The following is a 57671-nucleotide window of genomic DNA, read 5'->3' as shown; positions in this document are numbered from 1 at the left end:
AGTATAATATACCTGTTACGAAATGGCGGGTAAGCTGGTTACTGTTGGTGATAACAACGTCCGAATCAAAATCAGGTTGTTTTTTCAGGAGGCTGCCAGATTCAGCATCCAAAACATAAAAGTTTAATAGAAAAGGACCACCCTCTCCGAACTCGCTCAAAAATACATCATATTTTTCATTCTCCGGACGGGTTTTCAAATCATCGTAATTTAATGTTTTAATCAGTTCTAAGTCGCTGTAATAATTAATGCCATTTTTATCTATCGTTATTTTGGTAATATTACTTTTCTTTCTTTTTCGCATTGTTACCATCAGCCATCCAAAAAACCACACCAGCAGTAAGGTCAGTACAAGCATTCCTGTTTTTAAACCGATTGAAATATGTCTTGAATTAAAAACGAGTATCGTTGACCCTATCATAGCAATGGGTACAAATACAGACATCAGCCACCCAAATCCTTTGATGAACGAAGTGAAAACCTGGGAATGCCTGGATGTTATTTCGGGGAAATCGTTTTTAGTAAATGTCATTTTAAATGATGTACCTGTACAATGTGGTAGTACTTGATTTTATGTAAAAATAAAAGATACAACTAATAATACAAATCTGCCCAATCCAGCGCATTCTTTGCAAAGTTGTTCAAGCCACAGTCAGATTCAAGCACCTCCTCAACCAATTAATAGGAAATTTTCTCACCTTGCCAACCGGTACTGCGAAGAAATTGTTCCCAATTAAGACTATTCTGGTTGATTTGGCGACTCCATAACAAATCACGATCTCTGCCGAAATAACCATATTCCACCGCATACTCTGCCATTCCCAAAATCTCACTCACTAAAAGCTCATTTGAGCCAAAATCCGGAAAATGATGAAGCATATGCTCCCTTGTGAAAGCAGAACTATAAATGGCTTTCTTGCCTGTAACCCGAACAAAAGTGTCTACCATTTCCTGAGGTGAAATAATATCGCCAATTACTGGTAAAGACTTACCGGCATATTGACCCGGATTAGAAAAAATCTCTAAAACGGCTGGCCCTGTAGCAGTAAGGGGATCAACAAATGGCGCACGAAAATCTTTTGGTAGATAAACAGGAAACACAAGTGTATCCCCTTCTATAATTGGCATATAAAACTCCATAAAATTGGTGTAAAAAAAAGCCATATAGATAAACGAGCTGGTGATTGGAAGCGTACGGATATATTCTTCAATCATAGCCTTATCTGTAAAATGAGGAGCAAACTTTCTCCCTTGTGTAATTTTGTCTACATTTTCCAAACTGCTAAAGACAATATGCTGAACCCCTGCTTCAACCGCCGCATCGGCTAACTGTTTACCCAATTCCAACTCGTGAGTTTGCGGAGGAACAATACTTGGCGTCATCATGAAAACACCATCCGAGCCACGAAATGCTTCAACGAAATCTTTTTTATATCCCAGGTCAAGTGGTACACTCAGAAGTTCAGCTCCCTGTTCGATCAAACAAATCGCTTCGGGTGAATCAACACGTCGGGTAATTCCGCGTACTCGGTACCGCCCACTCTCTAAGAGTGTATGCGCCGCACTGCGTCCTTGTTTACCCAAAACACCAACTATGGTGATCAGCGGTTTATCTTCTTGTTTCAGTGCTTCATTTGCTTTTAAATTCGATACCATTCTTTTATGATTTAAGTGAAATCTCGTACTATAATAATTATAGTTGCAAAATTATTTTTAGCACACTAGATTTGCAATAACTATCCAAACAGATAGGTTAAAAAAAATGCCGTATGAAAACAGAATGTATTGGTGATTACGTAAAACTAAAGGGGAAAGTTTATCCCTGCACGATAAGTCTTGCAATGGATTTGATAGGTGGCAAATGGAAAGCGGTAATTCTGTATCATTTAAAAGATGCTGAAAAACGTTATAGCGAGCTTCGCAAAGAAGTACCAAATGTGACCGAAATGACGTTGAGTTTACAGTTGAAACAATTAGAAAAAGACGGCTTAGTCTTAAGGAAAGTATATGGCAAAAAACCTCCAATTAAAGTTGTTTACAGTCTAACAGATTTTGGAAAAACATTTATACCAGTCCTGGAAACAATTACCAGCTGGGGAAACCAGATCGTTTTAGAAAAAGGTGAATTTGTCAACAACTCTACTTCCTTCAACGAAATCTAATCAGGCTTAATCTTTTGGTTTCTATTTTTATCTGAGAACACATAGGTTATTATATCCCTTACTTCTTTTTCAACACCCCCTCAAATTCTATTTGGAAAGCTTTAGCGAAAACAGTCATATTCTCCGTTACTGATTTCTGATCATTGATCCAGTCCAACTGGATCTCCAAGGGAACTTTAGCATTTTTTAGATTCAACACCAAATAGTTAAACGAACCACCCTCATCTTCTTCCTCTCGGATTGCGTAACTGCGTAATCTATTCCAGCTATAGAAATAATGCTTATACTTAATACCATCAGGATTCAGCTCCAATACTACTGCATTGCTAAACGCATTCCAGATACAATACGCAGACGAGAGTATCCCTGCAGCCAGGAAAAACCAAGCCAATGAAACACTTACATCATCTTTAAAGACGAAATAAAACATGCCTCCCAATACAAATGTCACGACAGCAGCAACAGAATATGCCACTTTATGTTTTTTGAATTGTACAACGGTTAATTCCGAGATGTTGGTAGTCATAATGGAGATTCCTTGTTTGCATAAATTACCTTTAAGGTATTAATAATTCAGATTATTCCATAATTCTCATAAATTACAATACTGGTCAAAATCCCTCACCTCCATCAAAGCAAAACCCTATTTCCTGTAACGGCGACTCATACTATTGACTCAAACAGGATTTACCAACCGCATCTTTTGACTGATTCGTGTGTCCCCCAGAAATAAAGGAATTTTAAATCCTCCTGATCTGTCGCCTCATTTTTAAGCCATTCTATATCGTAATGCATCTTCGTAAGTTTAAATTATACTCAACTCGCTTACAGCTCTGTCAACAACTCTACTTGCTTCGATGAAATCTAAACCCATAAAGAACAGTCGTATATCACTAATGAGCGTTTTTATCGTTAAAACTTTGAATTGTTTTGTAAAGGAGTAAAAGGTTATCACCTGAATCGCCTACTTTGCGAATCTGACCATTGATATCATAATCAATTCGTTTATCTCCTATTTGGCGAACACGGCCATTTATATCATAATCAACTCGATCATCTCCTATTTGGCTAACTCGGTTATTAATATCATAATCAATTCGCTTATCTCCGATTTGACGAACTCGGTTATTAATATCATAATCTATTCGTTTGTCCCCAATTTGACGAACACGGCTATTGATATCATAATCAACTCGATCATCTCCTATTTGGCTAACACGATTATTAATATCATAGTCTATTCGTTTATCTCCGATTTGGCTAACTCGGTTATTAATATCATAGTCTATTCGTTTATCTCCGATTTGACGAACACGGCCATTGATATCATAGTCAATTACTAAACCGCCAATGCTTTCTAAAGTAGAAACATTTTTATTTTGCAGCCTGCCTTTTGAATCCAATCGTAAATTCAAGCCTTCCTTTTGAACGATAAAAAACGTGTTTTTATCGTTCCCAGAAATGTCAAGCTTAATTGTTTGTGAATAAACAGTACCCGAAAAAATAAAAAAAGAAAATAAAAAGAGGATGGTTTTCATAAGGATTAACTAGAGTGACTCATTGCTGGCCAATGATAATGAAATATAACTAAATATCTTTAAGTACTCCAACAAAAACCACACATAAATCACTTATAGTGCCTATAAAAATGTCTAAAAAACAAAACCCTCTTTACGATTTACCCCAACTGAATTAATACCTCGAGGTATACTATTGAATCAATATATTGTATCTTTCAAAAAAAAATATGAAGAAAACCAAACTACTAATTCTAACCCTGTTTATTGCCAATTTCAGTTACGCACAAACCACACTAATGGATAGTTTAATTCAAAAAAACTACTCCACCTTTAAAAAAAACAATAACAACGCTTTCGAAGGCAAAGGATGGATTACCCTACAGGATGAAATCAGCAAAGCCAATTCTGTATTATTGGGCGAGCTACATTTCACCAGTGAAGTCCCTTACTTCACAAACGCGATTATCAATAATATTAAGTTCGATAACTATATTCTGGAAATTGATCCATATACAGTCAACACAATATCAACAAAAATTAAATCCTTATCCCCTGCTGAACTGGACAAATTCCGTAATGAATCAGGTTCAGCTTTATCTTTTTTACAAGGTGAAGCTGAGTTTGATTTATTCAAAACCATAGTTCAGAAGAACATCAAAGCATATGGGACTGAGCAAATTAGCTTATTTTCAGACCGGTTACTGCTTTCGGAATTGAGTAAACAATCCAATAATGCTAAAGCAAAAGAAATTTATAAGCAGATGATCGCTAATTCCGCTGCTTATGACACAAAAAACAACACCACTTTCTATTTGTTCTCTGACGATTGTCTGGCAAAAATGAACGCATTGAGCGCTCTGAATTTATCAGCCAACGAGAAAGAGCAGCTTGAAGCACTAAAATTAAGCAGGGAACTATATTTAAATCGAATTCATCGTTTAAGAATTCAATACATGAAACACCTGGTTCTTGAAAAACTTCCTGAATGGAAAGACAAGAAGAATCTTTTCAAATTTGGTGCTAATCACATGCCTAAAGGAGAGAGTTTAATGGAAGTATTCGACATTGGCAACCTGGTTTCCAATATTGAAGAGGCAAATTACCGGAAATCATTACACATTATGCTCATCGGAAAGGAAGAAGGTGAAACATTGGCCGATTTAGATGAATATAAATCTTTCTTAACCGTCGTAAAAGATGACAATTGGTATGCTTATGATTTAAAGCCACTGAAACAAGCAATCTCTAAAAAGAAGCTTAAAGTAGAGGATTTGGAACTGGAAAGAATTATAAAAGGTTATGACTATTTGGTTTTCATTCCAAACGTGACTAAAACCCCAAAAAGAGGCAAACAAGACCATTAAATCTGCACAAGAGCCGATTGTTTTATAGCGCAATCGGCTTACTTGTGTCATTCATGCTTCACCTGATAAAAAAACGAAACCATTTGTTCCAGTCCTGTTTCAGAGAACATTCTTTCGGTATTTTCTAAAGTATCTTTTGTAGCCGCTGCACCTCTTGCAATCATATCCTTTTCAAAATGAGCAATTGCAGTTCTGATGTCAATAAACTTATTACCGGTCAAAACTTCCGCCAATTCAAATGAATCCTGCATGGCCACATTCGCACCTTCACCTGCAAATGGTGGCATACGGTGCGCCGCGTCACCAATCATGGTCAGGTTTTCCTGCGTTTCCCAGGTTTGGCTGAACGGAAAATAATATTGTGGACGAGGTGTAAAATGTACCTCATCATTTGCAAAAAATTCATGCCAGTCTTCACTCCAATCCTCAAACTCCTTTTTGAAAAATGCTAAAACCTGTGCTTTATTTTTGAAATCAATATCACTTTCTTTAAGCCAGTTCTCCGGACATTTGAAACAAGCCACAAACATAATGGAACCATCGCCTTTTAAACCATATCCTATAAACTGCTCATTGTCAAAAGCCATTACTTTTCCGCCTCTTGCAAATCCAAAAAGCTTCGGTACTTTTTGCTCCGCCTCGTAAATATTTCCCTCAATCAATGTGATTCCCGAGTAAACTGGTTTTATATCACTGATATAAGGACGGATTTTAGAGTTAGCGCCGTCGGCTGCAATGACCAAATCTGCGTAAGCTGATTTTCCATTTTTAAAATGCAGCAACCAGCCATTGTCTTGTTTTACCATTTCAACAAAATGGCTGTCCCAAACCACCGTTTCAGGTTCCAGAGAATTCAGCAAAATATTTCGTAACGGAGCCCTGTCAATTTCCGGCCTGCTTTCTGAGGTAACTTCTGCAAAATTATGGTCATCAAATTTTACGTTGAGCAATTTGTCCACCAATTGCATTTTGCTTGCAACCGGACGATGATGCTCGTAAAATTCGTCCAGCAGACCTGCGCGTTTCATCGCTTCAAGACCTGTGCCTTCGTGCAGATCCAAAGTAGAACCCTGCACACGAACATTAGGGTCGAAATCTCTTTCATAAACTTTTACATCAGCGTTGTGCATTTGTAATAATCTGGCCAAAGTTAAGCCAGCCGGTCCGCCGCCAACAATAGCGATCTTTTTATTTTGTATCAGCATAATTTTAAATTTTACACTGCAAAACTATTCCATCTCGTTCATTAAAAATTGTAAAAATCGGCGGTTTTCATTTTTGAACAGTTCTTTGGGCGAAGCGCCCGAAAGTCTTTTGATCTCTTTGATGAAATGCGACTGGTCGTAATAGTTTAGCTGTGGAAACAATTTTCCCTCTTTGATATGCGAAAGTGAAGCCTGAAAACGCAAAATATTGCAATAGGCTTTTAATGAAATCCCGAACTGTTGATTGAAATATTGATTGATTTGCCTTGCGCTCCAACCTACTGTTTCTGAAAGTTCTTTTACAGTGATTTCTCCATTGGTCTGAAAAACAAGCGCAAACAATTTACGTTTTCGCCCATCAATTTCTCTAGGCAAAAGCGATTGTATTTTTTGCGTCGCTTTTTCGCAAAACGCATTAAAGTCATCCAGATAATCAATACTGAAATCCCAAAAATCATCAGGTAACGACTTCCCTTTATCCAAAATATCTGCAACAGAATGCCCTAAAACATATTCCACCGCAAGTGGATTAAAATTAATCGCAAAAAAGGTTGAAATGCTTTGTCCGGGAGTCACCTTAGGTTTTGTTTCCAAGCCCAAAAGCGAAATATGAAATTGACCATCCGAGGTTTTGTAAAAGGACAAATCAATTCTTCCGTTCGGAATGATCACGCCCTGTCCAATAGCGGACAGGTTTTGTATCGAGGAAAAGCAATAGACAAAATCTGAAATCGACTTATCGGGTTTGGCCAGTGTATGTAAAGGGACAATTATTTCGCCTGCCATGCTCAAATATAATGATTTTGCTGTACCAAAAAACCATCTGAAACACCCCCTTTAACTCCCTTTTTAAAATATTTTGAAAAAACCGACCGTTTTGACCAGCTGAAACGTCAAAAGGTAAAAACAAGCAAAATGGAAAATTTAAAAGACAAAGTCGGCGTCGTATTTGCCGCATCAGGAGAAATCGCAGGAGCTGTAGCCAAATCATTTGCCGAACATGGAGCCAAGGTATATGTTACGGCCAGAAATCTTGAAGCCGTCAATGCACTGGCCAAAGAGATCAAAGCCAATGCCGGACAAGCTGAAGCCGGCCAGGTGGATGCCTTAGACGAAACTGAAATTGATGACTATTTACAAAAGGTCATCAAAGACAACGGAAGATTGGATATGGTCTTCAATGGTATCGGTAGTTATTATCAGGATGCAGGCAGCGGTACGCCAACCACACAAGCTTCCTTTGAGCAGTTTATGAATCCTTTGCAAAGAATCTGCGGATCTCAGTTCCTGACCTCGAGGGTCGCTGCAAGGCATATGATTCAATCCGGCTCTGAGGGAACGATCTTACTGTTTACCGCATCGATGTCCAGAACAAAGACCCCAAATATGGCAGGCTTTGCCTCCGCCTGCGCGGCTATAGAAGGATTGACCAGGGTAATGGCCGCAGAATTCGGACAACATGGGATAAAGGCCATCTGCATTTGCTCTGGTGCCATCATGGAAACCGGTAAGATCCAGGGCATGATCAATGATTTTTCCAAACGTGCTGGCATTCCCCGGGAAGAAATGACCCTGAACTATACAAGACATAATATTCTGAAATCAGGACCGACCTTGAAACAAGTTGGTGAGACCGCAGCCTTTCTCGTTTCTGAAAACGGGATGGTTTTCAATAGCCATATCGTAGATGTGGATTGCGGAAAACTAAATTTATTATAATACATTTATTGGACTACAGCCTTTATACCTAAAAAACCTATTTATTCCCTCGTATAAAACAGATGAAATGCAAACAACAGAAATACTAAAAAAAGCTTTATCTGGTGACATCAATGCGTTCCAGACATTGTTTGCCGAATTTCAAAACCAGTTGAAATCCTATCTCTATCGTTTATTGACGGACCGGAATGCGGTAGATGACCTGACTCATGACACCTTCATCAGAGCATTTGACAAGTTATCTACCTTCAATCAGGATTCCAGCTTCAAAACCTGGATTTTCAGCATAGCGACGAACCTGGCTTATGATCATTTAAGAAAATTGAAGAGATGGCCCGTTGATGCACAAGATCAGGGCGCCACTTTAGCCATCGGCACCCCGGAGATCGCACAATCATTCAGGGTCGTTCACCAGACCTCGGGCGCCGGCCTCTATGAAATGAAAGAACATATCGATTTTTGTTTCACCTGCATCTCCAAAACCCTACCCATCGAAAACCAGGTAGCACTGATTTTAAAAGACATTTATGATTTTCAGGTCAAAGAGATCTGCCTCATATTAGAGAAAACGGAAGGAGTTGTAAAACACTTGCTAAACTTTTCCAGGGATACAATGACCAGCATTTTTGACCACCGGTGTGCCCTGGTTAACAAAGAAGGCATTTGTGATCAATGCAGTCAACTAAACGGGATATTTAATCCCAAACAAAATCAACAGGAGGAACGCATGAAACTGGAACTGTTAAAAGAGTCAAAAAAATTCAACAGGCAAGAACTTTTTACCCTGAGAACAAAACTAGTTCAAGCCATTGATCCCCTGCACAGTTCTGGCACAGACTTACAGGATATTATTATGAGATGTACCCGGACAGCAATCGGAGATGTAGAAGACTTTTTTGACAGAAAAGATAAAACCAGCTAGCTTATCGTTCAACAGCCAGTCTCCATTACTTACCGCCCATTGCAGTCAATAGTTCAAATAAAAAAAGCCGCTTCTCTTTGCAGAAAAGCGGCTTTTTTTTTATTTGAATAGATTCTACGACATACTTACTTGTCTTTCGGACTAAAGTCGCTTTCCACTACTTTCTCGTTTACCAGCAATTCTTCCAATTTTATAGTCATGAAGTTACCCTCCTCTCCAATTAGCTGCTCAGAAAAATAGGTAAGCGGACCATATTTTTTATACTTCAAGTATAACACTGTTTTAAAACTATCCTTGTTTGCATTAGCCAACTTATCGCTGCGCAACATCAGATAACTAGATTTATCAAAATATAAAATCTCGACCAAACCATTCTTCAATGTACCTTTAACTTTGTAACAGTCTGCCTTGTCTACTTTGCCATCTTCCATTAATTCAAGTGTCCAAAGCTCTGGATTGATGTAATCCAGCTCGTTAAAAATATTTTGTTTGTAATTTTTGTCCTCAAATGATTTTGGATCAGACTTCTCCGCCACACCGTTATTAGTTTCGTAACCTTCCTTTCCGTTAAACCAGGTTTGAAATACGGTTCTTCCTTGATATACGATCTGAAAACTCCCTTTATTAGGCAACATTTCTTTCACAATCCAGTTTACCGGTCTACCTTCCATTTCTGTTCCCATATTGGAGTACAAAGTTTTTACGCTTCTCAGGGTTGTTTCACCTCCCATTGCTTCAATAGATTTTTTAACAACCTGAATAGCGTTAAGCGCATGGTTATCCTGTGCATTTACCAGTAAGGTGCTAGAAAAAAACAGGAAAGAAAGTGTTGTAAAGATTTTGTTCATATGTGCGTTAATTAATTAGAAATTTCTAAGTTAAAATTACAGATAATAATTTTAATTATCCTCTCTTAGGTTATCACTCTAATGGAATAATTCTTAAATAAAATCTATTAATACAATTGATCAATAATTTCTTTACCTTATGTATTTGTAAATATTTTCAGTCACATTATGCTAAAAAACGTACTAAAAAGAATTTCCCAACTATCCATAAAAGCTGGAGATAGTATATTTTCAGAAGAACAAATTGAGTCTGAATGGATAGGTAATAAACCTGCAGAAATTGATGCCATAGAAGCAACTGAAAAAAATCTCGGCATAAAACTCCCCCAGGATTATAAAGACTTTCTTTTAATCACCAATGGATTTGCAGCAATAAGAAATAATATCGAACCCAGATTTGAAACTGTGGATTGCATTGATTATTTAATCAATATTGACAGTGATGCAATTGAAATATGGAATCAGGAAGGCTTAGAAGACGTTGGCAAAGAACTGGCAAGAGCAATATTAATTGGAGGTATTGAAGAGGAGCAATATTTTCTCATTATTCCGCCAAAATCACCTGCGGATGACTGGAAATATTGGAAGTTTGCTTCCTGGATTCCCGGTGAAGATCCCTATGAGAATTTAATTGATTATTTCACAAACGTACTGGAAGCTTTAGAAACAGAAGGAAAGAATCAGCCTATTTAGACCATACTTAATGATTGCTAAACGAATATTAGCACTCAACTACTTAGTATAAATGAAGCTTCCTTAATCCACATACACAGCTGTTGTAGGCAACAGCTGTTTAATTCTGACACCATCTGCAGCAGGATATTGATTATTATACAAATACAACGTTCTTAATGTATTCGATAATTTTCCGAAGTCATCGGGCAGAGATTTCAGCCTATTTGCAGATAAATTTATAATTGATATTTTAGGCAGATTAAAAAAACCTGCCGGCAATACTTCAATCTGATTACTGTTCAAACGGAGTTCGTTTAGATTTTCCAGATCGCCAATCGACTCAGGTACTGTTTTAAATTTCCCGTATTCAACATCCAAATAAACTAATTTGCGCAGATTTCCCAAATCCGCTGGCAGTGCTTCCAGTGCAGTTGAGTTCACGGAGCAATTTTTTAGATTCGCTAATTTTGTAAAAGACGCCGGAAGGTTTTTAAACTGACCACTAATAATCAGGGTTTCCAAATTCTTCAAATTACCAAAGTTGCTGGGTAAAGCAGTTAAATACGCTCCGGTCAGCAGGAAATTCTTAAGGTCTAAACTCCCAAATGTGGACGGAAGTTCCATGTATTTTCCTTCCATGATCAGTGTATCCAAGGCGCTCAAATTTCCAAAATCATCAGGCAGTACAGGATTTGCAGTTGTAGTGTTAAAGTACATTCTTCTCAGTTTCTTAAGTTTAGAGATTGAGGCTGGAATGCTTTCAGCTATACTCACATCTAGCACCTCCAGATTAGATAAGTCTCCAATCTTCGAGGGTAGCCGTTGAATCGGGTTAAGGTTGGCCTCTAAGTATTTTAATTTTTTTAGTTTGCTAAAACTCTCTGGTATAGATTGCAACCCTATCGCAGTACATTTAAAATATTCCAGACTTTCAAGATTCCCAAAACTCTCCGGAAGGGAGTAAAAACCTCCTCCGTAGCTCAGAATCAGTTGTTTAAGTTTACTTAGCATACCGATATTTTCAGGTATCGATGAAATGTTGGTGCTGGTAAAATTCAGGGTTTCCATCTGTTTGAATTTATCGCCGATAATTACAGGAAATTGCCCCACAGAACTGCCTTGCAAATCCAGGAACTTCAGATAGGTTAAGGCTTGTAAAGCCGGAAACTGCAAAGTATCGCTAAGGATCCAGGCAATACCACTGGCATTGAGATCCAGTTTTACAATATGTCCATTTTCATAGGCGATCCGGTTAGATGATGCATCCAGCTGTAAATCATAAAGTGCTTCCGTCTCTAAATAATTACCTGTCTTAAATTCAATGGTTGTGGAAGCTGATTTACTGCCGTAATAAGTAGTCCAGGTAATTTTATAACTAGTATTTGCATATCCCTGGAATTGTACATATGGAGAATTGATATCAGGAACAACAGTACCTCCTGAAGTCAGACTGACAAGTTTTGCATATTTACCCTCAATAGTCCAGAGTCCATTGTCGTATTTATTGCCACTCAGGAAAAATTTGGTACTATTTCCTGGCACATTATTACCAATAACTGCTTTTAATGGCTTGAATGTAACCTGAACTGTTGATTCGGAATATTTTGTTCCATTTGCGCTTACAGTCCATTTTAGTTGATAGGTTTCTCCTGGCATCCCGTTGAACTTCGAATCAGGACTAACATCGCTGGAGAAATAAACTTTGCTTTCAACGAGACCCTTTTCAACTGTCCATTTTCCCGTTTGTCCTGCTTTGAGACTGTCAGCATTTAAAGTGACCTGGAATTTTTCAACGTCATTTTGATTTGTCCCTGCGGCTGCAAAAGGCAAAGCTGGTTTAATTTCTGTTTTTTCATCTTTCTTGCAGGCAAACAGGCATGAAAGTAAAATTACAAAGAACGTATACTTGACAGTTGGCATAGAGAGCATAATTAAACTTTTGATAAGGACGATTAAATGTAAACAGACTTTACACAACCTCAAAATTAATTTATATTTACTGCTGATAATAACTCTCAAATGCGAAAATTTCTATTGCTCCTCTATGTATCTGTTGTATTGTTGTCATGCAAAAAGACAGTTATTGACGAAATAGCAGGAGACTCTTTTAGAATCTCCATCTTACCGATACAGAGCCCAGCCTTTAATCAGTTTAAAATTGCCGGCACTTTAGAAATAAGGAAAACTGCCACAGATATTGAGTACGGCCTCGTAGTTAGTAAATTATTGAATCCAACTATTGAAACCGCTAAGATATACAAGATCGGCGGTTCCAAGAATTCTGTAGACTTTACTCAACAATTAACAGATCTGGATACAGGTTCCGTGTATTATGTAAGAGCATACGGTAAAGGAAATGCAGTGACAGAGTATTCTGCAAATCAGGTGATTGGAAAAGTATCCCCCCAGATAGTATCTGCAGACAACAAAGTAAATTATGGCAGACCATTGCTTATCACGACCAATATCAGTACGCTTACCAAAGAATCACCTGTAAAAGTTTTTCTCAACACGACCGAGCTTATAGTCACATCTATCAGCGGCAGCAACGTAGGCAGTGCAATTACTGCACAATTCTCCAATCAGCTTGCTCCAGGTGTTTATACCTTAAAAGTGTCTATAGATAATCTTAACCTTGTCTATCAAAAAAAGGTGACGCTTCTTGAAGGCACCTGGCAACAACTGGAAAATCTGCCCGCAGATAACGGCGGCTTGATTGGTACTGCTAACTATTTTATCAGCGGCGATTGGATTTATACTTTTGGGGTTGCTTCACAAGCAGCTACTACTATTGCAAACTTCAATAAGTACAATTACAAAACAAGGCAGAAAGTATTGCTTACTCCATATGATCCTGTCTACGCACTTGAAAAACCAGCTATTTTGCAAGAAGGGTCTAATATACATATGATTTGTGGTGATCTAATTGGTGGATACCAAAATGCAGTTACTACAAAATCACATTATGTTTATAACATGACCACAGACAACTGGATAAAAGAAGCCGATTTTCCCGGTGGAGAAAGAAGAAATCCGGTTGCTATTGTCGCAAATAATAAACTATATGTTGGGATGGGCTACAAAACAAGTCCAGTCATCGTCTTCCCTAGCTCTAATACCTATTACACGGATTTTTGGTCTTATGACCTGACGACAAAAGTTTGGAAAAAGCTTTCTGACTTTCCGCAGAGCAAAGGTCGGATGCTCAGTGGTACTTTCACCATCGGATCTAAACTATATATAACTGGCGGTGCAGCAGGGGAAACGGGCAGCTCCTCGTCAGGCGCAGCATCAAAGGAGACCTGGTGTTACGATGCTGCTACTGACCAATGGACCAAAAAAGCAGATTATCCCGGTAAGGGTGAAATTGCATTTGCTAATTTTTCAATTGGAAACTTTGGCTATGTTGGTTTAGGCGAATCGCTTTTCTATGACTCCTACTTCGGTAAAAATCTAGACCAGCAATTTTTCAAATACGATCCTGCAAATGATAAGTGGACTGAAGTAAGTAACTTAAATCGGGGGATATCTCAGGGCTTGTCTGGCGCCAATGGCATTCAGGGATTTGCTGGCGGTGGATCAGATGCCTATGGTGGCCCAATTAAAACACTATATATGTTCACACCTTAATTCTCAACTTCTTGTCCGATTTAATTATCTTTAAAACAACAACCATGTTTAAATGCTCTTTACGCTACCTTAGCGCTACTTTAATAACCACCATGTCTATTTGTTCACTCCATGCCGTCGGCCAGGAGATTCCTACAACTATACATGGCGAAAAGATGAAAACCTTTATTGCTTTAGAAAAGAGACTGGGTAGTAAACCGTACCAGCCTGAGGGTGATGTTATCAGTGGTGGTGGAATGGAATGGCCGATGACCTACAGACGTACAGAGAAAGATATTCCTGATCTATTGGTTACCTATACTTTCAGTAAACAGGATTCTTTAATACATCAAATTGAGTACGAATGGGATATGACTAAGTTTGAGCCGAACCAGAAAACTCAGCCCCTTAAGATTCAAAAAGCTTTTATCAAAAAATATCTGACCTTAGTACAGCAGCTTGATAAAAAACTAGGAAAAAGTAATCAACGCGGCGACTTAAGTGACCTCACAAAAATAGACCTCAAAGGCGGCCTTAGTCGTAGTGATTCGTGGATCCCAAATGACACTACCGAGGTTCATATCTATTCAATATTCAGTAACTATCCAGAAGAAAAAGGCGATATCAAGATAGATCCGACTAATCGAATCAGACTAAGTATATCCAAAATGAAAAAACAGCCTCCGGAGCTTAGTGAAAAAGCAATCATGGCTGCTCAAAAAAATTATGACCAGTTCATCATTAAATTACGTGCAGGTGATCTGGAAGGTGCCAAAGCTTATGTTTCTACCTTAATAAAAAATCAGTTAACAGAAACCGCATTTAATCTTCTCAAAGCATCCATCAAACCTGGAGGCTTCAAAATCTACTACCAGACTTTGCAACAAATAAACGGAACTAATTATCTGGTTATTCAATTTGCATACGACGATGCTCCTGAAAGACCAAAAGAAGTCATAAAGGTTCTGTTTGACAAAGAACATACCATCATCGGTATCCAACCCTTGGTATGGAAAGAAAAGACTTAACCTATCTCAATTTCAGCTGCCCGGCCAAGAGAAAGTCTTCTTGATTCATATAGTTTAGCCACGTGAAAAAGAAATATTATATTTATGGTTTAAATGCTCTAATGAAATCTACGACTAAATTCCTCCTCAGCTCTTCTATATTAATAACATTCGCATTATATGCGCTAAGCAGTCATGCTCAGATAAAATTGAACGGATCTTACGTAGGCACAAAGGTCACCTATCTTACCGATGATGAACTTCCCGACGATAATATTCTTAAATACACCTACGTCAAATATACTTTCAGTAATTCGAACCAAATCAGCACAACGGGGGCCTATTATGAGAGAGGTACACCTTATTCATTTGTAATCAGTGGAAACCAACTAGTTATAAAAAGTGATGCCGGAGGTATTATGAATACAATGAAGATTATGGAAAGCACAGAAGACAAACTGGTGCTTATTAGTGCTGCTCCAAACGGTTCGTTAGAAGATCCCTGGGCTGTTAAGTACACACTTTACAATGAACAATTTATCCAAAAAAAATTGCTTCTTAGTCCAAATGATATCTTCAGTATCAAAGGAACGGATACCATCTACAAATCAGGACAGAAAATTTACGCTCAATTCCAGGAACCTTCTTTTCAATCTTATATTTACGGACAACTAAGTAAAAAAAAGAAGAACGTTAAGAGCGGGCAACTCCTCTCTACTTTTATTATAGATGCAAATGGCCATCCTGACAGCCTTAGAATTATCCAGGGAATCAACCCCAAATTCGACGCTGAATACGTCAAAGCCTTTAATTCAGCCAAAAATATGTGGCAACCTGCTCAGTATAATGATAAACCCGTCAAAGTAATGATGAACCAGAAATTGCAATACCTTACCTCTGAGCAAACATTACCATCCTATTTCAGTTCCCAAAAGGCAAATACTGCCTATAATAATCAAGATTATGAACTTGCGCTATTCTATTACGACCAAGCACTGGAAGCCAGAGCAGACGAAGTAGAAAACCTATACCACCGGGGAATCTGCAAAAAAGCACTGGGCAATTTAAAAGGAGCATGCGCAGACTGGACTCAAATACAACTCCTGGGTTATAAAACGGCAGATGAGCTTTTGCTTAAATACTGCAAATGATTAACTAGCTATGAGTGCATTAAAATCCAAAAGTCAAATTGAAATACTATTAGAGTCACTAAATATTCCGTATTACGATCGCTTCCCCCTGATTAATAAAGAGCAGGAATCAGAAATCAGATCGCCTCAAGACATTGCTAAACGAATATTGGTACTCACCTATTTATCTTACATATCGGATGTCGAGGAAGACAGACTTGAAGTAATAGAATTCTTAAAAGAAGAAGATCTTTGGGATAGTGTAACAAAGCAGGAGCAGAAACAATTTTTGAAAGAAAAATTAACAGAAAAGGAAAGAACAAACATATCGTGGCGTTCGGAGGGTATTTGGCTATTATTGTTCACAATTAATAAAATTGACAAACTAGAGCTTCCTCAACAAGAAATTGCAATGGACTCTATTTTTGCCCGGATCCCTGATTTTATGACGGAAACCAAGGAGTTTATTCAATCTGCAGTAATCAGACCACCTGCAGAAATATTAGATCTATTCGATTTGATTTATAGAATACATTGGGCTGTAAGAAATGCAGCATTCAATAACCTGGCTCCTCTAGATGTAAATCCAAGCATAGTGTTCGAACGCCATCATGCAATCAACTGGGTGGTAGATTCCTCTTTAAACTGGGATGATGTTACAACTGATACTTAAATTAAGCATCTCGTTTGCCCTTAGAACCGTATTCGTTAGCCACCACCCAGGAAATAAACTATTTCATCCTTTTAACAGCCAGGCCATAAGCTATATCAAGATGCTTTTTTAATACCGGCAGGTTATCCTTACCCGGATTCACAATACACAACCAATACATTGCTCCGTAAATGGGATGAGGCATCACTACATTTTCAGCCGTGAAATCCATTCCAGAGTCTACATACGCGCCAATACCTTTCTTTAACGCAATACCATCAAAAATTGTGGAGAATGAAGCCTTGTCAATACCAATATTCAGTCGAAAGAAACCCTCCCTATTCAACTGAGATACGCTGTCAAAATCGTTGTCACTGGTAACAATAGTTGCAAAAGGCATCATCTTCTCCTGATCATACATAAAGAAAAGGTCACCATTTGCTTCTGTAACGTTTACATTTTTAAAACTAGATAAGATATACGCAGTAATTTCTTCAATGTTCATAATCAATTTTGCTTGTGGTTAAATTGTAAATGTCTGTTGCTAACTTTAGATTTGCAAGTAGTTACCTCCTTGTACAATAGTAACAAAAAGTAAAACTTTATTGATTTACAGTACTTTAAATTTTCAATGCAACAAAATAAAATGGAGACCTGTCCATTTCAGGAAGCAATGGATTTGATGTCGGGCAAATGGACCATGACGATCATCAATACACTCATGGCCGGTAAAATGCGGTTCAAGGTACTGGAAAGATCAATCCCCGGTATCAATACGCGTATGTTGGTTAAAGAGCTCAAACAATTGGAAAAAACCGGAGTTCTTACCAGAACGGCCTATGCAACAGTTCCTCCAACTGTAGAGTACGCACTTAGCGAAAAAGGCATTTCTTTAAAACCCGTCCTTGCAGCTGTTCAGGACTGGGCGTTGAAAAACATATAACCAGATAAATTATTGACGGCTTATGAGCAGTTGCTACTACTCACACCTTAAACCATACACCGTAAGAGTTTATATTAACTTTACTTAAAGTTTCTACTTAGTTTATTTTACCTTTATTTTAAAATAAATATTATATTTATAGTTTAAATACCATAGGTGAAATCTACGAAAGACAATAAATGATATTAATAAATTTTTGGCAGCAATCTCCCTTTAACACGTATTTCAAATTTAACAAAACAATTACTAAACCTATAGGTTGATTTATGGAGATAAATCATATATTTGGAAACCTATACGCATTCAAATTCGAAGGTGAAGACATGAATGAATATTATAAGGCATTCGATAATTGGACAAATCCGATGGATTTAAAGATCTTTTTCGAATCTCATGAAAAAGATTTGTCGACTGGCTTTTATTCTGGAATTAGTGTTAATGATGCTGTAATGCAAACAGTAGATGAAGCCTATGATTTTGAAGAACTTATTGAAAAAATTACACCGGATGGAAATTTAGAATCAATTTTTACAGACCTAGATAAAAAACAACTTCAGCACCAAAAGATATGTAAAAAGAAAGCTTATGGTGTAGAAAGTCAGAGTTGGCTAAGACTGTACGCCATACAAATTGAAGGTTTATTTTTGATTACGGGTAGTTCGATAAAATTGACAAAAACAATGAATGAAAGAGCATATACGCATAAAGAAATAAACAAAATTGAACAGTGTAAAGCATTCTTAAAAGAGCAGGGCGCCTGGGATACTGAAGCAATTAAAGAAATGGAATCATAGCATGAACTCAAAAACGAATTTTCAGGAAAAATTAGATAACCTGGTATCGGAGGACAAGTCCAATGGCCAAGAAAGGGCTAGGTTTAGAAAACAAAACAAAGATTGGCTGCTTAAGTCAGCAGAAATTGCATTGAGGGTTATTGATACCTTAAAGGACAAGAAGATGACTCAGGCAGAACTTGCTATTCAATTGGAAACCAGTCCTCAAAATATCAGCAAAATATTGAAAGGTCAGGAAAATCTTACACTTGAAACAATTGTTAAACTGGAAAGATCTCTGGGTATAGATCTCATTACTATTCCAAAATATATTAAACAAGTTGAGATTAAAGTCCCTCAGTTTGATTTCTCTTCAGTAGTGATTCCACCTACTGCTTTTACCTATATAGAGGAAACAGTCGTAGTGACCAAACATTATGCAAAATACCAGAAAGAACCTGCTTTTGTAGAACCGTATAGATTAACAGCATAATGATCAAGTCCGACAAACTTATAGGCTACCAGCTCAAAAGTATTTCAAGTAATCAGTTTGCGATTATTGATGACCTGTACATCTATGGTGAAACTCCTAAATTGGATGCATCATTTGCCTTCGCTTTTGAATATGAAAGGAGAATAATCAGCTGCAGGGCAAAATTCAGTTTTCATAGCTCTAAAGGCTTGTTCATGATCATTGAAGGAAGTTGTCATTTTGATATAGAGCTTGGGAGCTGGAAAGAAATGATACAGGATAACGGGCGCTTAAAAATTGAAAAAAACTTTGCGGCGCATATGTCAAGTTTGACAATTGGAACTGTTCGTGGAATGCTACATGCTAAAACTGAGCAAACCATATATAATCTAATATTTATCCCAGTGATTAACGTAGAGGAATTTATCAATGAAGATGTTATCATTGATCCTAGAAGCAATCCTGTAACTTAAAATATAGAAACAGAGGAAATAAGATTAGCGGTTGGTTGTTTCTTTGTTTGTCGGCACATAGTAAAGCATTACCGCACCACCACTAAAAACCTTAGTTTTTATCAGTTTAAGGATAGTTCTCTCGTTTATATTTTCAAACAATGGCAAACCGCTTCCTTCAACAACAGGGTAAATACAAAGTTGGAGTTCATCAATCAAATTAAGTTTCATGAGCTGTATAATCAAACTCCGGCTGCCAACAAAAATAGGCCTGCCCGGTTGTTGTTTGAGTTCTAAAACTTCTTCTTCAAGGCCCCGGTTTGCGAGCTTTGCACTCTCCCACCCTATATTTTTCAGCGTGTGGGAAAAAACTATTTTTTGAATTTTATCTATCGCCACCGCAAAGTCGTCCATTGATTTTTCACCCGAAGGATTTTTCACCATAGGTTGCCAATATTCCATCAATTGATAGGTTATTCTCCCGTACAGAATTACATCTCCCTCAATCAACAGGTCCATATAATGCTGATGTATTTCTTCATCTGGAATCCCTGCCGTATGGTCGCAAAACCCATCAAGCGTCATATTAATTGCTGCAATTACTTTTCTCATATTTTTAATATTACTTCTTAATAGACTGAATCACATTCTTTAATTGATGTAAATGCCGCTGCGTATGATAGGTGTTGAACCAAGCCCACTCCAGTCTCGTAAATGCGCCGTATTGTGGAATGACAAAATCAAGACAGGTTTTAGAAAGATCCCTGGTATCTATAATTGTTACAATCTGCGCAGTACGATCTCGTAGATTCTCTAATAAACGAGATGGATCAAGGTGCTCCTCAGAGGGTAATATTGCTTCAGGAGACTTCATTTTTATATCAAAATCCGTGAATAGATCTTTAATGGATTGGACTTTTTCATCAGGCTCACGGTGCGTGGGTTCCGTACGTCCGGTCATGGTTTCAGCAGATGCGTAGGATTTGAATAGATGATCACCAATTTGCCCGGGAGACCATGCTCCATGTTTCGGTTTCCTGTTCAGTTCATTTTCGTCCATTGTCTCCAACAACGTGATGAACTCACTTGTTGCTTGTTGAAATGCTTTATCTAGTTCCATAGAAGTAAAGTTACCGTATCAACCTGCAATCCACAGGGTTGAATTGTGACAAAAGCAATGGTAATCGCGACAAAAGCAGAAAGGATTTCGTTATTTGAGTAACAACGCTCCTATATTCTTATTAAAGACACTCCCCTGGTCACAATTTGTAAAAAACACATATCCATTTCGATTGCTTTTATTAATCTTAAATCCCGACTGAAAGTCGCCGTTATTCCCTCCATGCTCATATACAACACCGAAACTTGTTGGTTTTATAGCAATTCCTAATCCCCAGCCAGTATCTCCATTGAATATATAATGAGGAGTGTTTTTATCAAGCTGCACTTGCTCTTTGAACATTTCGTCGTTCAAAGATTTTGATAGTCTATGTCCATTCATCAGACCAATAAGAAAATTAGAAAACCCAATAGCTTCAGCATGTAGTCCACCAGCAGCATCAAACCATGTTGAATCTTGTTCCGGGAAAGCTATTGGCCATGCTTTAGACACAACTTTACCTTTAACATGACCTTTTACCTTATGTTTTGTTATATAATTTGCCCAACTAAACCATGCCTTTTTCATATGAAGAGGTTCAGCAACTTCCTTTTGGAACAAAGGATCCAGCGTCTGGATAGTCAAATTACTCAAGTGAGCAATGACTTTAGTCAAGTAGGCATAGCCTTCACCGGAATAGGCGAATTGTGTCCCTGGAGTAAATTTAAGATACAATTCACCATACTTGTACTTGCTTTCATCACGTTTATCAGAATAACGCCAGTTTGGAAAACCAGTTGTATGTGATAATACCATTCGAGCCGTTATCAATTTATATCTTTCATCTTTTGCAATGTCCTGATAAGGCAAATAACGATATAATGGTGTGTCCAGATTCAAAACTTTCTTATCGACTAATCTTAATACAAAATATGCGAAGACAGTTTTTGACATTGATGCAGCTTCAAAAATGGAGTTGTCATCAACCTTCACTTTTGTCTCTATATTTGAAATACCTAGGGAACGATGATAAACAACCTGACCATTGTTAATCAAAGCAAAGGATAAACCAGGCATGCCTAGAGAATCCATCTGTTTTATAATGAATTTATCTAAATCACCAACACTTATTTTATTTCCGCTCAGCGTCTGTAATTGCGAATAGCCCTTATAATTTAAGAGATTCAAGAGGAGAAACAGGCTGGTAAAAAAAATATTATTCTTATTCATAACCAAGAATAAGACCCAATACTACTATCATATGTTACAGTTGTATTTTCATCCTTTTTACCACAGCAAGCACGACCTTAAATTCTACGGCAGAAAGGTTTCATGTAAATCCAGCCATTGCAAATACCCTTCTTCATGACGAACAAATAAAGCAGTCGAAATCCGCTTATTATCTGCACCTCCCCCAGTTTGGGTTTCTACATACTCCATCAATATTGCCCCTTCCTGCTCAAAACGCAGCTTGATGTCTTTAACTTCCAATACAATTCCCGGTTTCGCCGCATATACAGAGGGTAACCAGTCAGCCAGATCAATGCGATCCTTACATGCTCCCGTCGGACTGATCATTCTGAAATTTCCATGAAACTTCTTCAAAGCCAGCATTTCTTCCTTTTCTTCCGGGCTCATCTCTCCCCTAAACCATTTTTCAATCTGTTCATGAAAGTGAACAATTTCATACCTGGCCAATTCATTTAAATTCATCATGATTAATACTTATTGTTTTTCAATTTTATCCCATAATATAACGCAACTAATTCCAATGACCCCAATAGCAGGAGCGCAATCATAAAGGCCTTGATATAACTGGCAGCAAGCGGTAGAACACTAAAGAATAAAGTTCCGATGACTGCGACCCCCAGAGCACTCCCCAGCTGGATAGCAGTACTTACAATCCCTGCTGCCAAACCTGCGGTCGCAACTGGGGTATCTGCCAGCACCAGACGCACGATAACTGGCATCACAACACCATGTCCCACACCCGCACACAATAAAGCTCCATATAAAAGCGGGCCCGGCATAGACTGATACCACAATATTCCTGCAGATCCTATAAATCCAGTACTCAGCAAAGTTAATCCAAGGGTCAGGATATGATCTTTATATGTTCTCACCAGTGCCGCAGCCAGCAAGGGACCTATAAAAAATCCGGCAGCATAAGGCAATACGGCCAACCCTGCCGACAATACGCTCCAATGAAAGCCACTTTGCAAATAAACCGGATAAATCATAAAAAAGGAAGCTGTATTGTTAAAAAGAAAAATAACGGCCAGGCCTGTGACAAATTTCTTATCCTTAAACAGCTTTAAATAAATCAGCGGATCTCTTCCCTCGGCCGTTACACGTTTTTCTGTGCGTATAAACCAAAGCCCAAAAGGCAGGGACATGACCATACAAACGAATACCCAGGCTGGCCAGCCTTCTTCTCTCCCTTTGATCAGCGGATAGATAAATAAGAATAAGGTAATTGAAATGAGGATCACACCGGGTATATCCAACTTAGGTCTTTTTTCAGGTCGGTTTTCAGGGATAAAGACAAAGGCAAGGATAATGGCCAGGATACCGACAGGAACGTTAATCAGGAACACCGTTTCCCAGGTGAGTCCAAATGGCTGCCATTCCAATAACATTCCCCCACAAAGCTGCCCGGCGATAGAAGCCAGTCCGAAGGTGGCGCCAAACATACCCATCGCCTTTGGCTGTTCCAGATCCGGAAAAATTACCCTGATCGAAGAGATGACCTGTGGTGCCAGCATGGCCGCCGCCAATCCCTGTAAAATACGGGCCACAATCAATACCTCCGCATTTGGCGCCATTGCACAAGCAGCGGAGGTCAGTGTAAACAGGCACATTCCGGTTATAAAGATTCGCTTTCTGCCATAAATATCGCCTAAGCGCCCTCCGGTTACAACAAACACCGCATAAGTGGCACCATAGGCAGTAACAATAAACTGAAGTTCAGTGCTATTGGCACGTAACCCCTGCTGCATCGCCGGCAATGCAACGTTGACAATAAAGAAATCCAGTGGGGATAAAAAAGCGCCCATTAACAATACGGCCAATGCCTGCCATCTGGCCGGATAAGGTATTGAAGTATTACTTTCTGACATACAAATTATTTTAGGCCACAAAGAAAGCATGGATGACCGGGATAAAAATTGGACTTTAAAAGGATTATCCTGTACATTTGCAGTCATGTATACCAAGGAAAAAAAGCAGCCTTTTGACTTGTTTCTCCTGGAAACAGATACCTGGAAGCGCCCTGCATTGCAACATGTGTTTGAGCTGGTATACCTGATCTCCGGAACAGGAACGGCAATGATCAATGGCAATACGCATGATTATTCCGAAGGCAAAATCTTCCTGCTCAGTCCGCAAGATAAATACGCATTTGACCTGAAATCCAGAACCCATTTTCTGTTTATCCGCTTCAATGACCTATCCTTTTCTCAATTCAAAAATGAAGTAGAAGAACTCGAATTCTGCGACTGGACAAAGAAAGCACAATACCTTTTTAATAACCTCCATGCTAAAGCAGGATGTGTTTATCGTAATGCTGATGATGAGCAATTTGGAAAAGCGCTGCTCTCGGCAGTCATCAGGGAGTATCAACATAAAGAAGCCGGCTATCTGCTGGTCATCCGCCAGTCTGTTTCTACTTTAGTGAATATTTTAGCCCGGAATGTGTCCTTAACTGAACCATCCAAACTGCAAAAGAAAACGCCTAAAAACGACATTATCCAAATCGTTGCTTATTTACAGCAATACATAACCGAGCCCGAACGCCTCCGGATAAAAGCAATTGCAGAGCATTTTCATTTTTCTCCAAACTATCTTGGCGAGCTTTTCCGCGAACGTACCGGAGAAAGCATTCAGGATTATGTGATCAACTACAGGCTAAAACTCGTAGAAACCAGGCTTGCACATAGCAATATGCGCATTGCTGAAATCGCAGAAGAACTTAACTTTACAGATGAAAGCTATTTATCCAGGTCATTTAAAAAACATCGCGGCATTACCCCCGGTGCTTACCGGAAACAATTATTTCACAGTTATCGATAATTCGTATACTTGACATAAATATACCAATCCTATAATTTTGAAAGAAAAAATGGATAGAAGAACCGCACTAAAGCATTCGGCACTGATTGCCTTGCTTGGAATTATAGATGTTAAAAAACTATTTGCTGCGCCAGCGAACAACAGCGAAATCAGAAGTTTTCATAAATTCAACCTGGGAAAACTGGAACTTAAGGTGGTGACCGATGGACATATTTTGATGAAGCCTGTACAACCTAATTTTGCTCCTGGAATTTCTTCAGCTGTGGTTGAAAAAACACTTGATGCTAATTTTGCCTCAAAATCAGAAGTTGATCTGAGCATCAATATCTTGGTGGTACAATCAGGTAGCCGAACCATATTGATCGATACAGGTTGCGGGGCCAATTTCGGCCAGGATTCTGGATGGCTGATTGAAAATCTTGTCCATGCAGGCATAAAACCTTCGGAAGTTACAGATATTGTAATTTCACATGCGCACCCGGATCATATCGGTGGATTAACGGATAAGGATGGACAGATCACATTTCCGAATGCAAAGGTGCACATGTCCAGGATAGAACATGACTTCTGGATGAATGGCTCACCCGACTTTTCTAAAAGTAAACTTACCGACGAGGCGCTGAAAAAAATGGTTGTTACCATAGCAAGAAAGAACATCACAGCCTTAAAGCCGCAACTTAATTTGCTCGAAGACGGTGCCGAAATACTGGATTGCATCAGGATAAAACTTGCTCCGGGGCATACACCAGGACATTGCGTTGTTCAGGTATTTTCTGGTCAGGAAAGCCTATATCACGTAGCAGACCTGGTGCATTCGCAGGTACTGGTATTCGAGCATCCTGAATGGGGTTTCGAAGGAGATACAGACTTTGATCTCGCCCTCAAATCCAGAAGGAAAGTATTAAACGAACTGGCCATGTCAAGAGCCCTGGTCTTCTCTTATCATCTTCCATGGCCAGGATTGGGACATGTTAGAAAGCAGGGACAAGGTTTTGAATGGATACAGCAACCAGCAGCCCTTCCAGATTAATATCTGGTCAAGGTTAGACTACAGAATTCAGTTCCTGAAAGGCAAATCACTGATCATACAGGGTTCTTTGAGTGCGGATCAGATCGTTGATCCGCAACCCTCTATTTGGCATAGGCCTTAAACTCCACAACTTTCATTGACCGTCCCGAATTTATTGTCACTTTAATATAACGATACTTATTTCCCGGTAAATTCAATCTTGACAATTCTGAAGGACTATCCGGAGAACTCGGCACCGCCGTTGACTGATCTCCCATTTTTATCCATGATTGATGATCATTTGATCCTTCCAAGGTATATTTATACTTTTTTGCTTCCTGCCCCCAATATATTTCGGCCACCTTAATAACCTCAGGCTTTTCAAAATCTATGATAAATGACGAATTGCGCTCATCATTTAATGCTGCCCATTGTGTATCAGAGTTACCATCAGTAATAGCCCGTGGATCACTCCCTGGCGAACTTGCAACCGCCGTCACCGATTTACGAAAAGCCAGGTTATCCCTATTTTGGCCAGATATCTCCCGCACCGGGTTTTCCTGAGGCACAACAATTGGCACATGTTCACTGATAGCCCCCTCTGCCTTTATCAATTCACGGCTGGCCTCCTTTTCTACCATCAGTTTTACCTGAGATGGTTGTGCTCCGGTTTCGTCAAATATAACCAGTGTATTTTCTCCTGATTTGAGCCAGCATTCTGGTATGTATAAACTATTCACCCTTATCTTTTCAGGGTAGCGCCCCAAATTATGCCCATTGATCCACATTGTTCCACGCGAAAGGCCCGCAAAAGTAGCCCGCAAAATAGGATAAGCCCCTAATGTGCCTGGCCTTGCAGTGTTAAATTTAGCCTGAAAGAAACCTGGTAAACCTAATCCATTGTCAACATTTTGCCAGGAAGCATTTTCTGGTTTCACCGATGATGCTCCCCCATGCATTTTCCAATTATTCAGAAGAGTTGAGCCCCCATTTATCGCTAAGTTAACATCACCTAAAATACCTTTGCTGCTCCTGTCGTTTAATGTACCTAAATAATCATATTGTTTGTCTCTCCCTGAATGCGAAACAAAAACGGCAATAGTGTTTTTACCGGCAACAAATGCCGCACTAAATACACCATTTATGTTTTTTGCCAGATGGCCGTTTACATACACATCAGCGTCATCACTGAACTTAAATTTAAGTTCACCTGTTCCCGCAGCTGGTGCATTAAATACGGTACGATACCAGGCAAATGCGCTGATATCGCCATCAGCTCCCATCTCTAAAGGTTTTACCGATGACATCCACTTGCTATCGTCAAATGAAGTCATGGCTTCTGCAGCGGGTGCCATTTGCCATTTACCCAACACAGGCGCAGGTGCATCGTCAAGCTTTAAATTCTCTTTTACCGCTAAGTTCCAGCTTTTATTTTTGGCACCATACACAGCTATCCTTTGAGGTGATGAAGTGCCATAAGGGCGCTCAACAATCACGGATATTTTTCCATCCTCTGATTTATTCAGTTCTTTTACATAGGCCGGGCCAAAAACAACATTTTGTTCATTGGGTTCTCCGATGAGCCAGGTATATAGAGACAAATCATGATTTATGGCCAGCAGGCGAAGACTTTCTCCTGCTTGTCCAATATTTAGCTCTTCAACCCCGTTTTTCGGTATCGTGACCAGCAATTCAACACTTCCCTTTTTTATGACAGATTTAAATGCCTTGGATGCATTGATCAGTTTAGCATCAGGCTTCAGTGACAAAGAAACCTTACCGGTCTGTCCGGGTTCACCATAGATGATCGCAGTCGCTATATTGGTATGATGAGCCACTGCAAGTATCGGCAAACTGGATGTCTTAATTTTAATATGATCAGAAACCTTCGCATCAACCGGGATAGGGTAAGTAGTGTAACACGGTATTCTTAGCGTTTCGCCCCCAGTAAATTTAGCCACTGCCTCATTCTGTGTTTTATTTCTGATATATAAAATTGTTCCATCAGCACTTTGCGGTGCGCCTAACACCTCTATTCCTTCACCAGAAACCATATTTTTTAATGAACTGCCCGCATCAACAGCGTTACCAATAATGTTTGGAAAACTCTGCGCAAGTTGGTTAGCACGTTTCATCCGGTAATACATCAACCTCAAATCACCTGTCTGCCCAATGGCTGTACCATAATCATAACTTGCAGCAGTACTGGCGTCATTCCATGTTTCAAAATTTGTACCGCCGTGAATCATATAAAAATTATACCCGCCAGCCGCGTGCGCTTGTATTGACCATGTCGTTTGATCAATGTTCCTTATCCGTTTGTCCGAAAGTGTTCTGTAAGCGTCAAACCACCCCGCCCAGAATTCAGTAGTGAACCAGGGGTTCGTTCTTGTCGTCGTATTGATATCGCCAACTGCCGGTGGGCCGCCGTGGTGCAAACCGCTAAAAAAGTACGGAACCTCAATATGATATTTAATGGCTTGCTGCTTCAGATGAGAAAAGTAGGGATCATCATTTACAACACCCCATCCATTAGGGTGTTCATTTTCAAGTTGCACCATTAAAACATTTCCACCACGGTTAATCTGGTGCTTCGCCACGATTGGCAATATTTTATCGTACCAATGATCATTGAGTTTTAAATACCCCTCATCACTCGTGCGGGTAAGAAAAGGAGGTTTAAATTTAAGCCATACCGGGTAGCCACCAAAGTCCCATTCTGCACAAACATATGGACCAACACGAACTATGGCATACAAACCCAATTTCTGCGCGGTACCCAAAAAACCTTCAAAATCTTTTTCACCTGTAAAATCCCAGGCATTTTCCTGTGGCTCATGATAATTCCAAAATGCATAGCTTTCTACAGCGTCAAATCCAGCCCGCTTTATCCGCATTAATCGATCTTCCCACAATGCCGATGGCACCCTGGGATAATGAATAGTTCCTGACTTCAAAAAGGTATGTTTACCTTTAATCATAAAGCCCTTTCCATCCATATCAATGAACGGCTTGGCCACATCTGCACTGGGATACATCAGATCATTCTGGGTCACTTTAGGCTTTTCCTGCGCCATGGCAACATTCAATACCGAGGATAAACACAACAAGAGAATTAATTGTCTATACATTTACTTATTTTATTTACGATCTTTTTATTAATAATAACCTGATTAATCAGGACAGTTCCTGAGATACAATTTAATCGCCGTCGGTGTACGGGAAGGCGTTGATTGATAGCAGTTTTTTATCAAGACGGAAACAAAACTAGTAAATCTAAATCGATATAATAAATCGATTTAGACATATGAAAAAACCATTTAACATCTAGCCAATTCAGCTTACTCATCACCAGGCATCCTACGCTTGCCCACACGATGCAAGAATTGAGTTTCCACAAAAAAAATGCATAATGAACGCATCATTTAGGCCTACAAATCTGCCTGATGTCTATTGAAGTTGCCGGGTGTAACACCCGTATAATACAAAAAGCTACGGTGAAAATGACTCTGATCATAAAAGCCAGCTTCCAGCGCTGCATCAACAATAGGATATCCATTATTGATCATCTTTCTTGCTTTTTCAATTCTCAGAATCGTTAAATAAGTATTCGGAGTTACCCCTATATGCTGTTTGAACTGTCTAATCAGTTGATATTTATCTGTATGATAAATTTTGGCTAAATTTTCCAAACCAAGTTTTTGATTGAATTGTTCATATAAATGCTGCTTTATGGCTTCCATCTTTTCGGGCAGGCCAGAATCGATATCCTTATTCGTTTGAATGACTTTGCTCGATAATTGACGTACAAAATCTGCAAGTAATGCCTCATCTGGCATAAGTTTATTTGCATGAATGCGGATATATTGTTTAAATAACGGCCTGTTCTGTATGACAATGGGATCATCACTCATTCTCTTCATTGCAGTGTCTTTCAACAGGTGTTTTATGAAGTCGGTATGGAGATAAAGACTTTTGAAGCTCCAGCCCAGATCAGCTATCGGGTAATGGGCGTGCAGCAAATGCGGTTGGATAAGGAAAATGGAATAAGGCTCAACCACAAGGCTCTTACCCTGGATCTCAAACTTCTGAATTCCTTTAACAGATACACCAATAGTATACTCTTCATGAAAATGATCAGGAAAACTGTGCGTAAAATTATCAGCACTAGTAAAACTAATATTATCTAAACACAAATTTCTCCAGCTATTGATCATATAACCTTTCTTTTTTAGGAGTCAACAAGTATAACCATTTTCACAAACACTAGATGGTAAAATATTCTTCATCTGTCACCTCTCCTATCACAATTCCTTCATCTTTTTCCATTTGGATTGCCAAATGAGAAAACATGCTTTCAGGCGTCGCCCCATGCCAGTGTTCTTCGCCGGGATAAATCACCACTACATCTCCTGGTTGCATCAGTTGTTTGATTTCATTGCGTTTTTGTACATAGCCAGTACCTTTTTCAGCCATTAAAATCTGTATTGTAGGATGATGATGCCAGTGTGTTATAGCTCCAGGTTCAAATGTGACACTGGATAAAGTACAGCCTACATTAGATTCATTAATAAGACGGTTAATCCATGCGCTTCCCTTAATGTATTTCTGGGGAGCTGGTAAAGTAAGGATTTCTTTGTTATCTATCTTTTTCATCTATAGCTTAATTTATCATTTGTGCTTTCCCACAACCGAATGACCAATTTTCCCATGACGTTTCGTTTAAAACTATGATGATATCATTGGAACGCACTTGGGTTCGTTCACTTACTTTCTGTGAAATAACCGAATACAGTGATTTCTTCATCTCTACAGTGCGACCGGAGCCGCAAATGATCTGAACATATACCAGGTCAGAAGAATGAGAAATGCCTAAATAGGAATCAGGAAAAAGGAGGTTCTCTGGCGATACCGGATGAATGACCTGAAAATAATCATCTTTAGGGATGTTAAATACTTCTATAAGACTTTCATGTACAGAAAGAGATATTGTGTTTTTTAATTCCCTGGAATAACGCTCAGGTAAGTAGATATTTACAAATGGCATAATCTTTTTTTATATTCAACAAAATTAGTCGCTAAAAATATTCTGGTCTTGTAAAATATTGCGCTATAAACTAGCATCATTATGAGCCATAAAACCCAACCCTAATTCACCCTTTTCCTTTCCTCCTCACTTGCTGTAGCCCTTTGTCTTGCTGCTGCTACACTTTTACCTAACTTATAAGAAAAACTTAGCGTAAATGTGCGTGTATCATTTCTCTGATAAATCCCGTTATTCTGCCCCTCATTCTGAATGGAAATCCGGTATGGATTACTGTAAAGCAAATCAGCAGCGCTGAATTTTAGGGTTCCCTGTTTATTGAACACCTGTTTACTAATCCCGGCACTTATATCATAGGTTTTAGCAACCAACAAGGTTCCTTGCTGTATTGCACTATTATACCAGGCACTTAACTCTGCTTTCAATCCACTGTTTTTATCGATGGTAAAGGCGTGATCCGTTCTGAGATAAAAATAAAACTGGCGGTAATTGTATGTATTTCCTGGTTGATCAGAGCTTTGACTTCTAAAATATCCCTGTGCTGTATTATTAATTTCCCACCACGCCGCCGGATGATGAACTGAAGACAGTTCAGTTCCGAGATCTTTGATACTACCGATATTTTGCTGTGTATTATAAAAAGTTCTGTTCACATTATCCTGAACAGTCACATTACTTGCCAGATCGTCAATTTGGGTGTATACCGCAGCGAAAGTATAATTCTGATGCAAAGTATAACTCAACTGAAGGCTATTGATCACGGCTGGCCTCAGGAATGGATTGCCGCTTGCATAATTATACGGAGATAAATAATTTTTTGCAGGATTCAACTGTCTGTAATCCGGCCTTTCTATCCTTTTGGAGTAATTAAAACCAAACTCATCGTTTTCTGAAGCTTTATACGTCACAAATACAGTAGGAAATATTCGCAAATACTTATTTACGTTGATAGAATCCAGAGAAAGCGATACACCTTTGGTTGTTGTATATTCCGCACGTATCCCTCCTTTAAAATTCCAGCGGCCAAATGTGCCACTTATACTGGTATAACCAGCGCCCGTATTTTCAGTATACCTGAACTGGTTACTTCTGGACGGATCAAATACAGGAACAGTTCCTGCTGTATTATAAAATTCAAACTGGTTTTCGCTCACCGTACTTGTATATTTAAGCCCGGATTCCAGCGACCATCTTTTACCCACTTTGTAAGTATAGTCTATCTTCCCTGACCAGATATTTATCTTTTGAGTAGAGGGGAAAAATGTATGATAGGGAGCGGAACCTAAACCCCCATCAGGCAGATAAGTGAAATTACTCAGCTGTACATTATCGCTCCTGGTATAAGGAACATAATCCAGATCTATATTCAGGCTCCTGCCTGAACTATCCAGCTTTGCTTTATAATTCAGGTTAAAACTATATTGATTGGTATATCCGCTATTAACGCTGTTGGTGTTCAGTACAGAATCAGGATTCACATGATAATTATTGTAAATATGAGTTGTCGTCGTATTGCTGCCATGAGTTACAGCATTGTCACCGGTAACCAGCACACCAATTACCTGGTTATCAGAAAAATTATAATCTGCACCAGCAGAATAGTTATGTGCTTTTGTCCTGGAAATATTGATTCTGTTCATATCCCAGTACGCATAAGAAGATGGCCCTTGAAAAATAGTATACTGACTTAAATCACGTTTAATGTCCCGGTCACCATAACTATAGGCACCAAAAATATTCAGCTTTTTTTTGCGGTAATTAAATGTTCCACTGCCCATGTATCTGTTTAATTGTCCACGGGTGTAACCACCACTCAAACCCACATTAAATCCATCTGATTTTATCTTCTTTGAAATAATCTCAATCACTGCACCGCCCTGTGCTTCATATTTGGAAGAGGGATTAGACATGACCTCTATCTTTGAAATATTATCCGAGGGAATGCTTTGCAAATAAGCGGCAAGATCGTCTCCGGATAACCTTACCGGTTTACCATCCATATAGACCGTAACACCTTTATTATTCGCTGTGACCCCTCCATCATTGGTGGTCTTTACCCCCGGCGCTTTACCTAAAGCATCCCAGGCAGTACCACCGCTGGCCATAATGCTCTTTTCTACATTGAATACAACACGATCTGTTTTCCGTTCAATAGTAGGTTTAGTAAAAGTAACCTCAACCTCTACCAGCTGCCTGCTCTCATTCAGCATCACCAGGCTAAGACTATCTTTTGGTAAATTAAAAGTACGAACTATAGACTTATACCCCAACAATGAAGCGGAAAGCTGATAAGGTGCCTGGTTCAGACCAGTCAGTATAAATTTACCCTGATCAGCCAGCTGACTGCTGATCACCTGTCCATGCTGTGAAATTGTTATTGTGGCAGCATCCAGTGGTTTTCCTTGTTCATCACGAACAATTCCGCTTAATTTTTGCTGAGCGGAAAGTTGAAAAGGAAAGAAAATCAATAAAATATAAACTAAATTTTTCATCTCTTTTAAATTATACCACAAACCTACCTTGCCGCTTCCTAAACGGGAGTTAAGTTGAGTTAAATAGAGTTAAATCGTATCTTAACCTGATCTTAGCAGATAAATTATGAGGAACTTTACCTTATGAAATGGCTCAAAGCAAAATATACGTATGTATTGATCGTACTTTCTCTGTTGGTGAGCACCGGCCTTCAGGTGGTATGGCTGCAGCAGCTTTTTGAAGCGCAGCAAAAACAATTCAAAGATGAAATAGAAAGTCTGGTCAGTAAAACTGCACAAGCCAATTTGTATTACAGCATCACTAAATTTAAGGATCCAGGCAATCTTTCGCTGGCTAAACAACTCTTTCTCTCCCCGCAATGGGAACAACTGCGTCTGGCATTTGACAACATGAAAATCCAGGGTATACGTACTTCGAGCAGAATCATTGTAGATAATGACAGCACTGCGGTAATCCTGGGCTTGAGTGTAAAAAATAATCCTTCTAAAAAACGAGCAAAACCGGTGGTCATTGGTTCAGAAAGCAGTCCGGAGGAACTGAGATTAAGGGATAGCCTGTCTCTGATAGAAATGATAAAAAATGTAAACGCTGCTTTAAAAAAAATAGGGATTAATTCCAGATCTTATTATAATATTTATGCTCAGGACAGTACAAAGGCGTTTCAAAGCAATGTTCCGGCAGGATTTAAACCTGCATTTACCACCAGAAGTTATCTCTACAATATTCAGAACATCAATAGATATCAACTGAACCTGGCCTCGGTGAATGCAGTCGTATGGTATAGAATGCGGTACTATTTAGTCTCTTCTATTCTCATGGTGATACTCACCTGCGCCGCTTTTTATTTTATACTTAAACTGTTGCGGAGTCAGAACTTATATGCAGCAGCGAAAGCTGATTTCACCAGTAACATGACTCATGAGCTCAAAACGCCTATTGCAACCGTGCTATTGGCCATGGAATCTATCAAAAAATATAAGCTGATCAATCATCCGGAAACCCTGCAACACTACCTTGACATTAGTCAGCACGAAATGCAGAGATTAGATCTGATGGTTGAAAAAGCATTGAATGTCAGTAGCGGAAGTGAAGCAGATCAACCACTTAAACTGGAATTATATGATGTGCAATCTGGTTTACAGCAGGTGATCAATTCTATGCACCTGCGGTTGCAGAACAGCGATGCAAAGATCTCTTTCAACCTTTTAGAAGAACCTTGTTTTATTTATGCAGACCCCTTACATCTGACCAATATATTTTATAACCTCATTGACAATGCCTTTAAATACTCCGGGAAGAAGCTACTTTTGGAAGTCAGTTGTAAATATGATTCCGAAAAAGTAATACTGACTTTCAAAGATAACGGGCCTGGCATTGACAAAATCTATCATAAAAAGATCTTTGAAAGGTTCTTCAGAGTTCCGACACAAGGTGACACACATGACATCAAAGGATCAGGTTTAGAACTGCATTATGTAAAACAAATCGTAGAAAAACATAACGGGACGATCAAAATTAAAAGTGAACCCGGACATGGAACCAGTTTTATCATCACTTTCCCAATAGCATTATGAGTTTTAAAGTATTATATGTAGAGGACGAGCCTTTTTTATCACACATTGTTAGCGACGGATTAAAAAGCAGTGGTTATACCGTTCAGACAGTTGCAGACGGTAACCTGGTCATGGATGCTTATTTTTCTTTACATCCTGACATCTGTATTCTGGACATTATGCTGCCCTCCAAAGACGGTTACACGCTAGCGAAAGAATTAAGAAAGGCACAGGCAGACCTGCCTATTATCTTTTTAAGTGCAAAACTGCTGCCTGAGGATGTGGTGAAAGGCTTTAAATCAGGTGGTAATGACTACCTCAAGAAACCATTCAGCATGGATGAATTACTGGTACGGATGGAAGCTTTATTACAGCGTTTTGGTAAAGATGTAATCGGACAGGAAACCGAAAACAGTAAAATTTATTCTTTTGCAAACTGCCAGCTTGATACCGTGCAGCAAAAACTAACAACTTCATCTGCTGCACATCCTCTTTCCTTTAAAGAATGTGCTTTACTGGAAATGATGATCCTACGTAAGAATGATGTATTGGAGCGTCAGGAAGCGCTGATCAAAATCTGGGGAGATGACAATTATTACAATACCAGAAGTATGGATGTGTTTATGACACATTTAAGAAAGTTACTGAAGGATGAACCCGGCATTCAAATCATGAACTTAAGAAGTATTGGTTACAAACTGATCTGCTAACTTTCTCCAGATCAGTTTCAATATTTGAACAAGCATAGGCTTAAACAATTTTAAACTAAAGCTGTTAGAGAGTATACAAGTTATAGATTTGTATACCCTTTTTTTTACCTTACATCTAAGTTTTAACGGAAATACTATGAAGAATTATTGCTTTTTGTTGCTGAGTCTATTGATGTTTTCTTGTTCCCAAAAGAAAGCGGGTTCAACTGTTATTAAAAATAAACCGGGCTTAGATTTAGAAAAAATTGATTTCAACGAAAATCCTTTAGAAATTTTAAAATCGAAAATAGATAGCAGCGTGAATAATCAGGAAGAAATTGTTAAAAAGGGTTATTCTGCACTCTTTGATTACCCTCTTGGCTATAAGTTTGATCCCTGGAATGGTAAAGATTCATTTTATGGAAAGGCTTATTACAGTGAAATAACAGATAGCATTGCTTACTATAAGAATATAAACTTTAATAGAATTGCTTTTCTAACGCATAAAAATAAAACAGTGGCTGTTTTAGGCAATGCAGAAATGAAATCAGATACAGTCTACAATGATCTGATTAAACAACTCACCAAACAATACGGCACGCCGAGTTTTAGACCAGCGACTACGATGGATGTTTTTTATGAATGGACCACTAAAGACAGATATATTCAAATTGATTATTCTAAAGGAATGTCAATGTTGGCCATGTCAGGTAAAGCCACAGAAATGAAGGAGACTTTTAATCTGGAAATGCTCATTTTTAATAAAGATGCAGCAAAAGCCATTCAGGAAATCCAGCAAAGCAATTACGCAAAAACAAAGAACTATAAAATAATGGATGGTGATTTCAAATTGTACAAAGGCGATCCTTCAAAAAATATAGTTTTAGCCGACAGCTTGTTGAACGAAAAATTCAAGAAATAACCAGTTGCAAAACTCCATTTACATATAAAATATAGTTAACTTTGATAGTATCATATGATACTATCAACATGCATTATATAAAGCCTCTATATAGCATTAACAGTGAAATACTCAACTTGTTAAATGTAAAAAAAATTTGCTTTTAATGGATTGTTTATCAAAAATCGGATATTGTTACTATGAAAACTATTCGAAAAACCGTCTTGATAAATACCACAACGCAGGCGGTTTGGGACACACTTACTACGCCTTTGTTAATCCAGCAATGGACACACGATACCCCTATTGACATACAAACGAACTGGGAAGTCGGTAGCTCCTTGATCATGAGCGGAGACCTGCATGGCATTCCGTTCAGTAACTCTGGTAAGATCCTGGCATTTGAGCCAAATACCAAACTCAGTTATAGCTTTTTAAGCTCCCTATCTAATTTACCCGACATCGTAGAAAGTCACTGTATCCTGGAATTTAACCTTATGCCAGAAGATCATAAAACCAGATTAGACTTTACGATCAGGAACTTCCCTGATCAGGTAATCCGCAAACATCTGGAACTATACTGGGGTCCAACCCTTGAACTCATCAGAAAAAATGCAGAAAATTATGGATATAAACCAAATTCGTAAAGACACACCAGACACAACAAACCTGGTACATTTAAATAATGCCGGCGCTTCCCTGTGTCCTATACAAGTCACCACGGCTATTCGTGATTATATCATGACTAAAGGATCAGCTATAATAGATTTCGCTGAAAAAGATATTGAGTGGGTGGTTCGCGTTTCTCCACACTACTATAATACAGAAAATGAGATTGACCGTTTTATTGAAGTCTTAAAAACATTGTAACATCATCATGGCAACTGATCAAAAATACGTAGACTATATCATCGACCAGATACACCACCCTGCGGGGATCACCTATAAAAAAATGTTCGGCGAATATGGCCTGTATGCCGGAGTCAGGATCTTTGCTTTAGTTTGTGATAACCGGTTGTTAATTAAACCCACGGAAGCGGGCCAGGCATTTATCGGAAAACCCAACTTAGCTTCTCCCTATCCCGGAGCGAAATCGCACTTTTTAATACAGGAGGAATTGGAAGATCACGACTGGATCTCCAACCTGGTAAAAGTTACAGTCAATGAACTCCCTGATCCCAAGCCGAAAAAACCCAGGAAAAAGAATTAATGACATACAGCGAAATTACTTTGATATCTTTCGGTCTGAGGAAGTTAGATTGTAAATAAAAAATGTGAACTTTGCAGATAAAATCCTGACATTATGCTTGATAGCCGAAATCTCCTATCCGGGAAACGCAAGTACCTTTACGGATTGATCATCGTACTTTCGTTGATCTCTGTAATCTGCGTGGCTTTCACTATTGCGGGTCGTGACGACTTTAATTTCGCAAAAAAAGAAGTATTGCTCCGCCGTATCGGACATGAAATCCTTTTGCAGTCGGGCGACAGTACATCACGGGTACTTCCAGTACAAAAGGTCGCCGAAAATGAATACCAGATCAGCTTTGAGAAGGATCTTACCTTTCAACCGGACTCCCTGGTGAATACGACCCGGCGTTTGTTGGCAAAAGATCCCTTCGCTAGTGATTATATCGTTAATGTTCTGAACTGTGGCGGTTCTAGTGTAGCCTATGGATACGTGATATCTAAAAATAAGAAAGATGATATTATAGCCTGCATAGGAAGAAAACAACCCAGAGCATGTTACGTAATCGACATTAAATTCAAACCGACAGGAATAAATATTACTAAAAATGGATATCTTCTGGGCAGCCTGCCATTTTTAGCACTTATTGGTTTTATCTTTTTTAAATCTGTAAAGCCAAGAAGAGTTTTGCCTGAGGGTCAAAATACCAATATGTTCACGTTGGGATCAGTGTTGTTCGATGCAAAGAACCGGAAACTCACCGTACATGGAAAAACAATAGACTTAACCGGAACGGAAGCCCGTGTATTGCTCATTTTTGCATCGTCTCCCAATGAGATCATAGAGAGAAGCCGGCTGCAAAAAGAGATATGGGAAGATGAAGGTGTTATTGTAGGCCGCAGTCTGGACATGTTCATATCAAAACTTAGAAAAAAACTGGAATTTGATCCGAACATCAACATTGTGGTTATCCGCGGCAAAGGATATAAACTTGAAATTTGCGCTTAAGATAGTTGTGGAATTCCCACTTGTTATTTTAAGAACTCATGTATGGCTTCCGTAACCAAAAGGCTGAGTATTCCTGAATCTTTTAAATTGCTCTTTATAGTCTTAAGGCCTTTGGTCAAATGCCCCTCTACCGTTTTTTCAGAAATGTTCATTTCATCAGCAATTTCCGGAATACTTAAGCCCTGTACCCTGCTGTAATTGAAAACCAAACGGCATTTTTCTGGTAACTGCTCTACAAGCCCGTTAATGTATTCCTGCAAAAACTTAGCCTCTATCTTTTCTTCATCTTCAGAATAGTTGTAAAATCCGGTTCCATTATTTTCTACCTCCCTGCGCCTTTTTTCTTTATCTATTTGTTTATAGATAGAAAATTTAATTGCTGTGGCCAGGTAGTTCCCAATATTCAGAATATCCAGCTGATCTCTCCTATTCCATAACCCTATAAAAAGCTCCTGAACAATTTCCTGAGCAGCAGATTTATCTTTGGTATGGTTATAAGCAATGGCCATCAACTTATTCCAGTAGCGGCTGTAAATTTCAGCAAAAGCTCCCTGATCTTTTACTTTTAAAAGCTCAATCAGCTCCTGATCAGAAAGTTCATTATATATCCTCATGGTTGTAGATACAGTTATTTCAAAGCCGGTTATTAAACAAACAAATGGGTAGGTTAAATAAATCTACCAAAAACTTTTTGCAATAGTAAATATTCCACCTCAATAAATGGTTACTATTTTTTCATTACACAAAAAATATTATTCAACAACTATAGTTTAAAGCAAAATTTTGACAGAAACATCAAATAGACAGGTTAAATCCCTCAGCCTCCAAATGCATCTCAATACTACGCCCTACATCTAATCGCAAGTACGGATTTTAGATTTTGACAATAATATTAGTGCAATAACACACTAAAAAAATATAAAATTAGCATATTATTGTATTAATATAGAGTTTTGATGCTACTCAAAAATGACAATTCTGATCTAAAAACAAAAAATGATGTACACATTAAAAAGGGAGCAGCAATTATATTGTGATATAACCAGCGCCTGGAGCTTCTTTTCCTCGCCTCACAATCTTTCCCGCATTACACCCAAAGAGATGGGCTTTGTGGTGCTGAGCAATCTGACGGATTCAGAAATATATAAAGGAATGATCATCGACTATTCCGTTAAACCTTTGCTAGGTATCCCATTGAAATGGCAAACCCAGATTACAGAGGTTGATTATCAAAAAAGCTTTATCGATTTTCAGAAAAAAGGACCCTATAAGTTATGGAGACATCATCATGAATTTATCCCAAATCAGAAGGGTGTGTTGATGATAGATACCGTAGAGTACGAATTACCATTTGGTTTTATAGGTAAGATTATGCACAGGCTTATAGCAAAGAAAAAATTAAAAAATATTTTCGATTACCGTAATGAGGTATTAGAAGGCTTATTCAATCCTCATTGAGGTTACAAATTATTTACAAAAACCAAAATCCAACGGTGAACAGAATTGCGTAAGTGAAAAATGGCGTTATCTATGTAGTAAACACGGTTTTGATGCCAAAACAACACATTTTCACCTCCGAAACCGCGCCGCCTGCACGCTGTTTTGGGGTCTGGATGGGGTCCTGTTGGGCTAAAGGGTACCATTATCCCAACAGTATCCCATCCAGATATGCTTCAGGGGCGATCGCCCCCAGTAGAAGGTTGCCGACACACAGCTTCAAACCTTCACCTATATTTCTGATGTGAACACTGTCACTATTGATTATTCAGGTTTTTAAAATAAAACTAATCCGGCCATTGGTTTCTATAACGGCCTTTTCCACTTTATCAAGTGATTGGTAAAGTTGCTATTTAGGTTAAATGGTGAAACATTTTAATAGCTCATATCGTCTTATGGAGAACAAAATAAAAATGTATGAGAAAAGCACTCCTCCTTTTTACCTTTCTAGCACACTCATTACTATGCTCTGCACAATCCAATCAAAAGCAGGCATCTACAGATAACCCATTAAAAACCGGATTAGATTCATTGGTAGATCAATCTGTTGTTCCATTTATGAAGAGTAGTTCGAGGGTTGGCCTTTCCCTAGGGATTATCAAAGATGGAAAGCCTTATCTCTATAATTATGGTTCAACACAAAAGGACAAAGCAGAACTGCCTACAGGTAATACGGTTTATGAGCTTGCTTCCATTACAAAAACCTTTGGATCAACTTTGCTGGCAAAAGCTGTTGTGGACAAAAAGGCCAGCCTTAATGACGACATCCGCAAATACCTGAAAGAAACGTATCCCAATTTGAACTACAATGGTACGCCCATTACTTTACTGAACCTGGCCAATCTTACCTCTGGATTACCAAACTGGATGCCAGATAAAGATATTTTTGGGAAGTCTGATCCGGACTCAATTCCCTATATTTTAGCTGCTGTTCATAAAAAATATAGCAGACTGAATTTTTATCGAGATCTGCATCAGGTAAACCTAAAAGTTCTACCTGGAACTGCTGCCCGCCACTGTAACACGGCTGCTCAATTGCTGGGTCATATTATGGAGACCGTTTATAACAACCCTTATGAAAAACTCCTGAAAGTCTATTTCACCGATCCACTCAAAATGAAAAATACTTTTCTCCTGAAGCCTGGAAAATTGCCTGCACAAATGGCAAAAGGTTATGATGGTAAGGGACGTATCATGCCAGTTATTGATTGGGATGATTTACAAGTTGCGGCAAGTATCGCCTCTTCAAGCTCAGATATGTTAAAATATATGGCATTTCAGTTAAATGAAGCAAACCCAGTGGTAAAGCTTAGCCACCAGCCAACTTTTGGAAAGCTTGAAGATGGTGCAATTGCACTCAATTGGAAAATCAGAAAAACTGACAAGGGTAAAACAAGCATCTCACATACAGGCGGCAGTTTAGGATTTAGTAGTTATATGGTATTTTATCCTGATTTGAATACGGGTGTTGTTTTACTGTCTAATGAAGCCGATCAGGGCGCGCAAAATGAACTGATTGCATTATCCGAGAAAATTTTAAAGCCATGAATTGATCAATACTGTTGAGGAAGGCCTCGTTACTAAGTCTCATCGTTTCAATCCTGTTTCCTTATTTTTTGAAAGCCAGATTTGATGGATTTTGGACTTATATTTATTGATCAAATGAGAAACATCGTAAAAAAGAGTCTACTGCCTGTTTTATGGCTAATTTCCTTAAGTTCCCTGGCTCAAAAAAAGCCCCAGGTTGATACAGCTGTCGACAGCCGGTTTTATAAATTTGCCGGCAATGTGCGGGTGGATATCAGGCACGCGACTCCGGCACAACTTGAAATGATTGCCAGCAAAGAGCGGTTAACGTCAATTGCAAATGAACGGTTTCTGTTTTCCGTGGGCGAAAACTTATATCCGACTACGCTGACCCTTGCTGTTCGTTTTCAAAAAAATACCGGAGCAGTAATTTATGAGGGAAATGAATGGTTTTGGGGAGAAACAGGATATTTGAGAAGATATTTGATTGATGGAAAATCGGATATTGAGTTTGTAGATGTTAAAATCACACCCCAAAACGCACATAACTACCGCTATCATGTTGTAGTAAACGATGAAAAAGAAATTGTAGGCTGGACTACCCCTGATCAATTCAAAACCAGTAGTGATGGTAAAGCCACTTTTGCTTATTTAGGCAATTATAAATTACAGCCTAATGGTTATTTGAAAATTGAAATGTACAACATCAATAACTATAAGGAAAAAGATGCCATGATCATTGACTGGCGTGAGCTAAAGGCTTTAAGTTTCCGCTCTACCATTGATTATCGCACCAAATATTGGGGAACTACTATCCTTTCGGCTTACCTTGATCTGGATAAGAAAGATAAACAAGTAAATTTCCTGGAAACAGAGAATTTAAACGATGTCAGATTTAGACTGGGTGATTCTCTAGTCAGAATTGGTTTCTTTTCCTCGAGACTACCTACCCCCTACAACTATCAGATCCGTCTAAAAAGAACAATAGGTAACAAAACAGAAAACATTGAATTGGGAGAACACTCTGGTACTTATTTACTTTATAAAGAGTTCTGGAATAAAGCAGGTCTTTATGAAATCACTTTCACACCGAAATTGGTCACACCAGGGGGCAATCATATTAATTATCTTGCAGCAAAAGCAAGAAGCTTTAAATTTACCGTACTTCCTTCCCTAACAAAAGGCAAATGGTATTCGAATAAAGAACTGGGGTTAATTGGTCTTATATGGAGCGCATTTGTGGGGGCGGTCGTCGGAAGTTTAATGGTCTGGCTCAAAAATAAAAGCAAAAAAAAGATCCTAAAAGAGCAGCAGCAAAAGGACCTGGCCAAAATCCAGCTGGCTACAGTACGTTCGCAATTGAACCCGCATTTTATGTTCAACGCTTTGTCAGGCATCCAAAGTTTGATGAATCAGAATAAAAGCGATGAGGTAAACCATTATCTTGGAAAATTTGCCAGATTAACCCGCAATGTACTGGACCAGCCGGATTTGATTAGCCTGGCAGAGGAAAAACTATTATTGGAAGATTACCTGCAAATGGAACAGTTGCGCTTTGGTTTTAAATATCAGTTCCATATTTCTCAGGATTTGAATATGGACAATATCGAAATTCCATCCATGTTGCTGCAGCCTTTTGTTGAAAATGCGATTAAACATGGTGACAAAGGAGATCAATTAGAAATTGAAGTATTTTTCATTAGAAAAGGCGAAGATCTGATCTTGAAAATTACTGATAATGGAGTTGGCTTTGATCCTGAAAAAAACTATGAAGGATTAGGTTTGCAATTGAGCAGAAACAGAATATCTTTATTAAACACAATTTACAACTCAACCCCACTTATCTTAACCATGACATCAGGTTCAAATCAAACGGAAATCAAGATTACCTTAACTCAATGGCTATAACCATGAAAGCAATTTTAGTAGATGATGAACTGACCAATCTGGAAAATCTCCATATTTTACTGGAGAAATACTGCAAGGAAATTAAAATTGTTGGAAAATCACATAGCGTAGCTGATGCTGTCGCACTTATTGATTCACATAAGCCAGACTTGGTTTTCCTGGATATCCAGATGGGTGCACAATCTGGCTTTGATTTACTAAACATGGTTGAAGAAAGAACATTTGAGGTTATTTTTGTAACCGCATTTGACAAATATGGAATCCAGGCCGTGAAGTTTGCGGCCTTGGATTATCTTTTGAAGCCGGTAAATCCAATCGAACTGGTTACAGCTGTTTCTAAAGCTCAAAATAAGGTAAAAAACAAGATACAGACCGATCAAGTCAGTTTTTTACTTCAGCAACTGACCAAAGCAGAAAAGGCAGTTCCAAAGATCGCCTTGCCCCAGCAATATGAGATCAGATACTTAGCCATAAGTGATATCTTGCGGTGTGAAGCTGACAATACCTATACTTTATTTTTATTGTTGGATGGCGATAAAATCCTGGTATCGAAGCCACTTAAAGAATATTCAGACCTTTTAAAACCTCATGGCTTTTTAAGAACACACCAAAGCCATCTGGTTAACCCAGAAGCGGTAAAAAGCTGGCTTAAAGAAGACGGAGGGATGTTATTAATGAATAATGGAGATAAAGTTCCGGTTTCAAAACCGAACCGGGATGTTGTTAAAGGTATCTTGGGCCAATAACATCATACCATTTTTCGTTTAACAATGAAATATACAACTAAATATTTTTATATTGTAAAGCCACTCAACAACCAAATTTAATCTCAAAAAATATCGGCATTATGTTATCTAAACATATCAATGTAAATTCGTCCACAAATAATATAATGAACACAGATATTGTTACTAATTATTCAAAGCTCAAACTAACTTTATTTTTTTTACCCGCATTTTTTTTAATTGCAATTGTTGCTTTTCTTTATCAGCAAGGCGCTTTACATGTTGATGGATACATACAAATTCAAAAGAATTGTTTCTTTTTTCTGAATTCAAGATTATCTCAATTTCCTAAAACAATTTTTAACCTTACCCAACTTGGAGACTGCATCGTTTTTTCATCATTCTTAACTATTTTTATGGTGTATGCTCCAAGAATCTGGGAGTCTTTAATATCAGCTTCGATAATGTCATGTATATTTTCTAGTCTGCTAAAACATGTATTTGCAGTACCAAGAGCTGCTGTGGCATTTGATCAGGATAGTTTTGTGATCATTGGAAATAAGTTGGTTGGAAACAACAGTTTACCTTCCGGGCATTCAATTACAATTTTTACAACCCTTACAGTGCTGTTGTTTGCATTTATGCCCCAAAAGTTAGGCTATAAAATTTTATGGTCTGTTTTCATAACCATCACGGGCTTGATTCTTATATTTACAAGAGTGGGTGTTGGAGCACATTATCCGCTTGATGTTATTACAGGCGGCATTATCGGGTATATATCAGGACTTTTAGGTATTTTTATCAGCAAAAAATATAGAATTTGGGCTTGGATCGGCGATAAAAGATATTATCCAATTCTTATTTTATTTCTTCTGTTTTGTTGCATTTCATTAATCAACAAAATAATGAATGAAAATTTGATCATATTTTATTTATCATTGACTAGTTTAGCCGTTTCACTATATAAAATTATTAATGTCTATATTAAAAAATAATTGGAAAATAACTCATTTCGCTTTGTTAATGAGTTTTCTTAATTTTTTATTCTTTCATCTCCCATTTTTCACCTTTGTCGTCAATAAAGTTGATTATAAAAGTTTGTCCGGCGTTATGCTCATTATAAGTTTAATTATTATAATGCTGGTTGCAAATTTCTTTGTTTTTTACCTGTTTTTTTTTCTGTCACGTGTTGTTGGAAAATCTTTATTGGTCGTATTTTTTATCATCAATGCAATTGCAGTTTACTTTGTTAATACTTATGGTGTGATCATAGATGAAAGTATGATTGGTAATGTACTCAATACCAACTATGCTGAGTCTAGTAGTTTCTTTTCTATAAAATTAATAGTCTACATTATTCTACTAGGCGTTATCCCTGCTATTTTTATCATTAAGGCTAAAATAACAAATGTGACATGGAAGAAATTTTCAATCACTTCTTCAATTACCCTTGTATTTATGCTGGCCTTAGCATATGTTAATGCGAGCAATTGGCTGTGGATTGATAAAAATTCGAAGACCTTAGGTGGCCTTGCAATGCCCTGGTCCTATTCGGTTAATTTGTCACTTTTTTATATTCACAAGCACCAAAAAAATGAAAAAGAAATTTTATTGCCAAATGCTACCATAAAAGACGATAAGAAATCGGTTATTGTTTTGGTTATTGGGGAATCTGCAAGAAGACAAAATTTTTCTTTATATGGCTACAAGAAAAATACAAATCCATTGCTTTCAAAAACACCTAATTTATTCCATTTTGATGCGACCTCTTGTGCCACTTACACTACCGCTGGTGTAAAATGTATTTTAGAACATACAAGTACGGATGAATTATATGAAATTCTACCCAATTATTTATATAGAAATAATGTTGAGGTCATTTGGAGAACCACAAACTGGGGAGAACCACCCATTCATATAAAAAATTATCAAAATACAGATGCTTTAATGCCAAATTGCAAAGGAGATGGCTGTAAATTCGATGAAATTCTTTTGTCTGGACTAAAAGAACAAATATTGGCCAGTAAGAAAAATAAGATACTCATCGTATTGCATACCAGTACAAGTCATGGACCTAGCTATAGCAAGAAATATCCAGCTCAATTTGAGGTTTTTAAACCCGTATGTAATAGTGTAGAATTAGGAAATTGTTCTCAAACAGATCTAATCAACGCTTATGACAACACCATAGTTTATACGGATTATATTTTACATCAATTAATTGAAAATTTAAAAGAATTGAAAGAGTATAACAGTGCAATGATTTTTGTTTCAGACCATGGAGAATCTTTGGGAGAAAAAAATCTATATATGCATGGGGTACCTATGAGTATCGCTCCTAAAGAGCAATATGAGATTCCTTTTATAGTTTGGCTATCTGACAGTTCAAAACAACTTAAGCCTAATAAAACGTTGTCTCAGAACAATGTTTTTCATAGTGTTTTGAATTTTCTAGGCATACAAAGCCCAATTTATAACGAGCAAATGAACATTTTTAAATAATTACAGGCCGGTCAAAGTAAACTTAAATTGTCTATTGCCAAATTAGAATTCGATCTAGTCTGAAAAACTCTTCAGACTAGACTCAATACATAGCCTAATTCTGCGCCTCCAATAATCAGGAATGCGCTGTTAAGATTATTAAATTGGTAGCGCCAATGAGCTCTAAGAACTGCTCATTTGTTTGAAAATCAGAATATCACCTTTAATCATTTGATTAAATTTTTTGATTAATTCATTTCTTGTTGTTATATTTATCTTATTATTAGACAGGTGCAGCTATGGAAAAATCCATCAAAGCAGAAGATAATCTTTCAACAGAAGAAAAGATTAAACAAGCAGCAAGAACTGTATTTACAAAAAAAGGTTATGCTGCCACAAAAACCAGGGATATAGCAGAAGAAGCTGGATTAAACCTTGCTCTGCTTAATTACTACTTCAGGAGCAAGGAAAAACTTTTTGAGCTTATTATGGCTGAAAAGATACAGCAGCTTTTCTCTTCTCTTGCCCCCGCCCTGAACAACATGGATACTTCACTGGAAGAAAAAATAGATTGGATTGCAGCAAATTATATAGAGATGCTACTTAAAAATCCGGACTTGCCGCTTTTCGTTTTAAGCGAAATCAGGAATAATCCTGAAAGATTTGGAAAGCGAATTCAATTGGAAAATTACATCATGAAATCTTATTTTATTCAACAAATAGCGGAGAAAAATAAAGAGATCAACCCCATACAGTTTTACATTAATTTCTTAGGAATGATGGTATTCCCATTTCTGGCCAGGCCAATTTTCAATGCAACGGGGGCTATTAGCGAGAAAGACTATATTCAATTGGTTGAACAGCGAAAAACACTGATACCAAAATGGATGAAAATGATGCTGGAATAGATAAAAATGCTATGAATTTAATCAACCAATTAAGTCGGAAAATCCTCTTATCTGCCCTACTGCTGTCCTTTAGTTTTCAAGGCCAGGCACAAAGTACGGGTTACTTAACACTTGAAGAGTGTTATCAATTGGCAGAACAAAATTATCCTCTTGTAAAACAACGGGAGCTGATCTCTAAAACCGCCAGCTATACAATTGAAAACATCCAAAAAGGCTATCTTCCGCAGCTGAACATCAACGGACAGGCCACCTACCAATCTGCAGTTACGGCTATTCCAATAAAGCTGCCCGGCGTCGATATTCCTGCTTTAAGTAAGGATCAGTATAAACTTTACGGCCAAATTGATCAGGTCATCTACGATGGAGGTGAAATAAAACAGCAGAAAAAACTGCAGCAAACCAACGAAGCCGTTAATCAGCAGCAGCTAAAAACAGATCTTTATCAATTAAAGGGGCGCATTAACCAATTGTTTTTTGGAGTTCTATTACTGGACGAGCAACTTAGACAAAATGGATTGGTAAGAAAGGATATACAATCCGGATACGATAAAATACTGGCATCCATAAAAAATGGAGTTGCCTTTAGAAGCAATGGAGATGTTATAGCCGCCGAATTGTTAAAGAACAAACAGCAGGCAATTGAGCTTCGGGCTTCACGAAAAGCCTACACTGAAATGTTAGGGCTCTATACCGGCAAAACCATTGATGAAACCACTGTTCTGAGAAAACCGCAGCCTGCGCATATTTCTCATGAAATCAACCGGCCTGAATTAAAGATATATGATCAGCAGGCCAAAAATCTGGACGTACAAAACAAGCTCTTAAGTGTGAAGACCTTACCTAAATTAAATGCATTCTTTCAGGGAGGTTTGGGACGTCCTGCTTTGGATATGCTGAGCAATAGTTTTGATGCCTATTACGTTGGAGGGCTTAAACTGACCTGGTCACCATCTATATTCTATACCCTGAAGAAAAGCAGGACACTCATCGACATCAACCGGAAAAACCTGGATGTACAGAAAGAAACGTTCCTTTTCAATACCAGTTTAACTGTAAAACAACAGGATGCAGACATCAGTAAATACTTGCAATTATTGGACACTGATCAGGAAATTATTGAACTCCGCACCAAGGTAAAAAACACAGCACTGGTTCAGCTGCAAAATGGCGTGATCACCAGTCATGATTTTTTAACGGAATTAAACGATGAAGACCAGGCTCGTCAGAACAAGATACTTCACGAGATACAACTTCTAATGGCTCAGTACAACCAACAAACCACCACTGGCAACTAAATAAAAAAGAAACATCATGAAAAGACTCGTTCAATCGCTTCCTTTGCTCTTATTGCCCGCATTAATATCCTGCAATAAAAGCGAAGATAAATATGATGCCTCCGGTACATTTGAAGCAGTGGAAACCATTATCTCTGCCCAGGCTTCAGGTACCATTAAAGAACTTAACCTGGAAGAAGGGCAAACCTTACAAAAAGGACAGACTGTTGGATATATCGATAGCTTACAGCTCTATTTAAAAAAACAGCAACTCCTGGCTCAGGTCAAAGCAACTTTAAGTGGAAAACCCAATATTACTGCACAAACCGCGGCCCTTCAGGAGCAATTGCGTCAGGCACAGCGGGAACAAAAGCGCACTAGCAATTTACTTCGGGCCGACGCTGCTACACAAAAACAGCTGGACGATGCCAATACACAGGTTGATGTGGTTAAAAAACAGATTTCTGCACTACAATCTTCTTTGGGAATCACTTCATCAAGTTTAACGGACCAAACCAAACCGCTCAGTGTACAGATACAGCAAATTAATGATCAGCTGCATAAATCAAAAATCGTCAATGAGGTGAGTGGAACTGTTTTAACCAAATATGCAGAAGTAAACGAAGTCACTGATATAGGTAAACCGATCTACAAGATTGCCGAATTAAATACAATTATCCTTCGGGCCTATATTACAGGAAGTCAGATACCTCATATAAAAGTTGGCCAACAGGTAAAAGTTCTGGTTGATCAAACCAAAGACACTTATAAAACCTATAATGGCACCATAGAATGGGTAAGCAACAAAGCAGAATTTACCCCAAAGACCATTCAGACAAAGGATGAAAGAGCCAACCTGGTCTACGCCATAAAAATAAGGGTAAAGAACGATGGTTTTCTGAAAATTGGGATGTATGGCGATGTTAAACTATAAGCCATGGAGGCAGTAAGTGTAAAGAACCTCATTAAAATCTACGGCAAAGACAAAACGGCTGTAAATGATATTTCTTTTACAGTGAATCAGGGTGAGGTATTTGGGCTGATCGGTCCGGATGGTGCTGGCAAAACCAGTATTTTCAGGGTACTGACTACGCTCTTGCTCCCAGACGGTGGTTCAGCTATGGTTGATGGTTTTGATGTTGTTAAAGACTATAAACAAATCCGAAACCGGGTGGGTTATATGCCTGGAAAGTTTTCTTTATACCAGGACTTGAGTGTGGAAGAAAACCTAAATTTCTTTGCAACCGTATTCAATACCACAATAGCAGAAAATTACCATTTGATTAAAGACATTTATGTCCAGCTGGAACCATTCAAGAACCGCAGGGCTGGTCAGTTGTCGGGTGGTATGAAACAAAAACTAGCCCTCTGCTGTGCACTGATCCATAAACCTGTTATTCTATTTTTAGATGAACCAACAACTGGAGTTGATCCGGTGTCCCGAAAAGAATTTTGGGAAATACTCCAACAGCTGAAGGAACAAAACATCACCATTGTTGTATCCACTCCATATATGGATGAAGCCAACAGATGCGACAGAATTGCACTAATACAGTCTGGCCAACTCCTATCTGTTGACACACCAGTAAATATCATTAAATCTTATCCTGAAAAGCTATATGCCATTAAAGCCGATAATATGCACGCTCTTTTAAAAATACTACACAAATACGATCAGGTAAAGAGCAGTTATGCTTTTGGAGAATTTGCGCATGTTTCTTTCAAGGAACCTGAATTTAATCCTGACCAGGCCATTGCTTATTTAAAGACACAGGAGCTACAGGATATAGAACTGATAAAAACAGAGGTAACTATTGAAGACTGCTTTATTAAATTATTATAATCATGAGCGAAATCGTCATTAAAACAGATAAACTCACCAAACGTTTTGGCGATTTCATTGCAGCCAACGAGATTACTTTTGAGGTAAATAAAGGAGAAATTTTTGGATTTCTTGGCGCAAATGGAGCAGGAAAGACAACGGCGATGCGCATGTTATGCGGACTTTCTATCCCTTCTTCCGGTCAGGCAACTATTGCAGGTTTCGACGTATACAAACAGACAGAGCAAATCAAAAAGAACATTGGCTACATGAGCCAGAAGTTTTCGCTCTATGAAGATCTTACGGTACTGGAAAACATTAATTTCTTTGGTGGCATTTACGGATTGACGGATAAAGAGCTCAAAACGAAGAGCACCCAATTGATCGAACAGCTGGGCCTGCAGTTACAGGCAAAAAAACTGGTGGCCTCACTCCCATTGGGCTGGAAACAAAAACTATCCTTTTCAGTTGCCGTATTACATGAACCAAAGATCGTTTTTCTGGACGAACCAACGGGTGGTGTTGATCCGGTGACCAGGAGACAATTCTGGGACCTGATCTACGATGCTGCCGACCGAGGGGTAACTATTTTTGTGACTACTCATTACATGGATGAGGCGGAATACTGCAACCGTATATCTATCATGGTTGATGGGGTTATTAAAGCGCTTGACACCCCTCGAAATTTGAAAGACACCTTTCATGCCAACAATATGGATGAAGTATTTTACGAGCTGGCCCGAAGTGCAAAAAGAAGTGAATAAAACCTAAGCAAATGAAACAGTTCCTGATATTTATTAAAAAGGAGTTCGCCCACGTATTACGAGATCGCAAAACCTTGCTGATCTTGTTTGGAATGCCGGTGGTACAGATCCTGATATTTGGTTTCGCACTCACCAATGAGGTTAAGAATGCGAAAATTGTGATCATGGATCAAGCCAACGACATCGCTTCTCAACAGATCATTTCTAAAATAAGAGCAAGCCGCTATTTTGAGATAGCGGAGACAATCCACAGCCCTAAGCAAATAGAAAGTGCTTTTAAAAAGGGAAATATCAGGCTGGCTCTTATCTTCCCTACTCAATTCAATAACGATTTAATGCATCAACATTTTGTTCAACTGCAAGTTATTGCTGATGCTTCTGACCCCAATAATGCCACAACCTTAACCAGTTACATCAGTTCAATTATACAAGATTATACGACAGGTATAGCAAAAACCAGCAATATTCCTTATCGAATTAACCCCGAGATCAGGTTTCTTTATAATCCACAACTTAAGGGCGCCCCGAATTATGTGCCTGGAGTGATGGCATTGGTATTAATGTTGGTTTGCGTGATGATGACGGCTGTTTCTATCGTAAAAGAAAAAGAAACCGGCACCATGGAAATCCTTTTAGTTTCGCCATTCAGTCCTTTCAAGGTTATTGTATCAAAGGCCATCCCCTATCTGATCTTATCACTTGTGAATGTGACCTCTATTTTATTGCTCAGTGTTTTTGTGCTCGACTTGCCCATAAACGGCAGCATCTTACTACTCTTTGCCGAAAGCACCCTGTTTATCATCACGTGCCTCACCATCGGCATCTTCATCTCTGTAAAAACAAACACCATGCAACTGGCTATGCTGATCTCCTTAATGGGCATGATGTTGCCCACGATCCTCTTTAGCGGCTTTATGTTTCCGATAGAAAATATGCCAGTCCCTTTGCAGATCATTTCCAATATTATCCCTGCTAAATGGTATTACATCATTGTAAAGGACATTATGATAAAAGGACTTGGTTTTAGTGCCATTTGGAAGGAAACATTAGTCCTTGTCACCATAACAGTGGTCATGATGGTGATCAGTTTAAAAAGTTTTAAAATCCGCTTATCATGAGAACGATCCGGTTTTTACTACAAAAAGAATTCAGGCAGATTTTCCGTAACCGGTCAATTCTGGCTATGGTTATTGTGATGCCCATTATGCAGTTGCTGATCTTGCCTTTAGCGGCCAATTATGAGGTAAAAAACATTAATGTTGCTGTTATTGATAATGATCATTCCTCCTATTCCCAAAAATTGATCACTAAGATCACTTCATCGGGATACTTCAAACTCACTGGATACTGCTTTTCATTTAAACAAGCCTACCGATTGGTGGAGACAGATACTGCAGACCTTATCCTTGAAATTCCTCGTGGTTTTGAGCGGAACCTGGTACGTGAAAATGAGCAAAAATTATTTGTAGCTGTCAATGCCATAAATGGGACAAAAGCTAATCTTGGAAGTGTCTACCTGATGACTATTATCCAGAATTTCAACGCCGAAATCAGGCTGCAATTTATTAAGCCAGCCAGATTTAACCCACAACCTGTTATCGGTATTACTTCATCAAACTGGTATAATCCAATGCTTAATTATCATGTTTTTATGGTTCCCGGTATATTGGCGGTGTTGGTAACTATGGTAGGTGGATTTTTAACCGCGCTAAATATCGTTAAAGAAAAAGAGGTGGGCACCATTGAACAAATCAATGTAACCCCCATTAAGAAATACCATTTCATTTTAGGTAAGCTGATCCCATTCTGGATATTGGGAAATGTGGTATTTACACTGGGGCTCCTGGTCGCCTGGTTGGTTTACGGTATTGTTCCTGTTGGTAGTTTATTCTTGCTATATGGTTTTATAGCCGTTTATTTACTGGCCGTTTCGGGATTTGGTTTATTAATTTCTACTTTTTGCGAATCCCAGCAGCAGGCCATGTTTGTGATGTTCTTTTTCATTATGATCTTTATTCTGATGGGTGGTCTGTTTACCTCTATTGACAGCATGCCCGATTGGGCAAAAACTGTAACGAAATTTAACCCTGTAAGCTATCTCATTGAAGTGATGCGGATGATCATTCTCAAAGGAAGCAGTTTCAGAAACATACTGCCGCAGCTTGGAGTAATTGCTGTATTTGCTTTGGTGTTTAACGGCTGGGCGATTTTTAACTATAAAAAGACCAGCTGATCTCTTCAGCTAAAAGGGGTAGCGAATTTGAACTCGCTACCCCTTTTTATGCTTAAGAGAAAATAATTAAGGCTTTTCTTTGAAGCTGATGGCATAACCTCCACCCGGAGCAACCAATTGAGACAGTTTTGATTTAGAACTCACTTCTACATTGCGAATAGTATAAGATTGAGGATTTGTTTTGTAATCCGCATCCTTTCCATCAGCATATATTGTTGCGATGTATTTTTTCCCCTGCTCCAAAAAGCTCAGATCTATTTTAGACGTTCTGGCGATTTCTCCATTTACACTTCCCAAAAACCATTGTCCCGTTTTTTTAGCTTTTCTGGCCACAGTAATGTATTGTCCTGGTTCGGCCTCCACATATTTACTGTCGCTCCAGTCTACAGCTACATCTTTTATAAACTGAAAGGCGTCCATAAAACGCTTATAGTTTTCCGGCAGATCCGCAGCCATTTGCAGTGGGCTATACATGGTTACATATAAAGCCAGCTGATTGGCAATAGTACTGTTTACATGGGAGTGGTTGGACGGACTTATTTTGCTTAAGTCCATTTCAAAAATACCTGGTGTGTAATCCATTGGGCCACCCTGCAAACGGGTAAAGGGCAAAATGGTCACATGGTTAGGTTTAGATCCACCAAAAGCCTGATATTCCGTTCCTCTGGCAGACTCGTTACCAATCAGGTTTGGATAGGTACGGGCAATCCCTGTGGGTCTTACGGCTTCATGCGCATTGACCATAATTTTATATTCTGCTGCTTTTTCAACCGCGTATTGATAATGGTTAACGATCCACTGGCTGTAGTGGTTCTCTCCTCTTGGAAGAATGTCTCCTACATAACCACTTTTCACAGCGTCATAGCCATTTTGTTTCATATACTTATAGGCCGTATCCAGATGTCTTTCGTAATTTCTAACCGAGCCGGAGGTTTCATGGTGCATGATCATTTTTACACCTTTTGATTTCGCATAGGCCTGGATCTTTTTCATATTGAAATCAGGATATGGGGTTACAAAATCGAAGACAAAGTCTTTGGAATGTCCAAACCAATCTTCCCATCCAATGTTCCAACCTTCTACCAATACGGCGTCAAAGCCGTTTTCTGCTGCGAAATCAATGTATTTTTTCACATTTGCTGTTGTAGCACCATGTGTACCATTTGGCTTGGCTTTACTGTAATCGGTCTGGCCAATTTTAATAGATGGAAAATCATCAGTGTAAGACCAGGAGCTCTTTCCGGTAATCATCTCCCACCAGACACCTACATATTTTACTGGTTTTATCCATGAGGTATCCTCGATTTTGCAAGGATCATTTAGATTATAGATCATTTTTGAAGCCAGAATGTCACGAGCATCATCACTAGCCATGATTGTTCTCCATGGTGTATGGTCAGGGGCTTGTACATAACCCTTATTGCCCTGGGCATCTGGCGTAAGCCAGGATTCGAATACCATATTCTTATCGTCCAGGTTAAGGTGCATACATGGATAATTGATCAAGGCTGCCTCATGAAGGTTAATATACAAGCCATCTGCTGTTTTCATCATCAGGGATGTTTGCACCCCGGTTGGCGAAAATCCCTTCTGTGAGACATTTGCTGTTCTCGCCTTGGCAGAAAGCCCTCTGATTTCAGACAATTTAGAAGTGGTATAATCATATTCTTGTGTATCGTAGTCGCCCACGATCCAAAAGGCGGTATGATCTCCAGCCATTGCAAATTGGCTATGCTCTTCTTTAATCGTAAAGTAGACCAGGTTCTTTTGGGTTGGAAATTCATATCTGAATCCCAGTCCTTCGTTATATAAACGAAAACGAATCACCATACGACGGTTGGTTTCTTTCTGATCAAGAGTAACCGCCAGTTCGTTATAATGATTTCGTATGGTACTGACCTCTCCCCAAACAGGTTTCCAGGTCTCGTCAAAAGAAGACGACTTGCTGTCTGCCACCACGAAATCGTTAAGAAGGGACTTATCATCGTTTTTCAGTTCCAGTCCAAGCTTACTCGGTTTGATGATGAATTTTCCTTTATAGGTTAACTGATATTGCGGGCTTCCATCTGCCTGAATGCTAAAATTCATTAAAAATTTCCCATCGGGAGATTTGAGTTGCTGCGCACTGGCAACCCCAAAAACAGAAAGGGTTAAAAATGCTAAGAAAATAAATTTCTTCATGTTATACTTGGTTTATGTAGTCAATATAATTAATACGAATTAATCGCTTTTAATCGAATACGGCTTATCTGGGCATCTCAATTTCTTATCAAAACGTATCAAAATTGAATTCTGTTCTTTAAATGGCTCGAAACTTATTAGTTTCATAAGCGCTTCCAATCTGTTATTTTTGTCGGACTTACCTTGTCATCTTGAAAAAAATTCTATACCTGCTGTTCTTTCTGTTTTGCTTTCATAAAGGCCAGGGTCAGGAGCATGATTTCTATTTTAAGAATTACCAGATTGAAAATGGATTGTCGAGCAATACCATTACCTCGGTTACGCAAGATAAAAAGGGATTTATGTGGTTTGGCTCTCGCAATGGGCTAAACCGTTTTGACGGGCTGAGGTTTAAGGTCTTTCAGCACGATCCCGCCGATGCTAAAAGCCTTGGAACCAATTTTGTAAAAAGCATTCATGAATCCGAAGATGAAAAACTCTGGGTAGGAAGCTCTAATGGCCTATATATTTATGATCCTGTACAGGAAGCCTTTTCGCTTTTTGGCAGTATACCACGTGGAGAAGTAGAGGCCATAGAGGAAGATGCAATGCATAATTTATGGATACTTTCTAATCGCATTCTTTACCAGTACAATCAAAAGGATCGTAAAGTAACCAGGCATTTGCTACAAGGTGAAGATATCATTTCCATTGCCGTTGATAAAAAAGGAACGCTCTGGGCCGCAGACAGCAAAGGCTTACTTGGAAATTTCAATCCGACCAGGAAAACTTTTACCAGTTATAATCTTCATCCGCCGAATCAGGCAGCTTCCTTTCCTCCTATTGATAAAATATATCCAGCTGGAGACAGTTCAATATTGGTTTCCGGTACGCAAAAGGTATTTTTGTATAATTACATAACAGGCCATTTAAAGACCGTTTTTCAAGCAAATTCACTGAAACCCAAACTATCTACTTATGCCATTTCAGCTCAGCAAGATGGCACCTATTGGTTAGGCACTGAAACAGGGCTCTATGTACTCGATCTGAAACGTAGTACCACTGCCGCCATCAAGAAACAATATGGTAATCCTTATGCTTTATCAGACAATATCATTTGGGCCATATATGCTGATAAAGAAGGCGGAACCTGGATTGGCACTTATTATGGTGGCATAAATTATTATTGCGCCCCGCAAAACAGGTTTAAAAAATACTTTCCGGAGCCAGGAAATAATAGTTTCTCCGGCAATGTGGTCCATGAAATCTGTCCGGATAACCATGGAAATCTATGGGTCGGAACTGAAGATGCAGGACTTAATGAAATAGATTTGCGAACTGGGAACATTAAAAACTACCTTCCTGATTCCCCTAATGGCATTGCGGAGAAAAATGTTCATGGCTTACTGGCAGATGGTGACAAGCTATGGATAGGCAGCCTTTCCCACGGGCTGGATGTGATGGACTTAAGATCTAAAAAGATCATTAAGAAATTCAGGGCCGGACCGCAAAGCGGATTACAAGACAATTTTATCGTTACCTTATACAAAACCCGTGACGGCTCCATACTTGCAGGCACTCAAAAAGGCTTGTTTAAGTTCGACCGGAAATTGGATCGTTTTAGCCAAGTGCCATTTTACAATGCACAGATCCAATCTGTACTGGAATCTTCTGATGGTATCCTCTGGGCCTGTAGTTACGGAGGTGGTGCATTTTATTACGACCAGAGCAGCAAGAAAAAAGTATTATTCAACAGCGATGGCAAGCATCAGGATGCACTGATCAGCAATTATGTGAACAGCCTGTTTGAGGACAGTAAGAAACACATTTGGTTCTGTACAGAAGGTGGTCTTTCCAGATATG

57 protein-coding genes (2 of these 57 cut by a window edge) are annotated in these 57671 nt (G+C 38.6%); 36 read left to right on the top strand and 21 right to left on the bottom strand.

From position 1 onward, the window contains the following. A protein-coding gene (locus R2S08_RS19900; RefSeq protein WP_316836772.1) for a hypothetical protein crosses the window boundary here: on the bottom strand, positions 1-532 show its 5' portion. The gene continues 80 nt to the left of window position 1, outside the view; only the first 532 of its 612 coding nucleotides appear in the window; it begins with the start codon at positions 530-532; the stop codon falls past the left edge of the window. A gap of 146 nt (positions 533-678) precedes the next feature. Continuing rightward, positions 679-1656, bottom strand: coding sequence for an NmrA/HSCARG family protein (locus R2S08_RS19895; RefSeq protein ID WP_316836771.1), 978 nt, complete (start codon positions 1654-1656; stop codon positions 679-681). 113 nt (positions 1657-1769) lie between these two features. Here R2S08_RS19895 and R2S08_RS19890 point away from each other — a divergent pair, with 113 nt between their 5' ends. Further along, positions 1770-2162, top strand: coding sequence for a helix-turn-helix domain-containing protein (locus R2S08_RS19890; protein WP_316836770.1), 393 nt, complete (start codon positions 1770-1772; stop codon positions 2160-2162). A gap of 58 nt (positions 2163-2220) precedes the next feature. On the opposite strand, the gene R2S08_RS19885 is transcribed toward R2S08_RS19890, so the two are convergent. Together R2S08_RS19885 and R2S08_RS19880 are read right to left on the bottom strand one after the other, a co-directional pair. After that, positions 2221-2688, bottom strand: coding sequence for a hypothetical protein (locus tag R2S08_RS19885; RefSeq protein WP_316836769.1), 468 nt, complete (start codon positions 2686-2688; stop codon positions 2221-2223). Positions 2689-3055: 367 nt separating this feature from the next. Beyond that, complete coding sequence (locus R2S08_RS19880; RefSeq protein WP_316836768.1) at positions 3056-3700, bottom strand: hypothetical protein; 645 nt, start codon at positions 3698-3700, stop codon at positions 3056-3058. Between the two features lie 209 nt (positions 3701-3909). Between R2S08_RS19880 and R2S08_RS19875 the strand changes: the two genes are divergently transcribed. Further along, positions 3910-5046, top strand: coding sequence for a hypothetical protein (locus tag R2S08_RS19875; protein ID WP_316836767.1), 1137 nt, complete (start codon positions 3910-3912; stop codon positions 5044-5046). Between the two features lie 47 nt (positions 5047-5093). On the opposite strand, the gene R2S08_RS19870 is transcribed toward R2S08_RS19875, so the two are convergent. Both R2S08_RS19870 and R2S08_RS19865 read right to left on the bottom strand, forming a co-directional pair. Continuing rightward, positions 5094-6251: an NAD(P)/FAD-dependent oxidoreductase gene (locus R2S08_RS19870; protein WP_316836766.1), complete on the bottom strand. Its 1158-nt coding sequence runs from the start codon at positions 6249-6251 to the stop codon at positions 5094-5096. 24 nt (positions 6252-6275) lie between these two features. Then, the gene (locus tag R2S08_RS19865) at positions 6276-7037 is read right to left on the bottom strand and encodes an AraC family transcriptional regulator (RefSeq protein ID WP_316836765.1); all 762 of its coding nucleotides are present in this window, start codon (positions 7035-7037) and stop codon (positions 6276-6278) included. A 129-nt stretch (positions 7038-7166) separates the two neighbouring features. On the opposite strand from R2S08_RS19865, the gene R2S08_RS19860 reads away from it, so the two are divergent. Together R2S08_RS19860 and R2S08_RS19855 are read left to right on the top strand one after the other, a co-directional pair. Continuing rightward, complete coding sequence (locus R2S08_RS19860) at positions 7167-7970, top strand: SDR family oxidoreductase (protein WP_316836764.1); 804 nt, start codon at positions 7167-7169, stop codon at positions 7968-7970. Positions 7971-8037: 67 nt separating this feature from the next. Next, positions 8038-8892, top strand: coding sequence for an RNA polymerase sigma factor (locus R2S08_RS19855; protein WP_316836763.1), 855 nt, complete (start codon positions 8038-8040; stop codon positions 8890-8892). Between the two features lie 125 nt (positions 8893-9017). On the opposite strand, the gene R2S08_RS19850 is transcribed toward R2S08_RS19855, so the two are convergent. Beyond that, positions 9018-9740 carry a hypothetical protein gene (locus R2S08_RS19850; RefSeq protein ID WP_316836762.1) on the bottom strand — a complete coding sequence of 241 codons (723 nt, stop codon included), beginning with the start codon at positions 9738-9740 and terminating at the stop codon, positions 9018-9020. A 168-nt stretch (positions 9741-9908) separates the two neighbouring features. Here R2S08_RS19850 and R2S08_RS19845 point away from each other — a divergent pair, with 168 nt between their 5' ends. Further along, positions 9909-10433, top strand: coding sequence for an SMI1/KNR4 family protein (locus tag R2S08_RS19845; protein WP_316836761.1), 525 nt, complete (start codon positions 9909-9911; stop codon positions 10431-10433). Between the two features lie 63 nt (positions 10434-10496). Here R2S08_RS19845 and R2S08_RS19840 read toward each other — a convergent pair whose 3' ends face one another. Beyond that, the gene (locus R2S08_RS19840; protein ID WP_316836760.1) at positions 10497-12335 is read right to left on the bottom strand and encodes a hypothetical protein; all 1839 of its coding nucleotides are present in this window, start codon (positions 12333-12335) and stop codon (positions 10497-10499) included. Between the two features lie 99 nt (positions 12336-12434). Between R2S08_RS19840 and R2S08_RS19835 the strand changes: the two genes are divergently transcribed. From R2S08_RS19835 to R2S08_RS19820, 4 genes are all read left to right on the top strand, one after another. Beyond that, a complete protein-coding gene (locus R2S08_RS19835) occupies positions 12435-14045 on the top strand; it encodes a hypothetical protein (RefSeq protein WP_316836759.1) in 1611 nt (536 codons plus the stop codon). 44 nt (positions 14046-14089) lie between these two features. Beyond that, a complete protein-coding gene (locus tag R2S08_RS19830) occupies positions 14090-15052 on the top strand; it encodes a hypothetical protein (protein WP_316836758.1) in 963 nt (320 codons plus the stop codon). 101 nt (positions 15053-15153) lie between these two features. Then, positions 15154-16182 (top strand): energy transducer TonB, encoded by a 1029-nt coding sequence (locus R2S08_RS19825; protein WP_316836757.1) that lies wholly within the window; start codon positions 15154-15156, stop codon positions 16180-16182. 10 nt (positions 16183-16192) lie between these two features. Beyond that, a complete protein-coding gene (locus tag R2S08_RS19820; RefSeq protein ID WP_316836756.1) occupies positions 16193-16834 on the top strand; it encodes a DUF4272 domain-containing protein in 642 nt (213 codons plus the stop codon). Positions 16835-16892: 58 nt separating this feature from the next. Here the strand turns inward: R2S08_RS19820 and R2S08_RS19815 are convergent, their stop codons facing one another. After that, positions 16893-17318, bottom strand: coding sequence for a DUF6194 family protein (locus R2S08_RS19815; RefSeq protein ID WP_316836755.1), 426 nt, complete (start codon positions 17316-17318; stop codon positions 16893-16895). A 126-nt stretch (positions 17319-17444) separates the two neighbouring features. Here R2S08_RS19815 and R2S08_RS19810 point away from each other — a divergent pair, with 126 nt between their 5' ends. The 4 genes from R2S08_RS19810 (at position 17445) to R2S08_RS19795 (ending at position 19474) form a co-directional block, all read left to right on the top strand. Continuing rightward, positions 17445-17756 (top strand): winged helix-turn-helix transcriptional regulator, encoded by a 312-nt coding sequence (locus tag R2S08_RS19810; protein WP_133782919.1) that lies wholly within the window; start codon positions 17445-17447, stop codon positions 17754-17756. A 266-nt stretch (positions 17757-18022) separates the two neighbouring features. Next, on the top strand, positions 18023-18550 hold the full coding sequence (locus R2S08_RS19805) for a hypothetical protein (RefSeq protein ID WP_316836754.1): 528 nt from the start codon (positions 18023-18025) through the stop codon (positions 18548-18550). A 1-nt stretch (position 18551) separates the two neighbouring features. Further along, the gene (locus tag R2S08_RS19800; protein WP_316836753.1) at positions 18552-19022 is read left to right on the top strand and encodes a helix-turn-helix transcriptional regulator; all 471 of its coding nucleotides are present in this window, start codon (positions 18552-18554) and stop codon (positions 19020-19022) included. Beyond that, a complete protein-coding gene (locus R2S08_RS19795) occupies positions 19022-19474 on the top strand; it encodes a hypothetical protein (protein WP_316836752.1) in 453 nt (150 codons plus the stop codon). Before R2S08_RS19800 ends, R2S08_RS19795 begins: the two co-directional genes overlap by 1 nt. A 24-nt stretch (positions 19475-19498) precedes the next feature. Here the strand turns inward: R2S08_RS19795 and R2S08_RS19790 are convergent, their stop codons facing one another. From R2S08_RS19790 to R2S08_RS19770, 5 genes are all read right to left on the bottom strand, one after another. After that, positions 19499-20065: a dihydrofolate reductase family protein gene (locus R2S08_RS19790; RefSeq protein WP_316836751.1), complete on the bottom strand. Its 567-nt coding sequence runs from the start codon at positions 20063-20065 to the stop codon at positions 19499-19501. Positions 20066-20075: 10 nt separating this feature from the next. Further along, on the bottom strand, positions 20076-20573 hold the full coding sequence (locus tag R2S08_RS19785; protein WP_316836750.1) for a DinB family protein: 498 nt from the start codon (positions 20571-20573) through the stop codon (positions 20076-20078). A 90-nt stretch (positions 20574-20663) separates the two neighbouring features. Beyond that, positions 20664-21782: a serine hydrolase domain-containing protein gene (locus tag R2S08_RS19780; protein WP_316836749.1), complete on the bottom strand. Its 1119-nt coding sequence runs from the start codon at positions 21780-21782 to the stop codon at positions 20664-20666. An 84-nt stretch (positions 21783-21866) separates the two neighbouring features. Further along, on the bottom strand, positions 21867-22268 hold the full coding sequence (locus R2S08_RS19775; RefSeq protein ID WP_316836748.1) for a hypothetical protein: 402 nt from the start codon (positions 22266-22268) through the stop codon (positions 21867-21869). Positions 22269-22270: 2 nt separating this feature from the next. Continuing rightward, the gene (locus tag R2S08_RS19770) at positions 22271-23671 is read right to left on the bottom strand and encodes an MFS transporter (protein ID WP_316836747.1); all 1401 of its coding nucleotides are present in this window, start codon (positions 23669-23671) and stop codon (positions 22271-22273) included. A 28-nt stretch (positions 23672-23699) separates the two neighbouring features. Between R2S08_RS19770 and R2S08_RS19765 the strand changes: the two genes are divergently transcribed. Together R2S08_RS19765 and R2S08_RS19760 are read left to right on the top strand one after the other, a co-directional pair. Continuing rightward, complete coding sequence (locus tag R2S08_RS19765; RefSeq protein ID WP_316836746.1) at positions 23700-24623, top strand: AraC family transcriptional regulator; 924 nt, start codon at positions 23700-23702, stop codon at positions 24621-24623. A gap of 49 nt (positions 24624-24672) precedes the next feature. Further along, on the top strand, positions 24673-25653 hold the full coding sequence (locus R2S08_RS19760) for an MBL fold metallo-hydrolase (protein ID WP_133782902.1): 981 nt from the start codon (positions 24673-24675) through the stop codon (positions 25651-25653). Between the two features lie 101 nt (positions 25654-25754). Here the strand turns inward: R2S08_RS19760 and R2S08_RS19755 are convergent, their stop codons facing one another. The 5 genes from R2S08_RS19755 to R2S08_RS19735 all read right to left on the bottom strand — a co-directional run bounded on the left by R2S08_RS19755 (position 25755) and on the right by R2S08_RS19735 (position 33168). After that, positions 25755-28763 carry a beta-galactosidase gene (locus R2S08_RS19755; protein WP_316836745.1) on the bottom strand — a complete coding sequence of 1003 codons (3009 nt, stop codon included), beginning with the start codon at positions 28761-28763 and terminating at the stop codon, positions 25755-25757. Positions 28764-29063: 300 nt separating this feature from the next. Then, positions 29064-29849, bottom strand: a complete 786-nt coding sequence (locus tag R2S08_RS19750; RefSeq protein WP_316836744.1) for an AraC family transcriptional regulator — start codon at positions 29847-29849, stop codon at positions 29064-29066. Positions 29850-29898: 49 nt separating this feature from the next. Next, positions 29899-30288, bottom strand: coding sequence for a cupin domain-containing protein (locus R2S08_RS19745; RefSeq protein WP_316836743.1), 390 nt, complete (start codon positions 30286-30288; stop codon positions 29899-29901). Positions 30289-30295: 7 nt separating this feature from the next. Further along, a complete protein-coding gene (locus R2S08_RS19740) occupies positions 30296-30679 on the bottom strand; it encodes a tautomerase family protein (protein WP_316836742.1) in 384 nt (127 codons plus the stop codon). Positions 30680-30780: 101 nt separating this feature from the next. Continuing rightward, entirely contained in the window at positions 30781-33168 is a 2388-nt protein-coding gene (locus R2S08_RS19735; RefSeq protein ID WP_316836741.1) for a TonB-dependent receptor, read from the bottom strand. Between the two features lie 123 nt (positions 33169-33291). On the opposite strand from R2S08_RS19735, the gene R2S08_RS19730 reads away from it, so the two are divergent. The 7 genes from R2S08_RS19730 to R2S08_RS19700 all read left to right on the top strand — a co-directional run bounded on the left by R2S08_RS19730 (position 33292) and on the right by R2S08_RS19700 (position 38509). Further along, a complete protein-coding gene (locus tag R2S08_RS19730; RefSeq protein ID WP_316836740.1) occupies positions 33292-34743 on the top strand; it encodes a HAMP domain-containing sensor histidine kinase in 1452 nt (483 codons plus the stop codon). Beyond that, the gene (locus tag R2S08_RS19725; RefSeq protein WP_316836739.1) at positions 34740-35432 is read left to right on the top strand and encodes a response regulator transcription factor; all 693 of its coding nucleotides are present in this window, start codon (positions 34740-34742) and stop codon (positions 35430-35432) included. Before R2S08_RS19730 ends, R2S08_RS19725 begins: the two co-directional genes overlap by 4 nt. Before the next feature lie 136 nt (positions 35433-35568). Next, positions 35569-36333 carry a hypothetical protein gene (locus R2S08_RS19720; protein WP_316836738.1) on the top strand — a complete coding sequence of 255 codons (765 nt, stop codon included), beginning with the start codon at positions 35569-35571 and terminating at the stop codon, positions 36331-36333. 179 nt (positions 36334-36512) lie between these two features. After that, positions 36513-36959, top strand: coding sequence for an SRPBCC domain-containing protein (locus tag R2S08_RS19715; RefSeq protein WP_316836737.1), 447 nt, complete (start codon positions 36513-36515; stop codon positions 36957-36959). Then, positions 36937-37182: a hypothetical protein gene (locus tag R2S08_RS19710; RefSeq protein ID WP_316836736.1), complete on the top strand. Its 246-nt coding sequence runs from the start codon at positions 36937-36939 to the stop codon at positions 37180-37182. Before R2S08_RS19715 ends, R2S08_RS19710 begins: the two co-directional genes overlap by 23 nt. 7 nt (positions 37183-37189) lie before the next feature. Beyond that, positions 37190-37522, top strand: a complete 333-nt coding sequence (locus tag R2S08_RS19705; protein WP_316836735.1) for a TfoX/Sxy family protein — start codon at positions 37190-37192, stop codon at positions 37520-37522. Positions 37523-37615: 93 nt separating this feature from the next. Then, on the top strand, positions 37616-38509 hold the full coding sequence (locus tag R2S08_RS19700; RefSeq protein WP_316836734.1) for a winged helix-turn-helix domain-containing protein: 894 nt from the start codon (positions 37616-37618) through the stop codon (positions 38507-38509). A gap of 23 nt (positions 38510-38532) precedes the next feature. On the opposite strand, the gene R2S08_RS19695 is transcribed toward R2S08_RS19700, so the two are convergent. Next, positions 38533-39123, bottom strand: coding sequence for an RNA polymerase sigma-70 factor (locus R2S08_RS19695; protein ID WP_316836733.1), 591 nt, complete (start codon positions 39121-39123; stop codon positions 38533-38535). A gap of 382 nt (positions 39124-39505) precedes the next feature. On the opposite strand from R2S08_RS19695, the gene R2S08_RS19690 reads away from it, so the two are divergent. The 13 genes from R2S08_RS19690 to R2S08_RS19630 all read left to right on the top strand — a co-directional run bounded on the left by R2S08_RS19690 (position 39506) and on the right by R2S08_RS19630 (position 53648). Then, complete coding sequence (locus tag R2S08_RS19690; RefSeq protein WP_316836732.1) at positions 39506-39967, top strand: SRPBCC family protein; 462 nt, start codon at positions 39506-39508, stop codon at positions 39965-39967. A 456-nt stretch (positions 39968-40423) separates the two neighbouring features. Further along, complete coding sequence (locus tag R2S08_RS19685; RefSeq protein ID WP_316836731.1) at positions 40424-41554, top strand: serine hydrolase domain-containing protein; 1131 nt, start codon at positions 40424-40426, stop codon at positions 41552-41554. A 114-nt stretch (positions 41555-41668) separates the two neighbouring features. Next, positions 41669-43441, top strand: coding sequence for a sensor histidine kinase (locus tag R2S08_RS19680; protein ID WP_316836730.1), 1773 nt, complete (start codon positions 41669-41671; stop codon positions 43439-43441). Between the two features lie 2 nt (positions 43442-43443). Then, positions 43444-44187, top strand: coding sequence for a LytTR family DNA-binding domain-containing protein (locus R2S08_RS19675; protein WP_316836729.1), 744 nt, complete (start codon positions 43444-43446; stop codon positions 44185-44187). A gap of 146 nt (positions 44188-44333) precedes the next feature. Continuing rightward, positions 44334-45161, top strand: coding sequence for a phosphatase PAP2 family protein (locus tag R2S08_RS19670; RefSeq protein WP_316836728.1), 828 nt, complete (start codon positions 44334-44336; stop codon positions 45159-45161). After that, a complete protein-coding gene (gene eptA / locus R2S08_RS19665) occupies positions 45142-46668 on the top strand; it encodes a phosphoethanolamine--lipid A transferase EptA (RefSeq protein ID WP_316836727.1) in 1527 nt (508 codons plus the stop codon). The genes R2S08_RS19670 and eptA overlap by 20 nt, the downstream gene beginning before the upstream one ends. Before the next feature lie 278 nt (positions 46669-46946). Then, the gene (locus tag R2S08_RS19660) at positions 46947-47555 is read left to right on the top strand and encodes a TetR/AcrR family transcriptional regulator (RefSeq protein WP_316836726.1); all 609 of its coding nucleotides are present in this window, start codon (positions 46947-46949) and stop codon (positions 47553-47555) included. A gap of 11 nt (positions 47556-47566) precedes the next feature. Then, on the top strand, positions 47567-48850 hold the full coding sequence (locus R2S08_RS19655; RefSeq protein WP_316836725.1) for a TolC family protein: 1284 nt from the start codon (positions 47567-47569) through the stop codon (positions 48848-48850). Positions 48851-48866: 16 nt separating this feature from the next. Continuing rightward, positions 48867-49763, top strand: a complete 897-nt coding sequence (locus R2S08_RS19650) for an HlyD family secretion protein (RefSeq protein WP_316836724.1) — start codon at positions 48867-48869, stop codon at positions 49761-49763. Between the two features lie 3 nt (positions 49764-49766). Continuing rightward, a complete protein-coding gene (locus R2S08_RS19645; protein ID WP_316836723.1) occupies positions 49767-50672 on the top strand; it encodes an ABC transporter ATP-binding protein in 906 nt (301 codons plus the stop codon). 2 nt (positions 50673-50674) lie between these two features. Next, entirely contained in the window at positions 50675-51415 is a 741-nt protein-coding gene (locus R2S08_RS19640) for an ABC transporter ATP-binding protein (RefSeq protein ID WP_316836722.1), read from the top strand. 11 nt (positions 51416-51426) lie between these two features. Then, a complete protein-coding gene (locus R2S08_RS19635) occupies positions 51427-52533 on the top strand; it encodes an ABC transporter permease (protein WP_316836721.1) in 1107 nt (368 codons plus the stop codon). Further along, a complete protein-coding gene (locus tag R2S08_RS19630; protein ID WP_316836720.1) occupies positions 52530-53648 on the top strand; it encodes an ABC transporter permease in 1119 nt (372 codons plus the stop codon). Before R2S08_RS19635 ends, R2S08_RS19630 begins: the two co-directional genes overlap by 4 nt. A 66-nt stretch (positions 53649-53714) precedes the next feature. Here R2S08_RS19630 and R2S08_RS19625 read toward each other — a convergent pair whose 3' ends face one another. Beyond that, positions 53715-55829 (bottom strand): glycoside hydrolase family 97 protein, encoded by a 2115-nt coding sequence (locus R2S08_RS19625; RefSeq protein ID WP_316836719.1) that lies wholly within the window; start codon positions 55827-55829, stop codon positions 53715-53717. 191 nt (positions 55830-56020) lie between these two features. On the opposite strand from R2S08_RS19625, the gene R2S08_RS19620 reads away from it, so the two are divergent. Continuing rightward, on the top strand, positions 56021-57671 hold the 5' portion of the coding sequence (locus R2S08_RS19620; RefSeq protein ID WP_316836718.1) for a two-component regulator propeller domain-containing protein. The gene runs 2324 nt beyond the window's last position; only the first 1651 of its 3975 coding nucleotides appear in the window; it begins with the start codon at positions 56021-56023; the stop codon falls past the right edge of the window.

It is taken from the genome of Pedobacter nutrimenti, assembly GCF_032678445.1.
GTDB lineage: Bacteria > Bacteroidota > Bacteroidia > Sphingobacteriales > Sphingobacteriaceae > Pedobacter > Pedobacter nutrimenti_A.
Note: the sequence above shows the minus strand (reverse complement) of the source record. Positions and strands in the feature narration are given on the sequence as shown.

Bases quoted from the DNA above. Each gene is read 5' to 3' on its own strand.
- R2S08_RS19675 (WP_316836729.1), top strand. From the start codon at position 43,444: ATGAAAGCAATTTTAGTAGATGATGAACTGACCAATCTGGAAAATCTC.
- R2S08_RS19890 (WP_316836770.1), top strand. From the start codon at position 1,770: ATGAAAACAGAATGTATTGGTGATTACGTAAAACTAAAGGGGAAAGTT.
- R2S08_RS19845 (WP_316836761.1), top strand. From the start codon at position 9,909: ATGCTAAAAAACGTACTAAAAAGAATTTCCCAACTATCCATAAAAGCT.
- R2S08_RS19720 (WP_316836738.1), top strand. From the start codon at position 35,569: ATGAAGAATTATTGCTTTTTGTTGCTGAGTCTATTGATGTTTTCTTGT.
- R2S08_RS19840 (WP_316836760.1), bottom strand. From the start codon at position 12,335: ATGCCAACTGTCAAGTATACGTTCTTTGTAATTTTACTTTCATGCCTG.
- R2S08_RS19855 (WP_316836763.1), top strand. From the start codon at position 8,038: ATGCAAACAACAGAAATACTAAAAAAAGCTTTATCTGGTGACATCAAT.
- R2S08_RS19775 (WP_316836748.1), bottom strand. From the start codon at position 22,268: ATGATGAATTTAAATGAATTGGCCAGGTATGAAATTGTTCACTTTCAT.
- R2S08_RS19660 (WP_316836726.1), top strand. From the start codon at position 46,947: ATGGAAAAATCCATCAAAGCAGAAGATAATCTTTCAACAGAAGAAAAG.
- R2S08_RS19705 (WP_316836735.1), top strand. From the start codon at position 37,190: ATGGCAACTGATCAAAAATACGTAGACTATATCATCGACCAGATACAC.
- R2S08_RS19870 (WP_316836766.1), bottom strand. From the start codon at position 6,251: ATGCTGATACAAAATAAAAAGATCGCTATTGTTGGCGGCGGACCGGCT.
- R2S08_RS19650 (WP_316836724.1), top strand. From the start codon at position 48,867: ATGAAAAGACTCGTTCAATCGCTTCCTTTGCTCTTATTGCCCGCATTA.
- R2S08_RS19875 (WP_316836767.1), top strand. From the start codon at position 3,910: ATGAAGAAAACCAAACTACTAATTCTAACCCTGTTTATTGCCAATTTC.
- R2S08_RS19625 (WP_316836719.1), bottom strand. From the start codon at position 55,829: ATGAAGAAATTTATTTTCTTAGCATTTTTAACCCTTTCTGTTTTTGGG.
- R2S08_RS19690 (WP_316836732.1), top strand. From the start codon at position 39,506: ATGATGTACACATTAAAAAGGGAGCAGCAATTATATTGTGATATAACC.
- R2S08_RS19800 (WP_316836753.1), top strand. From the start codon at position 18,552: ATGAACTCAAAAACGAATTTTCAGGAAAAATTAGATAACCTGGTATCG.
- R2S08_RS19765 (WP_316836746.1), top strand. From the start codon at position 23,700: ATGGATGACCGGGATAAAAATTGGACTTTAAAAGGATTATCCTGTACA.
- R2S08_RS19780 (WP_316836749.1), bottom strand. From the start codon at position 21,782: ATGAATAAGAATAATATTTTTTTTACCAGCCTGTTTCTCCTCTTGAAT.
- R2S08_RS19635 (WP_316836721.1), top strand. From the start codon at position 51,427: ATGAAACAGTTCCTGATATTTATTAAAAAGGAGTTCGCCCACGTATTA.
- R2S08_RS19860 (WP_316836764.1), top strand. From the start codon at position 7,167: ATGGAAAATTTAAAAGACAAAGTCGGCGTCGTATTTGCCGCATCAGGA.
- R2S08_RS19740 (WP_316836742.1), bottom strand. From the start codon at position 30,679: ATGCCATTTGTAAATATCTACTTACCTGAGCGTTATTCCAGGGAATTA.
- R2S08_RS19825 (WP_316836757.1), top strand. From the start codon at position 15,154: ATGAAATCTACGACTAAATTCCTCCTCAGCTCTTCTATATTAATAACA.
- R2S08_RS19725 (WP_316836739.1), top strand. From the start codon at position 34,740: ATGAGTTTTAAAGTATTATATGTAGAGGACGAGCCTTTTTTATCACAC.
- R2S08_RS19785 (WP_316836750.1), bottom strand. From the start codon at position 20,573: ATGGAACTAGATAAAGCATTTCAACAAGCAACAAGTGAGTTCATCACG.
- R2S08_RS19795 (WP_316836752.1), top strand. From the start codon at position 19,022: ATGATCAAGTCCGACAAACTTATAGGCTACCAGCTCAAAAGTATTTCA.
- R2S08_RS19810 (WP_133782919.1), top strand. From the start codon at position 17,445: ATGCAACAAAATAAAATGGAGACCTGTCCATTTCAGGAAGCAATGGAT.
- R2S08_RS19820 (WP_316836756.1), top strand. From the start codon at position 16,193: ATGAGTGCATTAAAATCCAAAAGTCAAATTGAAATACTATTAGAGTCA.
- R2S08_RS19830 (WP_316836758.1), top strand. From the start codon at position 14,090: ATGTTTAAATGCTCTTTACGCTACCTTAGCGCTACTTTAATAACCACC.
- R2S08_RS19715 (WP_316836737.1), top strand. From the start codon at position 36,513: ATGAAAACTATTCGAAAAACCGTCTTGATAAATACCACAACGCAGGCG.
- R2S08_RS19850 (WP_316836762.1), bottom strand. From the start codon at position 9,740: ATGAACAAAATCTTTACAACACTTTCTTTCCTGTTTTTTTCTAGCACC.
- R2S08_RS19680 (WP_316836730.1), top strand. From the start codon at position 41,669: ATGAGAAACATCGTAAAAAAGAGTCTACTGCCTGTTTTATGGCTAATT.
- R2S08_RS19815 (WP_316836755.1), bottom strand. From the start codon at position 17,318: ATGAACATTGAAGAAATTACTGCGTATATCTTATCTAGTTTTAAAAAT.
- R2S08_RS19805 (WP_316836754.1), top strand. From the start codon at position 18,023: ATGGAGATAAATCATATATTTGGAAACCTATACGCATTCAAATTCGAA.
- R2S08_RS19640 (WP_316836722.1), top strand. From the start codon at position 50,675: ATGAGCGAAATCGTCATTAAAACAGATAAACTCACCAAACGTTTTGGC.
- R2S08_RS19880 (WP_316836768.1), bottom strand. From the start codon at position 3,700: ATGAAAACCATCCTCTTTTTATTTTCTTTTTTTATTTTTTCGGGTACT.
- R2S08_RS19710 (WP_316836736.1), top strand. From the start codon at position 36,937: ATGGATATAAACCAAATTCGTAAAGACACACCAGACACAACAAACCTG.
- R2S08_RS19685 (WP_316836731.1), top strand. From the start codon at position 40,424: ATGAGAAAAGCACTCCTCCTTTTTACCTTTCTAGCACACTCATTACTA.
- R2S08_RS19750 (WP_316836744.1), bottom strand. From the start codon at position 29,849: ATGATCAATAGCTGGAGAAATTTGTGTTTAGATAATATTAGTTTTACT.
- R2S08_RS19695 (WP_316836733.1), bottom strand. From the start codon at position 39,123: ATGAGGATATATAATGAACTTTCTGATCAGGAGCTGATTGAGCTTTTA.
- R2S08_RS19645 (WP_316836723.1), top strand. From the start codon at position 49,767: ATGGAGGCAGTAAGTGTAAAGAACCTCATTAAAATCTACGGCAAAGAC.
- R2S08_RS19885 (WP_316836769.1), bottom strand. From the start codon at position 2,688: ATGACTACCAACATCTCGGAATTAACCGTTGTACAATTCAAAAAACAT.
- R2S08_RS19760 (WP_133782902.1), top strand. From the start codon at position 24,673: ATGGATAGAAGAACCGCACTAAAGCATTCGGCACTGATTGCCTTGCTT.
- R2S08_RS19630 (WP_316836720.1), top strand. From the start codon at position 52,530: ATGAGAACGATCCGGTTTTTACTACAAAAAGAATTCAGGCAGATTTTC.
- R2S08_RS19730 (WP_316836740.1), top strand. From the start codon at position 33,292: ATGAAATGGCTCAAAGCAAAATATACGTATGTATTGATCGTACTTTCT.
- R2S08_RS19835 (WP_316836759.1), top strand. From the start codon at position 12,435: ATGCGAAAATTTCTATTGCTCCTCTATGTATCTGTTGTATTGTTGTCA.
- R2S08_RS19895 (WP_316836771.1), bottom strand. From the start codon at position 1,656: ATGGTATCGAATTTAAAAGCAAATGAAGCACTGAAACAAGAAGATAAA.
- R2S08_RS19745 (WP_316836743.1), bottom strand. From the start codon at position 30,288: ATGAAAAAGATAGATAACAAAGAAATCCTTACTTTACCAGCTCCCCAG.
- R2S08_RS19790 (WP_316836751.1), bottom strand. From the start codon at position 20,065: ATGAGAAAAGTAATTGCAGCAATTAATATGACGCTTGATGGGTTTTGC.
- R2S08_RS19670 (WP_316836728.1), top strand. From the start codon at position 44,334: ATGAACACAGATATTGTTACTAATTATTCAAAGCTCAAACTAACTTTA.
- R2S08_RS19770 (WP_316836747.1), bottom strand. From the start codon at position 23,671: ATGTCAGAAAGTAATACTTCAATACCTTATCCGGCCAGATGGCAGGCA.
- R2S08_RS19735 (WP_316836741.1), bottom strand. From the start codon at position 33,168: ATGAAAAATTTAGTTTATATTTTATTGATTTTCTTTCCTTTTCAACTT.
- R2S08_RS19655 (WP_316836725.1), top strand. From the start codon at position 47,567: ATGAATTTAATCAACCAATTAAGTCGGAAAATCCTCTTATCTGCCCTA.
- R2S08_RS19755 (WP_316836745.1), bottom strand. From the start codon at position 28,763: ATGTATAGACAATTAATTCTCTTGTTGTGTTTATCCTCGGTATTGAAT.
- eptA (WP_316836727.1), top strand. From the start codon at position 45,142: ATGTCTATATTAAAAAATAATTGGAAAATAACTCATTTCGCTTTGTTA.
- R2S08_RS19700 (WP_316836734.1), top strand. From the start codon at position 37,616: ATGCTTGATAGCCGAAATCTCCTATCCGGGAAACGCAAGTACCTTTAC.
- R2S08_RS19865 (WP_316836765.1), bottom strand. From the start codon at position 7,037: ATGGCAGGCGAAATAATTGTCCCTTTACATACACTGGCCAAACCCGAT.